This is a genomic window from Thiohalorhabdus sp. Cl-TMA, from assembly GCF_041821045.1.
GTDB lineage: Bacteria > Pseudomonadota > Gammaproteobacteria > Thiohalorhabdales > Thiohalorhabdaceae > Thiohalorhabdus > Thiohalorhabdus methylotropha.
Window position 1 is genome coordinate 1 of record NZ_JBGUAW010000012.1, and the last position, 57145, is coordinate 57145.

At 65.8% G+C, this 57145-nt stretch carries 55 protein-coding genes and 3 tRNA genes (1 of these 58 cut by a window edge); 49 read left to right on the plus strand and 9 right to left on the minus strand.

What is annotated here, in order from left to right:
• Positions 1-223 (plus strand): hypothetical protein (locus ACERLL_RS15675; protein ID WP_373657047.1); only part of this gene is annotated, 223 nt, incomplete at its 5' end.
• 315 nt (positions 224-538) lie between these two features.
• Here ACERLL_RS15675 and ACERLL_RS15680 read toward each other — a convergent pair.
• Together ACERLL_RS15680 and ACERLL_RS15685 are read right to left on the minus strand one after the other, a co-directional pair.
• Entirely contained in the window at positions 539-1453 is a 915-nt protein-coding gene (locus tag ACERLL_RS15680) for a hypothetical protein (protein WP_373657048.1), read from the minus strand.
• Between the two features lie 284 nt (positions 1454-1737).
• Positions 1738-1812, minus strand: a tRNA-Val gene (locus ACERLL_RS15685).
• Positions 1813-1881: 69 nt separating this feature from the next.
• Here ACERLL_RS15685 and ACERLL_RS15690 point away from each other — a divergent pair.
• Positions 1882-2607, plus strand: coding sequence for a uracil-DNA glycosylase (locus ACERLL_RS15690; RefSeq protein ID WP_373657049.1), 726 nt, complete (start codon positions 1882-1884; stop codon positions 2605-2607).
• Between the two features lie 94 nt (positions 2608-2701).
• On the opposite strand, the gene ACERLL_RS15695 is transcribed toward ACERLL_RS15690, so the two are convergent.
• The 3 genes from ACERLL_RS15695 to ACERLL_RS15705 all read right to left on the minus strand — a co-directional run bounded on the left by ACERLL_RS15695 (position 2702) and on the right by ACERLL_RS15705 (position 5467).
• Entirely contained in the window at positions 2702-3205 is a 504-nt protein-coding gene (locus tag ACERLL_RS15695; RefSeq protein WP_373657050.1) for a PDC sensor domain-containing protein, read from the minus strand.
• A gap of 153 nt (positions 3206-3358) precedes the next feature.
• On the minus strand, positions 3359-4636 hold the full coding sequence (locus ACERLL_RS15700) for an HlyC/CorC family transporter (protein ID WP_373657051.1): 1278 nt from the start codon (positions 4634-4636) through the stop codon (positions 3359-3361).
• Positions 4637-4654: 18 nt separating this feature from the next.
• Positions 4655-5467, minus strand: a complete 813-nt coding sequence (locus tag ACERLL_RS15705) for a cytochrome C assembly family protein (RefSeq protein WP_373657052.1) — start codon at positions 5465-5467, stop codon at positions 4655-4657.
• Between the two features lie 137 nt (positions 5468-5604).
• Here ACERLL_RS15705 and ffh point away from each other — a divergent pair, with 137 nt between their 5' ends.
• The 8 genes from ffh to xerD all read left to right on the plus strand — a co-directional run bounded on the left by ffh (position 5605) and on the right by xerD (position 12266).
• Positions 5605-6966 (plus strand): signal recognition particle protein, encoded by a 1362-nt coding sequence (gene ffh, locus ACERLL_RS15710; RefSeq protein WP_373657053.1) that lies wholly within the window; start codon positions 5605-5607, stop codon positions 6964-6966.
• A gap of 65 nt (positions 6967-7031) precedes the next feature.
• Positions 7032-7277 (plus strand): 30S ribosomal protein S16, encoded by a 246-nt coding sequence (gene rpsP, locus ACERLL_RS15715; RefSeq protein ID WP_373657054.1) that lies wholly within the window; start codon positions 7032-7034, stop codon positions 7275-7277.
• 7 nt (positions 7278-7284) lie between these two features.
• The gene (gene rimM / locus ACERLL_RS15720) at positions 7285-7824 is read left to right on the plus strand and encodes a ribosome maturation factor RimM (protein WP_373657055.1); all 540 of its coding nucleotides are present in this window, start codon (positions 7285-7287) and stop codon (positions 7822-7824) included.
• A 15-nt stretch (positions 7825-7839) separates the two neighbouring features.
• Positions 7840-8619 carry a tRNA (guanosine(37)-N1)-methyltransferase TrmD gene (gene trmD, locus ACERLL_RS15725; RefSeq protein ID WP_373657056.1) on the plus strand — a complete coding sequence of 260 codons (780 nt, stop codon included), beginning with the start codon at positions 7840-7842 and terminating at the stop codon, positions 8617-8619.
• Positions 8620-8679: 60 nt separating this feature from the next.
• Positions 8680-9033, plus strand: coding sequence for a 50S ribosomal protein L19 (gene rplS, locus ACERLL_RS15730; protein ID WP_373657057.1), 354 nt, complete (start codon positions 8680-8682; stop codon positions 9031-9033).
• 129 nt (positions 9034-9162) lie between these two features.
• Positions 9163-10866 carry a hypothetical protein gene (locus tag ACERLL_RS15735; protein ID WP_373657058.1) on the plus strand — a complete coding sequence of 568 codons (1704 nt, stop codon included), beginning with the start codon at positions 9163-9165 and terminating at the stop codon, positions 10864-10866.
• Positions 10844-11359, plus strand: coding sequence for a methylated-DNA--[protein]-cysteine S-methyltransferase (locus ACERLL_RS15740; RefSeq protein ID WP_373657059.1), 516 nt, complete (start codon positions 10844-10846; stop codon positions 11357-11359). Before ACERLL_RS15735 ends, ACERLL_RS15740 begins: the two co-directional genes overlap by 23 nt.
• Complete coding sequence (gene xerD / locus ACERLL_RS15745; protein WP_373657060.1) at positions 11352-12266, plus strand: site-specific tyrosine recombinase XerD; 915 nt, start codon at positions 11352-11354, stop codon at positions 12264-12266. The genes ACERLL_RS15740 and xerD overlap by 8 nt, the downstream gene beginning before the upstream one ends.
• A 45-nt stretch (positions 12267-12311) precedes the next feature.
• On the opposite strand, the gene ACERLL_RS15750 is transcribed toward xerD, so the two are convergent.
• Positions 12312-12387: transfer RNA gene (locus ACERLL_RS15750), tRNA-Glu, on the minus strand.
• A gap of 171 nt (positions 12388-12558) precedes the next feature.
• Here ACERLL_RS15750 and pcnB point away from each other — a divergent pair.
• From pcnB to ACERLL_RS15790, 8 genes are all read left to right on the plus strand, one after another.
• Entirely contained in the window at positions 12559-13878 is a 1320-nt protein-coding gene (pcnB, locus tag ACERLL_RS15755) for a polynucleotide adenylyltransferase PcnB (RefSeq protein ID WP_373657061.1), read from the plus strand.
• 22 nt (positions 13879-13900) lie between these two features.
• Complete coding sequence (locus ACERLL_RS15760) at positions 13901-16552, plus strand: CBS domain-containing protein (protein ID WP_373657062.1); 2652 nt, start codon at positions 13901-13903, stop codon at positions 16550-16552.
• Positions 16545-17072, plus strand: a complete 528-nt coding sequence (folK, locus tag ACERLL_RS15765) for a 2-amino-4-hydroxy-6-hydroxymethyldihydropteridine diphosphokinase (RefSeq protein WP_373657063.1) — start codon at positions 16545-16547, stop codon at positions 17070-17072. The genes ACERLL_RS15760 and folK overlap by 8 nt, the downstream gene beginning before the upstream one ends.
• Complete coding sequence (panB, locus tag ACERLL_RS15770) at positions 17069-17869, plus strand: 3-methyl-2-oxobutanoate hydroxymethyltransferase (protein ID WP_373657064.1); 801 nt, start codon at positions 17069-17071, stop codon at positions 17867-17869. Before folK ends, panB begins: the two co-directional genes overlap by 4 nt.
• An 18-nt stretch (positions 17870-17887) precedes the next feature.
• Complete coding sequence (gene panC, locus ACERLL_RS15775) at positions 17888-18769, plus strand: pantoate--beta-alanine ligase (RefSeq protein ID WP_373657065.1); 882 nt, start codon at positions 17888-17890, stop codon at positions 18767-18769.
• The gene (panD, locus tag ACERLL_RS15780) at positions 18760-19137 is read left to right on the plus strand and encodes an aspartate 1-decarboxylase (RefSeq protein ID WP_373657066.1); all 378 of its coding nucleotides are present in this window, start codon (positions 18760-18762) and stop codon (positions 19135-19137) included. Before panC ends, panD begins: the two co-directional genes overlap by 10 nt.
• Positions 19138-19187: 50 nt before the next feature.
• Positions 19188-20825: an acetolactate synthase large subunit gene (locus ACERLL_RS15785; protein ID WP_373657067.1), complete on the plus strand. Its 1638-nt coding sequence runs from the start codon at positions 19188-19190 to the stop codon at positions 20823-20825.
• A gap of 202 nt (positions 20826-21027) precedes the next feature.
• Positions 21028-21112 (plus strand) — tRNA-Leu (locus tag ACERLL_RS15790).
• A 514-nt stretch (positions 21113-21626) separates the two neighbouring features.
• Here ACERLL_RS15790 and ACERLL_RS15795 read toward each other — a convergent pair.
• Positions 21627-22229, minus strand: a complete 603-nt coding sequence (locus ACERLL_RS15795; RefSeq protein WP_373657068.1) for a hypothetical protein — start codon at positions 22227-22229, stop codon at positions 21627-21629.
• Between the two features lie 1024 nt (positions 22230-23253).
• Here ACERLL_RS15795 and yajC point away from each other — a divergent pair.
• The 3 genes from yajC to secF are packed head-to-tail and all read left to right on the plus strand — an operon-like array spanning position 23254 to position 26373.
• Entirely contained in the window at positions 23254-23592 is a 339-nt protein-coding gene (gene yajC, locus ACERLL_RS15800) for a preprotein translocase subunit YajC (protein WP_373657069.1), read from the plus strand.
• Between the two features lie 9 nt (positions 23593-23601).
• Positions 23602-25416, plus strand: coding sequence for a protein translocase subunit SecD (gene secD / locus ACERLL_RS15805; RefSeq protein WP_373657070.1), 1815 nt, complete (start codon positions 23602-23604; stop codon positions 25414-25416).
• A 3-nt stretch (positions 25417-25419) separates the two neighbouring features.
• Positions 25420-26373 (plus strand): protein translocase subunit SecF, encoded by a 954-nt coding sequence (gene secF / locus ACERLL_RS15810; protein ID WP_373657071.1) that lies wholly within the window; start codon positions 25420-25422, stop codon positions 26371-26373.
• A gap of 108 nt (positions 26374-26481) precedes the next feature.
• Here secF and ACERLL_RS15815 read toward each other — a convergent pair whose 3' ends face one another.
• Both ACERLL_RS15815 and ACERLL_RS15820 read right to left on the minus strand, forming a co-directional pair.
• Positions 26482-26682: a DUF2905 domain-containing protein gene (locus tag ACERLL_RS15815; RefSeq protein ID WP_373657072.1), complete on the minus strand. Its 201-nt coding sequence runs from the start codon at positions 26680-26682 to the stop codon at positions 26482-26484.
• An 86-nt stretch (positions 26683-26768) separates the two neighbouring features.
• Complete coding sequence (locus ACERLL_RS15820) at positions 26769-27122, minus strand: 4a-hydroxytetrahydrobiopterin dehydratase (protein ID WP_373657073.1); 354 nt, start codon at positions 27120-27122, stop codon at positions 26769-26771.
• Positions 27123-27294: 172 nt separating this feature from the next.
• Here ACERLL_RS15820 and ACERLL_RS15825 point away from each other — a divergent pair, with 172 nt between their 5' ends.
• From ACERLL_RS15825 to ACERLL_RS15960, 28 genes are all read left to right on the plus strand, one after another.
• A complete protein-coding gene (locus ACERLL_RS15825; protein ID WP_373657074.1) occupies positions 27295-28848 on the plus strand; it encodes an NAD(P)H-hydrate dehydratase in 1554 nt (517 codons plus the stop codon).
• Positions 28832-29290: a CBS domain-containing protein gene (locus ACERLL_RS15830; protein ID WP_373657075.1), complete on the plus strand. Its 459-nt coding sequence runs from the start codon at positions 28832-28834 to the stop codon at positions 29288-29290. The genes ACERLL_RS15825 and ACERLL_RS15830 overlap by 17 nt, the downstream gene beginning before the upstream one ends.
• Positions 29291-29304: 14 nt before the next feature.
• The gene (gene tsaE, locus ACERLL_RS15835) at positions 29305-29781 is read left to right on the plus strand and encodes a tRNA (adenosine(37)-N6)-threonylcarbamoyltransferase complex ATPase subunit type 1 TsaE (protein WP_373657076.1); all 477 of its coding nucleotides are present in this window, start codon (positions 29305-29307) and stop codon (positions 29779-29781) included.
• Positions 29782-29875: 94 nt separating this feature from the next.
• Positions 29876-31081: an N-acetylmuramoyl-L-alanine amidase gene (locus ACERLL_RS15840; RefSeq protein ID WP_373657077.1), complete on the plus strand. Its 1206-nt coding sequence runs from the start codon at positions 29876-29878 to the stop codon at positions 31079-31081.
• Positions 31082-31148: 67 nt separating this feature from the next.
• On the plus strand, positions 31149-32981 hold the full coding sequence (gene mutL, locus ACERLL_RS15845) for a DNA mismatch repair endonuclease MutL (protein WP_373657078.1): 1833 nt from the start codon (positions 31149-31151) through the stop codon (positions 32979-32981).
• A 1-nt stretch (position 32982) separates the two neighbouring features.
• Complete coding sequence (miaA, locus tag ACERLL_RS15850) at positions 32983-33921, plus strand: tRNA (adenosine(37)-N6)-dimethylallyltransferase MiaA (RefSeq protein ID WP_373657079.1); 939 nt, start codon at positions 32983-32985, stop codon at positions 33919-33921.
• Between the two features lie 90 nt (positions 33922-34011).
• Positions 34012-35268, plus strand: a complete 1257-nt coding sequence (gene hflK / locus ACERLL_RS15855; protein ID WP_373657080.1) for an FtsH protease activity modulator HflK — start codon at positions 34012-34014, stop codon at positions 35266-35268.
• On the plus strand, positions 35265-36140 hold the full coding sequence (gene hflC, locus ACERLL_RS15860; protein ID WP_373657081.1) for a protease modulator HflC: 876 nt from the start codon (positions 35265-35267) through the stop codon (positions 36138-36140). Before hflK ends, hflC begins: the two co-directional genes overlap by 4 nt.
• 12 nt (positions 36141-36152) lie before the next feature.
• Positions 36153-36347, plus strand: a complete 195-nt coding sequence (locus ACERLL_RS15865) for a DUF2065 domain-containing protein (protein ID WP_373657082.1) — start codon at positions 36153-36155, stop codon at positions 36345-36347.
• A gap of 146 nt (positions 36348-36493) precedes the next feature.
• A complete protein-coding gene (locus ACERLL_RS15870; protein WP_373657083.1) occupies positions 36494-38215 on the plus strand; it encodes a GspE/PulE family protein in 1722 nt (573 codons plus the stop codon).
• 6 nt (positions 38216-38221) lie between these two features.
• On the plus strand, positions 38222-39451 hold the full coding sequence (locus tag ACERLL_RS15875; RefSeq protein ID WP_373657084.1) for a type II secretion system F family protein: 1230 nt from the start codon (positions 38222-38224) through the stop codon (positions 39449-39451).
• Positions 39448-41469, plus strand: a complete 2022-nt coding sequence (locus ACERLL_RS15880) for an O-antigen ligase family protein (protein WP_373657085.1) — start codon at positions 39448-39450, stop codon at positions 41467-41469. The genes ACERLL_RS15875 and ACERLL_RS15880 overlap by 4 nt, the downstream gene beginning before the upstream one ends.
• 83 nt (positions 41470-41552) lie before the next feature.
• Entirely contained in the window at positions 41553-42038 is a 486-nt protein-coding gene (locus ACERLL_RS15885; RefSeq protein WP_373657086.1) for a pilus assembly FimT family protein, read from the plus strand.
• Between the two features lie 2 nt (positions 42039-42040).
• Complete coding sequence (locus ACERLL_RS15890) at positions 42041-42640, plus strand: prepilin-type N-terminal cleavage/methylation domain-containing protein (RefSeq protein WP_373657087.1); 600 nt, start codon at positions 42041-42043, stop codon at positions 42638-42640.
• Between the two features lie 111 nt (positions 42641-42751).
• Positions 42752-43252 carry a pilus assembly FimT family protein gene (locus tag ACERLL_RS15895; RefSeq protein WP_373657088.1) on the plus strand — a complete coding sequence of 167 codons (501 nt, stop codon included), beginning with the start codon at positions 42752-42754 and terminating at the stop codon, positions 43250-43252.
• Entirely contained in the window at positions 43242-43868 is a 627-nt protein-coding gene (locus ACERLL_RS15900) for a prepilin-type N-terminal cleavage/methylation domain-containing protein (RefSeq protein ID WP_373657089.1), read from the plus strand. Before ACERLL_RS15895 ends, ACERLL_RS15900 begins: the two co-directional genes overlap by 11 nt.
• Positions 43868-44737: a type II secretion system protein gene (locus ACERLL_RS15905; RefSeq protein WP_373657090.1), complete on the plus strand. Its 870-nt coding sequence runs from the start codon at positions 43868-43870 to the stop codon at positions 44735-44737. Before ACERLL_RS15900 ends, ACERLL_RS15905 begins: the two co-directional genes overlap by 1 nt.
• A complete protein-coding gene (locus ACERLL_RS15910) occupies positions 44727-45152 on the plus strand; it encodes a pilus assembly PilX N-terminal domain-containing protein (RefSeq protein ID WP_373657091.1) in 426 nt (141 codons plus the stop codon). The genes ACERLL_RS15905 and ACERLL_RS15910 overlap by 11 nt, the downstream gene beginning before the upstream one ends.
• 152 nt (positions 45153-45304) lie before the next feature.
• Positions 45305-48649, plus strand: coding sequence for a DUF6701 domain-containing protein (locus ACERLL_RS15915; protein WP_373657092.1), 3345 nt, complete (start codon positions 45305-45307; stop codon positions 48647-48649).
• 213 nt (positions 48650-48862) lie between these two features.
• Positions 48863-49978, plus strand: a complete 1116-nt coding sequence (gene pilM, locus ACERLL_RS15920; protein WP_373657093.1) for a pilus assembly protein PilM — start codon at positions 48863-48865, stop codon at positions 49976-49978.
• Complete coding sequence (locus ACERLL_RS15925) at positions 49978-50610, plus strand: hypothetical protein (RefSeq protein WP_373657094.1); 633 nt, start codon at positions 49978-49980, stop codon at positions 50608-50610. The genes pilM and ACERLL_RS15925 overlap by 1 nt, the downstream gene beginning before the upstream one ends.
• Positions 50607-51278, plus strand: coding sequence for a hypothetical protein (locus ACERLL_RS15930; RefSeq protein ID WP_373657095.1), 672 nt, complete (start codon positions 50607-50609; stop codon positions 51276-51278). Before ACERLL_RS15925 ends, ACERLL_RS15930 begins: the two co-directional genes overlap by 4 nt.
• Positions 51268-51660: a hypothetical protein gene (locus tag ACERLL_RS15935; protein WP_373657096.1), complete on the plus strand. Its 393-nt coding sequence runs from the start codon at positions 51268-51270 to the stop codon at positions 51658-51660. Before ACERLL_RS15930 ends, ACERLL_RS15935 begins: the two co-directional genes overlap by 11 nt.
• Positions 51657-53351: a pilus (MSHA type) biogenesis protein MshL gene (mshL, locus tag ACERLL_RS15940; RefSeq protein ID WP_373657097.1), complete on the plus strand. Its 1695-nt coding sequence runs from the start codon at positions 51657-51659 to the stop codon at positions 53349-53351. The genes ACERLL_RS15935 and mshL overlap by 4 nt, the downstream gene beginning before the upstream one ends.
• Before the next feature lie 12 nt (positions 53352-53363).
• The gene (locus tag ACERLL_RS15945; protein ID WP_373657098.1) at positions 53364-54269 is read left to right on the plus strand and encodes an ExeA family protein; all 906 of its coding nucleotides are present in this window, start codon (positions 53364-53366) and stop codon (positions 54267-54269) included.
• Positions 54266-55498 carry a tetratricopeptide repeat protein gene (locus ACERLL_RS15950; protein ID WP_373657099.1) on the plus strand — a complete coding sequence of 411 codons (1233 nt, stop codon included), beginning with the start codon at positions 54266-54268 and terminating at the stop codon, positions 55496-55498. Before ACERLL_RS15945 ends, ACERLL_RS15950 begins: the two co-directional genes overlap by 4 nt.
• Before the next feature lie 244 nt (positions 55499-55742).
• The gene (locus ACERLL_RS15955) at positions 55743-56957 is read left to right on the plus strand and encodes an ATP phosphoribosyltransferase regulatory subunit (protein WP_373657100.1); all 1215 of its coding nucleotides are present in this window, start codon (positions 55743-55745) and stop codon (positions 56955-56957) included.
• 17 nt (positions 56958-56974) lie between these two features.
• Positions 56975-57145, plus strand: the 5' end (the start) of a protein-coding gene (locus tag ACERLL_RS15960) for an adenylosuccinate synthase (RefSeq protein WP_373657101.1). The gene runs 1125 nt beyond the window's last position; only the first 171 of its 1296 coding nucleotides appear in the window; the start codon lies at positions 56975-56977; its stop codon lies off the right edge, out of view.

Consider the following 57145-nt stretch of genomic DNA (forward strand, 5'->3'; position numbering starts at 1 on the left):
CGAGGTCCTCAAGGCCTACTACGAGTCAAACCCCGACCGCTTTCGGAGGAAGCCACATAATCCCCCGAGTCCCGACAAATACCGTGGCTACACAGTGGACCCGTATAAGACCTTAACCTCGGAAGCCCTTAGCGAATGGGTGCTGCCGCGGAAGCTCTATAGGAGGGGTATGGGTAAGGTCTCGGCCGGTAGCCCGGATCTTCATAGGGTGCTGGAGCCCTGAACCGGAAGATCGAAGAATATAGGACGGGGGAGGACAGAAAAACTCAAATATGGGTAGGTGTGGAAAGAAATTTGGAATGCATAGCCAAACCATAAGATTGCACAGGTTTTAAATTTTGAAAAGATTTTGTTGTTATTATTATGGATTTGGGAATTTCAATAAAAAATATTGTCACACGACAAGGTGGATATTTATACAAGGTTGGCAATCTAAGAATAGGGAAAGTTTGATTTAATCTTTGTGTGCTCTTCCTTGTTTTTTTTAGCTGAGTAATGCCAACAGGCTGCTGGCTAGTGGTACGAAGAACCTTGCAGATTAATCGTAAACAAGCCATTCCGGTTTGAAAGAAACGGAGTCGTAAATATATTTGGAAAACCCGTTGTTTATACTTTTCTCTTTTACACTTATTACATCATCTATTTTGCGTTTTGAGCTTTGAGAAACCTTTTGGGGATGCATTGTGTGTAAGGGGCTAACCCCTAAAAAGTTGGAAATACGCTCATAACCCTCATTGGAAGAAACGCATTTTTCATATTGCAACATTATAACCTGGTTAGGAGATTTCAGGCTAAATTCGGACCATTTTGTATGGTATGAGTCCCATTCAAATAGATAGTCCTTGATTAAATACCCGAACTGTTCTTCATTTTCTACCCACCCCCATTTCAATGCCCAACGTTTAATGCTCTGAATCCAATTAACAGGGTCCTTGTAGATTATAAATGCCTTGGCGTTTTTTTTGCCTATTATTTTTTTATAATCATCAAAAGATTTTAATTTTATATCGTTCACGAAAGCAGGTTTCATTATAATTGAGTCTTTATTGTCCTGCACCCTGAAATGCTTGTGTTTAGGGTTAATTTTGCTATTGGGATTTTTGGAATTTATAAGATTGACACCGAACCCTGTTTCAAGAATAACTCTAAGCCAGTTGGTGCCGGAACGCTGTATACCGGCGTGGAGGACAGGGTCTAGTGCGACCTTTCGAAAGTAAAGTCGCGGATCCAATTGGGATCTTAAATAGTTTAGACTCTCGGAGATTTCCATAGGAATGCTCTTGATGTTATTCAAGAAGTATACGGGGAAATTTTCATTAGTTGCTTTATTTTTTCTTTGGGCGGTGGATATAAGTATCCGCCAACGGCTAATTGTAAGGTGCCATCTTAAAAGAGGGGTGACATTTATGAGAATGCGAATCATGCCAAGTATGAGGTATAAGCGTCCATCCATGGAACCTCATTTTAGGGCCAAAAACAGCAAAAATCCCCCTTGATTCGGCTGGGACACAGAATTGCAAATTACCCCGTCCCTCCATTCAGAAGTCCTGCGCATTTTGCTGCTCTTGGTACGGGGCTGGCCGGGTTCCTGTTCTTGAGCGCAAAAAGCCCCGGCCAGTGGGCCGGGGCTTCATGAGCACTTATTTTGAACCTATTCCAGCCTCCATCGGGTTTTGAGGCCGCTTTCCCTGGTTCTCGAAAGGCCGGCGGGATCTTGCCTTTCGTAAGTCCTTGTGCTGGTGGGCGGAGCTGGGATCGAACCAGCGACCCCTGCCGTGTGAAGGCAGTGCTCTCCCGCTGAGCTATCCGCCCGTCAACCAAGGCTTATATTCTAACCATGTTAGGATCGGGGAATCAACCCTTCGGACAGAGGAAAACGGTTTGGACGCGCGAAGCCAGCGGATCTATCTGGAGGCCCTGGGCATACCGCTTTACCGGCGCCGTGGCGGGGCGTCCGCGATGGTGGAAGGTAGCGGTGGCTCTGCTGCCAGGGCGGACTTCATTCCGGAAGCCGATGCGGAGGAGGCTCCCCTTCCCGGAGAGCGACCGGATACCCTGGAGTCCCTCCGCGATGAAGTGGCGGATTGCGTGTCCTGTCCGCTCCATCAGACGCGGACCCAGACCGTTTTCGGGGTCGGGGATCCCGAGGCCCGTATCATGTTCGTCGGCGAGGCCCCAGGGGCCGAGGAGGACCGCCGGGGAGAGCCTTTCGTCGGGCGGGCCGGGCAGCTCCTGGACGCCATGCTGGCCGCCATCGGCCTGGATCGGAAGGGAGGCGGGGTCTTTATCGCCAACGTGCTGAAATGCCGGCCCCCGAACAATCGGGATCCGAAGCCGGAAGAGGTGGCGCAATGCGAAGGATATCTTCGTCGCCAGATCGAGGTGATCCAGCCCCGGGTCCTGGTGGCCCTGGGCCGGGTCGCGGCCCAGCAGCTGCTCCAGACCCAGCAGCCACTGGCCCGGCTGCGCGGGGCCGAGCACCGTTTTCATGAAACCCCGGTACTGGTCACCTACCACCCCGCCTATCTCCTGCGTAATCCCGCAGACAAGGCGAAAGCCTGGGCCGATCTGAAGGTCATTCGGGAGCGCGGTAGTGGAAGGCAGTAGAGGGCTAGCCCGAGCCTCCGGAAAAATGCAGCTTGGCTTGGGATATTCGACCATCCGCGAACAGGGTTTTCAGCGCTTCGAAGGCGGTGTCGAGCTACCGATCCTTCAGAGTAGCAATGCAAGGATGCGGGTGAGCGCCTTGTTCCTGTTCCGGTCCCCCGAGGGCGGCTTGTGCGGGAAGAGCGTTTAGGCCGAAATCCGCTGCCAGATAGCCGAGCAGGGTGCTTCCCAGGCGAACGGGCTGCATCATGGTCACATAAGGAGTAAACGTGTCGCGGTCCAAATAGACGGGAGATAGTGCGGGGCCAATGCTCGGTAGCGGACCTTCCCAGAAAGCGCGCCGGGTGAGGTTCTGTCCACGGAAATCCGGGAGAGATTCCCGTGGCGGGACATTGGCGGAGCGCCGGATTCCGCCGGTATCCAGCGCATAGAGCAGCCGGCACCTTGGAATGCGCTCCAGGTGCTCGGCCAGGAGCTGGTCCACGGAGGCGGGGTCCTCCCAGACAGGAGCGCACACCGTGCCCAACCGTTGGATGGGCCCCGAGATTGCCGCCTGCAAGCGCAGGCGCTGGACGGGCCGAAGGTGAACGGTGGTCATGCTGGCTGATCCGGTTTGTGGTGCGTTACGAGCCATTCATAGCAAGGCTCGTGCCAGCGGATGACCGGTTTTTGGGGGGATATGGGGGCACCGGACGCACCGGAGCGGTGCAAAACGGTGATAGGTGCTCGCGGATGGTGCGTCGTGGTGGCCCTAGCCTACCCAGCCCCGCTGGGTGTCGTCTGGATAGACCCGGACCACGGTGATGGTCTGACTGCGGGTCTTCACCACCTCCATGGGATGGCCGCCGACCTTCAGGCTGGTGTTGTCGTTGGGGATGCTCTCGAGCTCCTCGATGATCAGGCCCGCCAGGGTGCGGGGCCCGCCCGTGGTAAGGTCCCAGCCCAGCTGGCGGTTCAGGTCCCGGACCTCGATCTGGGCATCCACCAGCAGGCTCCCGTCCTTCTGGGGGCGGATGCCGCGCATGGGAAGGTCGTGCTCATCCTGGATCTCCCCGACGATCTCCTCGAGGATGTCCTCCAGCGTGACCAGACCCACCACGTCTCCGTATTCGTCCACCACCAAGCCCATGTGCTGGCGGCGGCGCTGGAACTGGATGAGCTGCTCCTGCAGGGGGGTGGTGTCGGGAATGAAGTAGGGCTCGCGCACCAGGGCGGAAATGGTTTCCCGCGAGGGCTCGCCGGTTTCCATGTCCTCCAGCTTCAGCAGGTCCTTACCGTGAATGACCCCCACGATATGGTCCGGATCCCGGCGGTAGACGGGGAACCGGGTGTGTGGAGAGGCGCGGAATTGGGCCAGGATGTCCCCCCAGTCCGCATCGATGTTGATGATGGTCATCTCGGTGCGGGGGACCATGACGTCCGCCACCGTCACCCGCGACAGCTCGAATATGTTGAGCAGCATCCGCTGGCGGCGCGCGGGTAGCAGGGCGCTTTCCTCGACGATGACCGTGCGCAGCTCCTCCTCGCTGAGGCTGGTCCGAACCGGCCCCTGGGTGAGCCGGAGAGCTCGCAGGAGTGTGTTGGCTATGGCGTTGATGGCCACCACCAGGGGATAGAGCACCAGCAGAAGGGGTCGAAGAACCGGAGCGGCCACAAAAGCCAGGCGCTCCGGATAGGTGGCGGCCATGGTCTTGGGAGCGAGCTCGGAGAAGATCAGGACCACCACCGTGAGAATGATGGTGGAGAGGAAGAGCCCGGCCTCCCCCATTAGCCGCAGGGCGATGATGGAAGAGACACTCGCCGCGGCGATGTTGACGAAGTTGTTGCCCAGCAGAATCACGCCGATCAGGCGATCCGGACGCTCCAGCAGCTTGGAGGCGATACGGGCGCCCCGGTGCCCCTGATCCGCCCGATGGCGGAGGCGGTACTTGTTCAGGGCCATCATGGCCGTCTCGGAGCCCGAGAAAAATCCGGACAGGGCCAGCAGGATGCCCAGCAGTACGAAAAGGGTGCCCAGAGAGGTGTTCATGGACGGAGGGCGGCCTGTTTAGGCCCTGAGCTCGAGAATGAAGCGGACGCCGAAATAGGCGAGGATGAGCAGTCCGTAGCCGGAGAGGGTCCAGCGGACCGCCGTGCGGCCCCGCCATCCGTAGTGGTTGTGGCCCCAGAGGAGCAGTCCGAAGACCGCCCAGGCGATCAGGCTGAGCACGGTCTTGTGGTCGAAGGTGAAGGGCTGTCCGAAGATCTGCTCGGAGAAGACCGCGCCGCTCAAGACCACCAGGGTCAGCAGGCCGAAGCCGATGCGCAGCAGGTGGAAGAGCAGCCGCTCCATGGGCTGCATGGGGGGCAGTATGCGGCTCATGAGCCCCATGCGCTTGCGACGCAGGTGGCCCTCCTGGCAGCCGAGCAGCCCCGCCTGGACGGCGGCCATGGTTAGGGTGCCGTAGGCGAGCAGGGAGAGCACCAGGTGGCCGAGCAGCGCCGGCTGGTCCACCTCGATGCGAAGGGCGGTCCCGGTGGGCGCGAAGGCCTCCACCAGCAGCACGACGGCGGCCAGGGGAAACAGGATCAGGCCCAGGAGCTCCACCTTCAGAAACAGGATGGCCAGCAGGAACTGGAGCACCACCAGCCAGGTGAACAGGGACAGGGCATAGCTCAGATCCAGGTTCAGATGGTCGCCCGCCAGAACCTCCGCGGCAACGCCCACGGAATGGAGGACCAGGGCGCTACCGCCCAGCCAGAGGGCGGGTGCCAGGGAATGCTCGCCCCGTCTCCGGATGGTCGTCCACTCCTGCGCGGCCGCGCCGCCATACAGAAGCGCCGAAAGGATCTGCAGCCAGAAGATGACCGCTGTGCTCATGGGATTCGGTTACGCGATTTGGCCGGTGGCCGGTTCAGGGCGGCTTTGCCCGCAACCGGATCATTGGTTCCTGGATAGATCCACCGTAAAATACGACGGTTTACGCATGAACTCAAATACGGAAAACGGCCAAGACCATGTTTGAAAATCTTTCCGACCGGCTACAGGGCGTATTCAAGGACCTCAAGGGCCAGGGCAAGCTCACGGAGAATAATATCTCCGACGCCCTTCGGCAGGTGCGCATCGCCCTCCTGGAGGCGGATGTCTCATTGCCGGTGGCGAAGGCCTTCATCGATCGGGTCAGGGAGCGCGCGGTCGGTCAGGAGGTGCTCAACAGCCTCACGCCCGGACAGGCCGTGGTGGGTGTTGTCAAGGAGGAGCTGGAGCATCTGCTCGGCGACGAGAACGACAGCCTGAACCTCGCGGTTCGACCGCCGGCCGTTGTCCTCATGGCGGGACTGCAGGGCTCGGGCAAGACCACCACCGTGGCCAAGCTGGCCCGTTTCCTGCGCGAGCGGGAGAAGAAGAGCGTGGTCGTGACCAGCGCCGACATCTACCGGCCGGCCGCCATCGACCAGCTGGAAACCCTCTCCGGTGAGGTGGGGGCCGCCTTCGTTCCCAGCCAGAGTACCGAGGATCCGAAGGTCATCGCCGAGCGGGCTTTGGAAGAGGCGCGTATCCGCAGCGCCGACGTCGTGATCGTGGATACGGCGGGCCGGCTCCATATCGATGAGGACCTCATGGAGGAGATCCAGGGCCTGCAGCAGACCCTGGAGCCCGCCGAGACCCTTCTCGTGGCCGATGCCATGACCGGTCAGGACGCCGTGCAGACCGCCGAGGCCTTCAATGACGCCCTGGACCTTACCGGTGTGGTGCTGACCAAGACCGACGGCGACGCCCGCGGCGGCGCGGCGCTGTCCATCCGACACGTTACGGGCAAGCCCATCAAGTTCCTGGGTGTGGGCGAGAAGACCGAGGCCCTGGAGCCGTTTCACCCGGACCGTCTGGCCTCCCGGATCCTCGGCATGGGCGACGTGCTTTCCCTGGTGGAGGAAGCGCAGCGGACGGCCGACCAGGACCAGGCGGAAAAGCTCGAGAAGCAGCTGAAATCGGGCAAGGGCATGAGCCTCGCCGACTTCCAGGATCAGCTCCAGCAGATCAAGCGCATGGGTGGTCTGGGCAGCATCCTGGACAAGCTGCCCGGCGGAGAGAAGCTGGCCGGGGGCATGGCCGGGTTCGACGAGAGCCAGATCACCCGCATGGACGCCATCATCAATTCCATGACCCCCTGGGAGCGCCGCCATTCCGACGCCATCAAGGCGAGCCGGAAGCGCCGCATCGCCAGCGGGAGCGGCACCTCCGTACAGGAGGTGAACCGCCTGCTCAAGCAGTTCGCGCAGATGCAGAAGGCCATGAAGCAGATGAAGAAGAAGGGCGGAATGAAGAAGATGATGGCCCAGATGGGCGGCAAAATGGGCGATCAGGACTTTCCGTTCTAGCCAAAATCCGGTATATTTCCGCGTTTTCACAAGGTCCGAAGCAGTTCCTCAGGAGTCGAGACTCTATGGTCACTATCCGTTTTGCCCGCGGGGGCGCCAAGAAGCGGCCCTTCTACCAGATCGTTGTCACCGAGCATTCCAGCCCGCGCGATGGCGACTTCATCGAGAGGCTCGGCTACTATAACCCGACCTCCAAGTCCAAGGACTACAAGCTGGACGTGGAGCGGACCAAGGTGTGGCTGGACCAGGGCGCCCAGGTCTCCGGATCCGTGAAGGGACTGCTGCGCAAGGAAGGCCTGACCACCGCGTAGGCCGGTTATGGCGCAGTCCCGAACCCCCGCGCGGCGCCCGAATGCCGAAACGGAGTGGGTAACGGTCGGCCGCATCCATGGGCTGTACGGCGTCCATGGCGGTGTCCGCCTCTATTCATACCTGGACCGGCCGGGAGATCTTCTGCGGTTCGATTATCTCTGGCTGCTGCTCGGGGAAGGTCGAGATTGCCGGAAGATTTCCGAGCGCGAGGCCAAAGGGGCGCGGCTGGTGGCCCGGATCGAAGGAGTGGACGGCCGCGAGGCGGCCCGGGAGCTTCTGGGCACGCCCCTTCAGCTGCCCCGCGAAGCCCTGGGGGAAGAAGAGCCCGGGGAATATCTCTGGGTCGATCTCCTGGGGCTCGCCGTGGAAACGCTGGACGGGGCTCCGTTGGGCGAAGTGGACAGCCTGATCGAGACGGGAGCCAACGACGTGCTGGTGGTGGCGGGCTCCGACCGGGAGCGGCTGATTCCCTTCACGGAGGAGGCGGTGCCCGAGGTGGATCCGGCCCGGGGACTGATTCGGGTGGATTGGGACCCTGATTTCTAGCCCTGCGGAGCCACGGTGCATTTCCACGTCCTGACGCTGTTCCCCGGGCTGTTCGAGGCGGCCCTTTCCTACGGGGTCCTCGGGCGGGCCCGGGAGCAGGGCCGGCTCGGCTTCGACTTCACCGATATCCGGGATTTTTCCCGGGACCGGCACCGTACGGTGGATGACCGGCCCTTCGGTGGCGGGCCCGGCATGGTCATGCAGCCGCAAGTGGTTTCCGATGCCGTCGACCACGCCCGGGCCGGTATGCCGGAGGACGCGCCCGTCATTTACCTATCGCCGCAGGGGGCGTCCCTCGATCACCGGAAGGTGGCCGAGCTGGCGGAGCTTCCCGGCCTTACCCTGCTCTGTGGGCGATATGAGGGAATCGACGAGCGCGCCCTGGAAGGCCGGGTTGACCAGGAGCTTTCCGTGGGCGACTACGTGCTCTCGGGCGGCGAGTTCGCGGCGCTGGTGGTGATCGACGCCGTGGCCCGATTGCAGCCCGAGGTGCTGGGGGAGCCCGCCTCCGCGGAAGAGGACAGCTTCGTGGAGGGCCTGCTGGACTGCCCGCACTATACCCGTCCGCAGCGCTTTGAGGGACGGGAGGTCCCCGAGGTGCTGCTTTCGGGAGATCATGCCCGTATCCGGCAGTGGCGGCGACAGCAGGCCCTGGGCCGGACCTGGGAGCGCCGTCCGGACCTGCTGCGGGAGCGCGGGCTTACATCCCGGGAACGGGATCTGCTGACCGAGTACATACGGGAGAACGGCGGCGATGCGCTGCTCCTCCGGGAGCTTGCAGTCCGGGAAGACTGACCGGCGCCGGCTCTCCCACCCGAATCGTTTTGGCCCGAATCCAGGAAGGGAGCAAGGACCATGTCCGACATCATCCAAGAACTTGAGCGCGAGCAGATGAAGACCGATATCCCCGATTTCGGTCCCGGGGACACCGTCCGGGTGCACACCCGGGTCGTGGAAGGGAGCCGGGAGCGGGTGCAGGCCTTCGAGGGCGTGGTCCTGGCCTACCGCAAGCGCGGCCTCCATTCCGCCATCACCGTCCGCAAGGTTTCCTACGGCGAGCCCGTGGAGCGGGTATTCCCCCTGCACTCGCCGCGTATCGAGAAGATCGAGGTGCAGCGCCGCGGCCGTGTCCGGCAGGCCAAGCTGTACTACCTGCGCGAGCGCGAGGGCAAGGCGGCCCGCATCCCGGAAAAACGCACCGCGAAGTAAGCGAGCGGGGATGTGATGAGCCTGCACCCGAAACGGGAGCTAGCCGTTCTGCGAGGCAGCCCGGCGGGAATACGGCCAGGAAACGCGGAGGCGATCCCTCCGCGTTTTTTTGTGGCTGCGCTGTCGTTGTTGATACTCCTGATAGGGGGTCCGGGAAAGCTGGCCGAGGCCGCGGACCTGGAGGCGGCGGCCAGCCAGCTCGCCGCCGGTGCCGGAGGCTTGGCCCTGGACACCTTGTCCCGGGACCCCCCGGAGCCCGATACACAGACCTGGGAGCAATGGGCCCGTCTCCGGGTCCGGGCCCTGGAGCTACAGGGCCGTCGGCGGGAAGTGGTGGCGCTCGCCGGAGCGATTCCGGACGCGGCTTCGGAGGCATACCGGCAATGGGTAGGGCATCGGGCCGCCGAGGCGGAGCTGGATCTGGGCAGGCCTGCCGAAGCCCGGAAGCGCCTGGTGCGTCTGATCGCCGGCTACCCCGCGGCCGAGGCGCTTCGATCCTGGCTGCGCCTTGTTTACCGGAGCTATGCGGAGGCGGGGCACTGGCAGGACGCCATGCTGGCGGTTCGGCGGTATCGACGCGGCCGGGAAAAGGGTGCGTTCGAAGCTTCCGAGCAGGTGGAGCAGGCACGGATCTTCTTGCGGGGCGGCGCGAGGGAAACCGCCTTGAGCATTCTCGGCGAATCCGCGGAGAGTGCTGAAGCGCGTCAGCTCCGCATCCGCATCCTCGGGGAGCTGGGCCGGCGCCGGCAGGCTTACGAGGAGGCCCGGATCTGGGCGAAGGAGGCCCGAGGCGGCGAAGCCGCCCGGGCCTGGAGCGCCGTGGCCGGCATCGCCGCACGCAGGGGCGAGGAGCGGGCGCACCTCCAGGCGCTGGAAAAGGTCTTGGAGAGCGGCCGGGGCGTCGCGCATTCCCGGCCCGTCGAGCGAACCTGGGAGGCCTACCTGCAGCTCGGGGAATCGCTCGGCAACGAGGCGGGCCTCCTGGTGGGGGAGGACCGCAAATGGATAGAGCGCGCCCGCTCGGCGGGCGGGGTCGGAAGGCGGGCGCTCCTCGCCTCGGTATCCCTGCTGGGCCGGTCCCGGGAGGCCCGCAATCGGGCCCGGATCGGACTGGTGAAGGCCCTCGGGGCGGCCGGACTGGAACGCACGGCATTCCGGTTATTCCGGGAAGGACCCGCCTTCCAGGAAGAAGGGGCGCTGTCCCCCCTGCTGCGCGTGCATCTCGGTCGGTTGGCCCTTGCCGAGGAGCACTATGAACAGGCATTGGCCTGGATGGCCGGGATCGAGGCCCTTCCCGAGGGCGTCAAGGCGGCGCCATGGCGGTTGACCCGGGCGCGCCTCCGCATCAAGCTCGGCCGTTTCAAGGCGGGCACGGAGGACCTGCGGGCCATACTGGAGGATCCCGGCCCGCTTGAGGACGCCGGTTTCCGGGAGCATTTCCTGCAGGTGGTCTTCGACCTTCAGCAGGCGGACCACTCCCGGGCCGCCCTCGGCATATTCCGCGGCGTGTACGCGGCGGTGAAGGACCAGCAAGCCCGCCGGGAGCTGCTATTCTGGATGGGCGAGTGCCGCGAGGCGCTGGGGGACCATCGCGGGGCGGCGGCCCTGTTTCTGCGATCCGCCGCCCATCCCCCCGGCGGCATCGAGGACCGCTGGGGAAGGACGGCGCGATTCCAGGCCGCCCGCTCCCTGGAGCAGACCGACTACGCCCAGGATGCCCGGCATCTCTACCGCAAGCTTCTGGGTGCCGGCTCTGCCAGTCAGGATATGGCCGTCAGGCGGCGATTGAATCGTCTTGGGACGGGATCCATTGAACAAGCAGGAAAGCCCTGAGCGCGGGCTGATCATGCGCACGCCGGCCGGACCGCTGGCCATCCAGGGCGGACCGCGGGGGATAACCCGGGTTCGCTGGGCCTCCGACGGCATAGACGAGGACTTCCGGGAGCCGACAAGCCCGGCCCTGGAGCGTGCTCGGGCGGCCTTGCTGGCTTACTTCGCGGATCCGCGACAGCCACGCCTCGAAGTCCCCCTGGCCCCGTACCGGGCCACCTCTTTCCAGTGGCGGGTCTGGTGGGCAATGCGCCGGATCCCGCCCGGGAGCACCGTGACGTATGGGGAGCTCGCCCGCTGGCTCGGCAGCTCGCCCCGGGCGGTGGGCAACGCAGCGGGAGCCAATCCCTGGCCGCTGATCGTTCCGTGCCATAGGGTGGTGAGTCGCAATGGCCTTGGCGGGTACATGCGGGGCAGCGCCGGTGGAGAGGGGCTCCGGATCAAGCGGTGGCTCCTGGCATGGGAGGGATGGGAAGGGACCGGGGAGTATGGCTGAGCAGGACGGTCCGGCGTCGGAGCGGGGCTCGGAGCTTGTGGATAGGTTCCTGGACCGTCTGTGGCTGGAGGCCGGCCTCTCCGACAATACCCTGGCGGCGTATCGGCGGGACCTGCAGCGGTTCGGCGGGTGGCTGGGAGAGCAGGTGCCTCTGGATGACGTGGTCCGGGAGCAGGTGCTCGGCTTTCTGGCTGCCCAGATGCGCCGGGGCGCCAAGCCGCGCACCATCGCCCGCCAGCTGTCCACCTTGCGGCGATTCTTCCGGTTCCTCCTGGAGGAGGGCCGGTTGGCCGACGACCCCTGCCGGGAGGTGGAGGCCCCGCGCCTCGACGCCCGCCTTCCCGATACCCTGACGGAGTCAGAGGTGGAAGCCCTCCTGAACGCCCCCGATGCGGGGGATCCCCTGGGCATGCGGGACCGCACCATGCTGGAGGTGATGTACGCTACCGGCCTGCGGGTTTCGGAGCTGGTGGGGCTGCCGCTGGGCCAGTACCGGCAGGATGCCGGCTATGTGCTGGTGACGGGGAAGGGCGGAAAGCAGCGTCTGGTTCCCCTCGGGGAGGAGGCGCTGGGCTGGCTGGCCCGTTATCTGGAACATGCCCGGCCCGTGCTTTTGGAGGGAAGGGCCAGCGACCGGGTCTTCGTTTCCCGGCGCGGCAGTGGTCTGACCCGGCAGGCAGTCTGGTACCGCATCCGCAAGTACGCCGAGGAGCTGGGGATCGAAAAGCCGCTGTCCCCGCATACCCTTCGCCACTCCTTCGCGACGCACCTGCTGAACCACGGCATGGATCTGCGGTCTCTACAGATGTTGCTGGGCCACAGCGACCTGTCCACCACCCAGATCTACACGCATGTGGCCCGGGAGCGACTCAAGTCGCTCCATGCCAGTCACCACCCGCGCGGCTGAGCACAAAAAAGCCCCGGCGGCTGCCGGGGCGAAAAGCGCGGAATTTGGCGCTCCCAAGGGGACTCGAACCCCTGTTTTCGGCGTGAGAGGCCGACGTCCTAGACCACTAGACGATGGGAGCGTCGAAATCAAAACGAAAGTATAGTAGGAAACGTGAGGTGGTTCAAGCCTTTCCTGAATGCCGTAAGGGGAGGGCCGCTGAGATTTTACGTTTCCCCTTCGCTCGGCTACCCTTTTGACCATGACATATGTGCCCCATCCAGAAAATTCGGATGCGCCTATTGAGTCACGGATGACCCAGAGCTCTGCCGCCGATCCCCGGAGCGAGAACCATGAGGGCGGTGCCCGGATCATCTCGCGCCCGGAGCACGGAGTCTCCCGCCAGCAGATCTGCCCCAATGCGCTCAAGGTGCTCTACCGTTTGCACAGCCAGGGCTATGGCGCCTACTTGGTGGGCGGCAGCGTCCGGGATCTCCTCCTGGGCCGGGAGCCCAAGGATTTCGACATCGCCACCGACGCCCGCCCCGAGGAGGTGGCGGAAGTGTTCCGGAACTGTCGGCTAATCGGACGGCGCTTCCGGCTCGCCCATGTACACTTCAAGGGCGATATCGTCGAGGTGGCGACCTTCCGCGGTTCGGGAACCGACCCCGACGGCCAGGACAAGGTCCGGACCGAGGACGGCCTTATCCTCCGCGACAACGTCTACGGGACCCTGGAAGAGGATGTGTTCCGCCGCGATTTCACGGTGAACGCCCTCTACTACAACATCGCCGATTTCTCCGTGGTGGACTACGTGGGTGGCCTGGAGGATCTGCGTGCCGGTCGGATGCGCCTCATCGGGGATCCGGAGACGCGCTACTGCGAGGACCCGGTCCGCATGCTGCGGGCGGTGCGCTTCGCGGCCAAGCTTGGCTTCTTCATCGATGCCGGTACGGCCGCGCCCATCACCCAGCTGAGCCATCTGCTGGAGGACGTGCCGGCCGCGCGCCTGTTCGAGGAAGTCAACAAGCTCTTCCTCTCCGGGACCAGCGTTGCCGCCTACCAGCTCCTGCGCCGCTTCCGGCTCTTCGAGTGGGTCTTTCCGGAGACCGCCGCCCTCCTGGGAGAGGAAGAGAACAATTTCCCCCATACCTTCCTGACCCAGGTTTTCGAGGATACGGACCGGCGGGTCCGGGAAGACCTGCCGGTAACCCCCGCTTTTTTGTTCGCCGCTCTCCTTTGGCATCCGCTGGAACGGGAGCGGCGGCTGCTGGAGGAGGAGGAGGGGTATTCGCCGGAGGATGCCCTCCAGAAGGGTACCGGCCGGGTGCTACGGAGGCAGACCCGCCAGGTGGCCCTTCCCAAGCGGTTCGCCGAGGGCGTGCGGGAGATCTGGGCCCTTCAGGGGCGCCTGGAACGCTCCCGTGGCAAGCGGGCCCTGCGGCTGCTCGGCCATCCCCGCTTCCGGGCCGGCTTCGATTTTCTGGCTCTGCGCGGCCGCTCCGGCGAGGCCGATCCGGAGCTGGTGCAGTGGTGGAAGGACCTGCTCGACGCCCCTTCTTCCAAGCGGTCCAAACTGGTAGGTATCAAGGGCGGCGGCCAGGGCCGCAGCAACGACAAGCAATCCGCCTGAATTTCCCCGCCGGGGGAGTGCCGTGAACCGCCAAACTCCGGTAGCGGTGGTCACCAGTCACCCCAATGCCGACCTCGATGCCCTGGGCTCCATGGTAGCGGCCGGCCATTTGGTGTCCGGGGCGGTTCCGGTGCTCGCCCAGGGCGCCGAACCGGCGGCGAACTGGCTGCTGCGCCACCTGGGTGACCAGGCTCCGCGGGTCCTGGACGCACGGGAGGTGGATGCCCGCGCGGTGGAAACCCTGGTGGTGGTGGATACCCGGGACCTGACACACCTGGGGCCCTTCTCCGAAATCGCCCGGGATCCCCGGCGGCGCCTGCTGGTGTACGATCATCACGGCGATGGCGCGCTCCCGGAGCACGCCGAGCTGATCGCCTCGCGGACCGGCTCCAACACCGCCGGCATGGTGGCTGCGCTGATCCGGAACGGCGTGCGTCTGACCCCGGCGGAGGCCACCGTGCTGGCGGCCGGCGTCTATGAAGACACCGGGATGCTCACCTTCGCGGGGGTGACCGACACCGATTTCGAGGCCGCCCGCTGGCTCCTGGATCAGGGGGCCGATCTCTCCCTGGTGGGGCGGCTCCTTCGCCAGGACCTTTCTCCCGCTCAGATCCATCTCCTCGATCAGCTGCTCGAGGCCGCCGAGCCGGTCAGCGGGCTCCGGCACGCCGTTCTCCTGGGCGCCGTGGCGGATCCGGGGGCGGTCCAGGATGCCGCCAACGTGGTGCAGCGGCTCATGGACAGCGTCGAGGCCGAGGCCTTTTTCGCCCTCATTCAGCAGGGGGCGCGGGTATTCGTCATCGCCCGAGCCCATCCGGGTGGCCCGGATGTGGGCCAGATTCTCGGGGAGCTGGGGGGAGGCGGCCACGGCCATGCCGCATCCGCCTCCCTGCCGGGTGTGCCCCTGGCGGAGGTCCGGGAGCAACTGGTGGAGGTGCTGACCCGGTTCCATGGACACCCGCAGACCGTGGGGGCCCTTGCCACCCGGCAGGTGCATTCGCTCCAGGGAGACCGGACCGTGACCGAGGCAGCGGAGCGCCTCGGCCGCTACCCTCTGGCCCGGATGCCGGTGGTGGATGATAACGGGCGTCCGATGGGCTGGGTGGATCAGACCATGCTTGCCCGGGCCCGGGCACACGGACTGGGGGAACAGCCCCTGGCGGAATACGTGGCGCCCCTGCCGGCCCTCGATCCCGATGAATCGATCCATGCCGCCGAGGGATGGATCCTCGACCGCGATTATCCGCTGGTGGCCGTGGTGGAGGAGGGCCGATTGGCGGGGATCCTGACGCGCTCGGACCTGATCCGCAATTGGCGGGAGGAGAGTCCGGAGCTTCCCGATCCGCTTCCGGCCGGGGAGCATGCCGGCAGCCGGCGCAACCTTTCCGGCCGAATGCGGGAAATGCTGCCGCGGGATGCAGTGACCGCCCTGGAGCGCCTCGGCGGGCTGGCCGCGGAGGCGGGGGAGCGGGCCTTTCTGGTGGGCGGTCTGGTACGGGATATCATACTGCACCGGCGCAACACCGATGTGGATGTGGTGGTGGAAGGCGCCGCCATCGATCTGGGCAACCGGTTCGCCCGGGAATACGGCTGGCACCTGCACGCCCACCAGCGGTTCGGGACCGCCGTGCTCCTCGGCCCGGAAGGGGAGCGCATCGACCTGGCCACCTCGCGCATCGAGCATTACCCCTACCCCGCGGCGCTGCCGGAGGTGGAGGCTGGCTCCATCAAGGCGGATCTGTTCCGCCGGGATTTCACCATTAACGCGCTCGCCGTGGAATTGGACGGGACGCGGTTCGGCCGGCTCCTGGACCTGTTCGGGGGGCTACAGGACATCCGCCAGGGAACGATCCGCGTGCTGCACAGCCTCTCCTTCGTGGAGGATCCCACCCGCATCCTGCGGGCCGCCCGCTTCGAGGCGGAGCTGGCGTTCCAGATCGACGCCCAGAGCCTGCGGCTGATCCGCAATGCGGTGGACCTTGAGCTGCCGGCCCGTCTTTCCGGGCACCGGTTGTTCCGGGAGCTGCGCTATCTTCTCGAGGCGGGGGGCGCAGTTGAAGGGGTCCGGCGGCTGGCTGGGCTCGGCATGCTCCGCTTCGTCCATCCCGCGTTGGAGGCTGAACGCGATGGGGCGGTGGAACGGGTGGAAGCGGGCCGGGACGTGCTGGATTGGTACCGGTTGCTTTTCCGGGAGGAAGCCCCCGTGCGCTGGAAGGTATTGCTTACCCTCCTGCTCTGGAAGCTCCCGCCCGAGGAGCTCGGGGATGCCCTGACGGGGTTCGAGGTGCGGTCGCGGGATGCCCATCGGATAACGGGGGACCGCAGGCGTGCCGACCGTTTCGAGCAAGCGGTCATCGGCGGCGCGGTGCGCGGCGAGGATCCGGCGGGGGTCTTCGAGCACCTGGAGCGGATTTCCCTGGAAATCGTGCTGGCCTTGATGGCGGTTACCGGACACGCCGGCGTCCGGGAGGCCATCAGCCATTACATCCAGCATTTGCGGGGGATACGAGGTGCCTTGAGCGGATCGGACCTCATCGAGCTGGGGGTGCCCCAGGGGCCGGAAGTGGGGCGCTGGCTGGAGCGTCTCGTGCGGGCCCGGGTTCGCGGGGAAGTGAACAGCGCCGAAGAGGAGCGGGAATTGGTGGTACGCACGGAAGGGCCGGTAAATGAGTGAGATATTCGTGGGACTCGGCAGCAATCAGGGGGATTCCCGGACCATCCTGCAGCAGGGACTGGCGCGCCTGGCGGAGGTGGTGCCGGGGAAATTGGCCCGCGTGAGCGGACTTTACCGGACGGGGCCCGTGGGCTACACTCAGCAGCCGGATTTTCTCAACGCCGTGGCCCTGTTCCACGGGGAGCCGCTGCCCGAGCAATGGCTGCAGCGGCTTTTGGACGTTGAAGCCGAGCTCGGCCGCCGCCGGGACGGGCCGAGATGGGGTCCGCGCAGTCTGGACCTGGACCTGTTGGCGGTGGATGACCGAACCTTGGAAACCGCCCATCTACTCCTCCCCCATCCTCGACTTAGCGAGCGCCGTTTCGTTCTGGTCCCCTGGGCAGAGATCGCTCCCGATTTCCGGCTTCCGGACGGTGAGCGCATCCGCGACCTGGAGCGGGCCTGCCCCGACGAGGGGCGCGTGGAGCTGGTAGAAGGGTCCGAATGGGCCGCAATTAGCCCGGAGAATGATCAAGCATGAGTGCCCTCACCGTCGACAATCTGCACAAGAGCCGGGATGGTCAGGAGCCCCTGGCAGCGATCACGGCCTATGACTATACCTTTGCCCGTCTGGCCGACGAGGCCGGTGTGGACATCCTGCTGGTGGGGGATACCGTGGGGATGGTGGTGCAGGGGGAATCCACTACGCTGCCGGTCACGCTGGACCAGATGGTCTATCACACGCGCTGCGTGACCCGAGGGCGCTCCCGGGCCCTGGTGGTGGCGGACCTGCCGTTCCGGGCCTACAAATCCAGCCCCGCCCAGGCCCTCGATAGCGCGACCCGGCTGATGGCCGAGGGCGGCTGTGAAATGGTGAAGCTGGAGGGCGGGGCGCCCATGGTTGAAACGGTGGCCTTTCTTCAGGACCGGGATATCCCGGTCATGGGACATCTCGGCTTGACTCCGCAGTCCGTCCATCAGTTCGGCGGTTTTCGAGTCCAAGGACGCGAGCCCGAGCGTGCCGCCGCGCTGGTGGAGGAGGCCATGGATATGGAGCAGGCCGGTGCCCGGGCGCTGTTGCTGGAGGCCGTGCCCCGGGACGTGGCCCGGCGGGTCACCGAATCCGTGAGCATCCCGGTGATCGGCATCGGTGCGGGCCGCGACTGTGATGGCCAGGTACTGGTATTGCACGACGCGCTGGGACTGTTCGAAGGCTTCCAGCCGCGGTTCGCCAAGCAGTACCTGGATGGGGCGGCCACGGTGCGCGAAGCCATCGGCAGCTTCTGCCAGGAGGTGCGCAGCGGAGCCTTCCCGACAAAAGAGCACAGCTTCGAGTAATCGGGGGCCTCCCCGCGCATGCATAGCGTCCATACTGTCGCACAGCTGCATGAAGTCCTGGCGGACTTCCGTCGTGCCGGGGACCGGGTAGCGCTGGTGCCCACCATGGGCAATCTCCACGCGGGCCATTTGGCCCTCGTGGAGCGTGCCCGAGAGCTGGCCGATCGGGTGGTGGTGTCCGTATTCGTGAATCCCGCCCAGTTCGCCCCGGGAGAGGACTTCGAGGAGTATCCCCGTACCCTTGAGGCGGACCGCGAGCGGCTGCTCGAGGCAGGGGTCGACGTCCTGTTCGCCCCTCGAACCGGGGAGATGTACCCGGATGGCGTGGGGGCCGTTACGGTGCGCGTGGATCGGGTCACCGAAGGGCTTTGCAGCGGCACGCGTCCGGATTTTTTCACCGGCGTGGCCACCGTAGTGACCAAGCTGCTGGTAGCCGCGCGTCCCGATTGGGCGGTGTTCGGGAAGAAGGATTACCAGCAATGGGTCACCGTCCGGCGCCTCGTCCGGAACCTGTTACTGGACGTGGAGATCGAGGCGGTCCCGGTGGTCCGTGAGGAGGACGGGCTGGCCCTGAGCTCGAGGAACCGGTACCTCTCCAGCGCGCACCGGGAGATGGCGTCGGGCCTGTACCGTGCCCTGCGGACGGCTGTGCGGACCGGAGAGAATGAGAACCTCGATGCCCGGGGCGTGGAACGGGAGGCCTGGACAATGCTGGAGGCGGCCGGTCTGGACCCCGAATACACGGAAGTGCGCCGGCGGGGGGACCTGGAGACTGTGACCGATCTCCAGGGGCCCCGGGTCCTGCTCGCCGCGGCGCACTTGGGGGGAACTCGTTTGATCGATAACCTGGAATTCGGATCGCCTGATAGAACGCTGGAGGATAGCGGGTCATGCAGGTAACGCTGCTCAAGAGCAAGATCCATCGCGCCACAGTTACCGATGCGGATCTGGAGTACGAAGGCAGCTGCGCTATCGACGCCGATCTGCTGGATGCCAGTGGGCTGTGCGAGTATGAAAGAATCGAGATATACAACATTACCAACGGCGAGCGGTTCGCCACCTACGCGATCCGCGGCGAGCGGGGCTCGGGGGTCATCTCCATGAACGGAGCCGCGGCCCACAAGGCCTCCGTGGGGGACCTGGTAATACTTTGCGCATATGCCGGCATGGCGATGGAAGAGGCCCGGGAGCACGAGCCCCGGATCGTATGGGTGGACGGAGAGAATCGGATCCGCAAGACCCAGGGCAATCCGGAGCAGGCTGCCTGAGGCATCGCCGACTTTCCATCGAGCCGGCCACGGGAGATGGATAGGCCTCGATGAATAGCGCCGAATGCCTGGTCACGTGTCTGGAAAACGAAAATACGCGGTTCGTCTTCGGCTTGCCCGGTGAGGAGACCCTCGCCGTGTACGAGGCGCTCCGGGAAAGCTCCATCCGGGTGGTTACCTGCCGCCACGAGCAGGGGGCGGCCTTCATGGCCGATGTCTATGGCCGCCTCACGGGGGACCCGGGTGTCTGCCTCTCCACACTGGGCCCCGGGGCCACCAATCTGATCACCGGTGTGGCCGATGCGGACCTCGACCGGGCCCCCCTGGTGGCCATTACCGGCCAAGCCAGCCTGGACCGGACCCACAAGGAGTCTCATCAGTACCTGGATCTGGTTTCGCTGTTCCAGCCCATCACGAAATGGAACGCCCAGATCAAGCGGGGCGAAGTTGTCCCGGAGATGGTCCGCCACGCCTTCCGGGAGGCCTCCCTGGAGAAGCCCGGCGCCACCCACCTCGACCTTCCGGAGGATGTCGCGGATTCCCCGGTTCGGGCCGACGCCACTCCCTTGCCCTCCCAGCCGCTGCCTAAGCCCGAGCCGCCCATGCCGGAGCTGGAGCAGGCGGCGGACTTCCTCTCCCGCAGCCGCAACGCGTTGATACTGGCCGGCAATGGCGTGATCCGCGCCGGTGCCTCCAACGCCCTGCGCTATTTCGCCCGCAGCCTGAACATTCCCGTGGCCCATACCTTCATGGCCAAGGGTGTCTTTCCCTACAACGATCCCCTGGCCATCATGACCGCGGGCATCCAGGCCCGGGACTACGTGGCCTGCGGATTCGAGGCCGCGGACGCCATTGTGTGCGTGGGCTACGACGCCACCGAATATGCACCCAAGAGCTGGAATCCGAACCGCGAGAAGCCCATCCTGCATATCGCGCAGACGCCGGCGGAGCTGGATTCCCACTACACCACCGAAGTGGAGGTGGTGGGGGACCTGGAGAGCGCACTGAATTACCTGGCGGAAGCGGTGGCTCCCCGCGCTGACAATATCATTCCCCAGCTCCACGATCCGGTCATGCGCGAGCTGCGCGCCTACAACGAAGACACTTCGGTGCCCTTCAAGCCGCAGCGGGTGCTCTGGGACCTGCACCGGGTCCTGGACCCGCGCGATATCGTGGTTTCCGACGTGGGGGCCCACAAGGTATGGGTGGCCCGCATGTTCCCGTCCTCGGTGCCCAATACCTGCCTGATCAGCAACGGCTTCGCCTCCATGGGCATCGCTCTGCCGGGGGCCATCGCCGCCAAGCTTACTCGCCCGGAGCGTCGGGTTGTGGCTGTGGCCGGGGATGGCGGCGCCTTGATGAACATCCAAGAGATGGAAACCGCCGTGCGCCTGGGCACGCCCTTCGTTCTGCTGGTGTTCACCGACGGACAGTACGGCCTGATCGAGTGGAAGCAGCAGCGCCGCTACGGGCATTCCACGGAGGTGGGCTTCGGCAACCCGGATTGGGTCCGCTTGGCGGAGAGCTTCGGTGCCTACGGGGCGCGGGTTCAAGCAAGCGAGGAGCTGCGACCCGCGCTGGAGTGGGCGGTGAACCAGGACCGGCCGGTGGTGCTGGAGGTTCCGGTGGATGCCCGGGAGAACCTGAAGCTCACCGAGCATTTGGGGGATCTGGTCTGTCCCATATAGGGGCAGATCCTCCCGGAGATGGTACCGGAGGGCGGATGCGAACTGGAACGGGCGAAGCCCGGCGGATGTTGATGCTCTTTTCTCAAAGGGAAAGCTGATATATTTCCGCTTCTTGGGCGGGTATCGGGTATGGATTGAAGGCGACCTCCCGTACTTGGGTGGGCTCCGGGAAGATGATATTCTGTTTCCCGTTCGTCGAGATGGCCGGGTGGCGGAACTGGTAGACGCGCTCGACTCAAAATCGAGTGGGCTTGCCCGTGTGGGTTCGACTCCCACCCCGGCTACCATTCCTTTGGCTGACGAATCTCCCTTGCTCATTCTCGGTCAGCGCGCCCGCATCGTTCCCCGGTTTCCCCAGGCTTCCTCTTCCGATGTCCGCCCCTTAGGAATACACTCCTGAGGCCCGGGCTCACTCGGAAGCAGCTCCCCATCCTGCCAGCACGCCCTTCGCATCGTGACCGGATCTTCGTAGGTGCAAATGGCCATATCGGACGCACCCCGGGCGCGATGAGGTTCCAGAAGGTCGCCGGGAACGGGTTCGGAATGGGATATCCGGTGCCCACTTAAAGGGGTTTTAGAAGGGTTAGGGGCGTCATTTCCCGGACGGCATCCCCTGTCCAGCTTGTCGAATGCCTCTAGTAGAAATGATGAAGTACCGGGCTGCCTTCGGTGGAAAGCACGGTTAATGGAGGCCGGTAGCGGGTTGAGAGGCGGATCAGGGGGGAAGCTCCGCTCGCGTAGCTTCCCCTCCGACCCGGTTTAAGTTCTCTTGGAGGCTTCGAATACCTCTTCTGAGTCCTTTCAGAAGGTGAAATTCAAGCCCACCCCCCACTCGGAGACCGAGTCGGTAGTGGTCGTCCAGGTATGATGCACGTCGTTTACCATGGCTTTATCCGTATGTTCCAAGCTGCTGAACCAGTAGCGATAGCCGACCTCCAGCTCCAGGAAGTCGAATAGGGGGAACAGAACGCTGGCCTCCGGACCATAGATCCATCCTTCCATTTCCATATCGTCCACAACCTCCTGCTGGGCGGTCTCATAGGTGAGCTCGAAAATGCCCGCAGTGGCCCCCAGGGCGATTTTTACATTCGGGAGAGGGGGGAATGGGATCAGGTAATTGTAATGAAGCGATTTCAAACCGATCTCGGAGGTGTCATGACCGGTGTCAGCGGAGTGAAACATCCCGTAAATGCGATGCTTTTCCCAGACGTATCCGAGGCGGAGATTCCTAGTTCTGGAGTGCTCTCCAGCAGAAACCTTATCGTAGGAATAGGCCGTCTTGGATTCTACGGTGGTTTTATCGTGCATGGAGCCGATCTCCCCGCCGACAAAAACACCCGCGCTTGCCGGTAGGGAAAGCGCCAGAGAGAAGAGGGTATAAGACACGGCCGCTAGATGCTTCATTCATCGTCCTCAAGTGGGGCGACTACCTCACTGGAGCCTGGAGGCTCCAGGCGGGCAATTCGCATGGGGTTTTACGGACTCGTGCCAATGGTTCGCTGGACTCCAATATGCTTGCCCCACCCGGGCAAGCTCTCAGGTACGGGTTTACCCACCGGCCTGAAACTGAATGGAGCGTCCTCCTCCATCCCGGTTGGCTCTACATACGAGACCAAGGGCGCATTCGTGGTCTCCTCCGAGGGGGCGGAACCTGAAAACCCCCTGTGTCTTCTTCCGGATGGGAGGGAGCTTCGCGGCCTTCTCGGGGAGCTGAGCCTTCCGTGGTGGGACGCGGATTGGGGCTCCCACGTTGAGCGCATGTCGCCCTGGATGTGGCGGGTCTCTATCTGGAGTGGTCAGGGAGGGTGGAGGCCGGTCTTCAGAACCGTGTACACGAAGTCGCGTCTGTCCTCGACGCGGTGATAATGCCACAGCCACCCGCGCCCTTCACGCATTCTTGTCGGTGAATTCCATCGATATTTTGGTCATCCCGGGGTCCGCGCCCATGATGTCCAAAAAGGCCCGTTGAGTCTTACAACTAAGGGGAAGGGCCCACTTATGAAGGGGCGAAATCGCGTCGAACCTGCGATGGGGCTGATCAAGGTGGCTTTCGCCGCGGTCCCGAGTGACAGAGGAGGCTCATGCCAGCCAGTGGATGGTCTGTTCGGGGTGGTCGAAGCGTCCGCGTGATCATGGGGTGTCTTGGGCTGGATTGATCGAGTCTGGGAAGGAAGATAGATTAGATTTCGGGTCCGCCGCGTATACCAATTTCGTCGCTCAGCACACCCGAGCTGCCTTCTAGCGCCTCTTTCCCGGTGAGGGTCAATGTGCTGGCCTGCAGGGCCATTTATCATTCCCACTGCCTGCCACCGTGGTTCCGGGCTCCACATTCACGTATTCCTGGGGCGTGAAGTCCAGGAATGATTTGGATTTCGGGCCTTCGACCGCTACCATTGCCAGCTTGACCGCATTACCTAAGGAGTCGTAGATGCCGCAATCAATCCAGTGGATCAGCACGGCCCACGCCCAGGCCGCTGGCGGCGCGGAGGGGCCGGGATTTGTGGCCACTCTGGTGCCCTTGATCCTGATATTCGTCATTTTCTATCTGCTGATCATTCGGCCGCAGAGCAAGCGGATGAAGCAGCACCGTGAGATGGTCCGCAATCTGGAAAAGGGCGACGAGGTGGTGACCGGCGGCGGCTTCTACGGTCGGGTAGTCCGGGTCAATGACGAGTCGGTGACCGTGGAGCTCGCCGAAGGGGTACGGGTGAAGGCTCAGCGCGAAAGCATCCAGACCGTGCTCCCCAAGGGTTCCCTTAAGGACTGATTGCCCGCCATGAACCGTTACCCCCTCTGGAAATACTGGATGATAGCCGGCGCCATCCTGCTGGCTTTTCTCTACGCCGTTCCCACGCTGTTCGGCACCGATCCGGGGCTCATGGTTACCCCCACCCAGGGCCAGGCCAAGCAGGGTGCCTCGGTGGAACGGGTAAAGAGCGCCCTGGAGGAAGCCGGGATCCAATATCGCGCCCTCGATAAGCGCAAGCGCGGCGTGGCGGTCCGGTTCGACACGGATCAGACCCGGGATCGTGCCCGGGATCTGCTCCAGAAGCGCCTGGAGAATTACGCGGCGGGTCCCATGCGGCTGTCCGCCGTTCCCGGCTGGCTGCAGGCCGTGGGCGGGAAGAACATGAACCTTGGGCTGGACCTCCGGGGCGGCGTGCATCTGCTTATGGAGGTGCAGGTCAACAAGGCCATCCAGCGGGCCTACGAGCGTTACGTGGACGAGCTGCGCACCGCCTTCCGGGAGGAGGAGGTGCGTTATCGGGCCGTACAGATGGTGGGGGCCCAGGAGGGGCGGTTCCTCCAGCTGAAATTCGATAGTGCCGCGGCGGCGGAGCAGGGCGCGCAGGTCCTCCAGAATCAATACAGCGAGCTGAGCGTTTCCCCCAGTGACAGCGGGCCGCGCTTCCTGCAGGCGCAGCTCACCAGCCAGGAGCAGGAGCGCCTTCGGGACTGGGCGGTGGAGCAGAGCCTGACCACCATGCGCACCCGGGTGAACCAGCTCGGCGTCTCCGAGCCGGTGATCCAGCGCCAGGGCCAGCGGCGAGTGGTGGTGCAGCTTCCCGGAATCCAGGATACCGCCCGCGCCAAGGAGGTCATCGGCTCCACCGCGCAGCTGGAGTTCAAGCTCGTGGACAAGGAGCACAGCGTGCAGCAGGCCCTCGAGGAGGGCGCGCCGCCTGGCTCTGAAGTCTTCTACGGGCGCCAGAACGGCGAGCCGTATCTTCTGGAGAAGCGGACGGTCCTCTCCGGGGAGTTCATCACCGACGCCCGGGCCGGCTTCAGCCAACAGACCAACCAGCCCCTGGTGCACGTGAGCTTCGACGCCAAGGGGGCCCGCCTCTTCGGTCGGCTCACCGGGAATAACGTGGGCGACCGGATGGCCATCCTTCTGGACGAGGAGGTGATTACCGCTCCGGTGATTCAGGAACGGATCGGCGGCGGACGCGCCCAGATCACGGGCATGGCCACCCCCGAAGAGGCCCACGACGTCGCCCTGATGCTGCGCGCCGGTGCGCTTCCGGCCCCGGTGAAGGTGGTCGAGGAGCGCACGGTGGGTCCGACCCTGGGGCAGGACTCCATAGAGCAGGGTCTGAACTCCATCGTCATCGGCTTCCTGCTGGTGGTGGCCTTCATGGCCGTGTACTACCGCCTGTTCGGACTGGTCGCCAATGTGGCCCTGGTGCTGAACCTGGTGTTCATCGTGGCGGTGATGTCCCTGCTCCAGGCCACCTTGACCCTTCCGGGCATTGCCGGAATCGTCCTCACCGTCGGCATGGCGGTGGATGCCAACACCCTGATATTCGAGCGCATCCGCGAGGAGATCCGGGTCGGCAACACCCCGCATGCGGCCATCAGCTCCGGCTACGGCAAGGCCCTGTCCACCATCGCCGACGCCAATATCACCACCCTGATTGCCGCCCTGGTGCTTTTCCAGTTCGGCAGCGGACCGGTGAAGGGCTTCGCGGTCACCCTGTCGGTGGGCATCCTGACCTCCATGTTCACGGCGATCATGGTTACCCGGGCCATCATCAACCTTTCCGTGGGCCGCCGCCGGCTCACCCGGATTTCCATCGGGGAGAGCTGACGCATGCATCTCGTACCCCAAGACACCCATCTGAACTTCCTGGGCCACCGCAACAAGGCCTTCGTCTTCTCGGTGGTGCTACTCCTGGTGGCCGTGGGCAGCCTGGTATTCCGGGGCCTGAACTTCGGCATCGATTTCACGGGCGGAACGCTCGTGGAAGTGGCCTATAGCGAGGCCGTCTCCGTCGGGGAAGTGCGCGCGGACCTGCACGAGGCCGGCTTCAATCAGGCCGTTGTGCAGACCTTCGGCGCGCCCACCGACATCCTGGTCCGGGTCCCAACCGCCAACGGCCGCGACACCGCCAGCGTATCCAGCGGCATCCTGAACGCGCTCCGCTCCGGTGCGGGGGAGGGGGGCTCCGTGGAGATGCGGCGGGTTGAGTTCGTCGGTCCACAGGTGGGCGAGGAATTGGCCAAGCAGGGCCTCATGGCCATGCTCTACGCCCTGATCGGCATCCTGATCTACGTGGCCTGGCGCTTCGAGCTCCGCTTCGCGGTGGGCAGCGTGGCCGCGCTGCTGCATGACGTGGTGATCACGCTGGGCGTGTTCTCCGTGACCGGCCTGGAATTCGACCTGCCGGTGGTGGCGGCGATACTGGCCGTGATCGGCTACAGCCTCAACGACACCATCGTGGTGTTCGACCGTATCCGCGAGAATCTGCGCAAGATGCGCAGGGCGGATACCGAGGAGGTTATGAACGAGAGCGTCAACCAGACTATGGCTCGAACGGTGGTCACCTCCACCACGACTCTGCTGGTGCTGCTGTCGTTGTTCTTCCTCGGGGGCGCGGTGATCCACGGGTTCGCCACTGCCCTGATCACCGGCGTGATAATCGGTACCTACTCCTCCATTTTCGTCGGCGCCCCGCTTGCCCTCATCCTGGGCGTTTCCCGCGGGGACCTCATGGGACGCAAACCGTCCGAGGAGCCGGAGGCTGGGGAAGCCCATGGCCCCTGAGCTGTTCTTTCCGAGCGCGGTACGCAGCTCGGCCGTGGGGCTTTGAGTCCTCTATGGCAATGTGGTTATATCGGCAAGATATCGCGGCCCTCCCCCGGAGGGCCGTTTTTATTTGCGGAACAGCCAGATCAGCAAGGATATGAGGATGCTTACCAGGATGGAGGTGGTGAGGGGGAAATAGAAATGCAGGTTATCCCGGTGAATGACGATGTCCCCGGGAAGTTGGCCGAGTCCGGCCTTCTGGAGCAGGGGCCACAGGATCCCCACCAGGATCAGGACGGCGCCGAGGAGGATCAGGAAACGGGACATGGCGTTCGCTCCGCGGAAACGGACCTGAACGGAGAAGCCCGGCCCGATTGGCGGGCCGGGCTCCCATGCGCCTGGAAAAGGGGCGTTCAGGCCTGCAGCTTGTCGATCTTCGCCGCCAGGATGAAATCGTTCTCGGAAAGGCCACCGATGGCATGGGTGGTCAGCTGCACCACCACCTTGCCGTAGCCCACCTCCAGATCGGGGTGGTGGCTCTCTTCCTCGGCGACATCCTTGATCCGGTTCACCAGATCCACCGCCTCCACGAAGTCCTTGAGCTTATACCCCTTCTTGATCCTGCGGTTGTCGGCGGTGATCGCCCAGGGCTGCTTCTGGGCCTCGGGAGTATCGTTGAGCTCCCCGAGCATGGATTCGGCTTCTTGCTCGGATAGGGGGTCCACGCCGCCCTCGCAGGGTGCGCAGTGCTTCTGTACCAGTTCCATGAGGATACACTCCATCGACACGGGCATATTGCTGCCCGGGACGGTCGGGATCGGGTTGCAATTATTCGGGAACAGTTATCATTCGGTGGGCTGGGGGTCAAACGGGGGCGCTTTTGGCGGCCCACGCGATGCCGTACCCTGAAATCGTAGCGTATTCCGAAGGACAAGAAACGTGGAAGAACGCCTCTACACCGCAGAGGAAGTACGAAGGCTGGATCAGGCCGCGATGAATGGCGGGATTCCCGGTCTGGTGCTCATGGAGCGGGCCGGAGAGGCCGTGGCGGCGGCCATCGAAGCGCATTGGCCCGATTGGCGCCGATTCCGCGTCGGCGTGCTGGCGGGCGGCGGCAACAACGGCGGCGATGGCTACGTGGTGGCGCGGCGCCTGCGAGAGCTGGGCGGAGCCCCGGAGCTTATCGCCGCCGCCGACCCCGGTCGGCTTCGCGGTGATGCCGCCCATGCGGCGGAACGGTGGCGGGACGCCGGAGGCGATGTGCACTCCGTCCCCGATACGCTGGCGGGCTACGACCTGCTGGTGGACGCCCTTCTGGGAACCGGTTTGGACCGGGAGGTGCGCTCGCCGTACCGGGAGCTCATCGAGGAGGCCGCGGCCTGCCCAGCGCCGGTGGTGGCCGTTGACATTCCCTCGGGATTGAATGCGGACACGGGACGTGTGCTCGGCGCAGCCGCGCCCGCCGAGGTTACGGTGACCTTCGTGGGTCTGAAGCGGGGGCTCTTTACCGGCGACGGCCCCGGGATCGTAGGGGAGGTGCGCTATGAGGGGCTGGGCATTCCGGAGGCGATCCGCTCCGAGGTGCCGGTTAACGGCCGGCGGCTTACGGTCGGGCCCCTCCGCCAGGAGCCTCGGCCCGCCAACGCCCACAAGGGGCATTTCGGTCGCGTAGTGGTGGCCGGCGGGGCCCCGGGCACCACGGGGGCCGCCGTGATGGCGGGATGGTCCGCACTGCGGTCCGGAGCCGGATGGGTGGTATGCTGCCTGCCGCCGGAGACTTCGCCCCTGGCAACCGCGCACCGGCCGGAGCTCATGACCGCGGTCTGGGATCCGGAGGCCGGTTTGCCGGCGGAGCTGGGGGGCGGCGGGGCCGTGGCGGTGGGCCCAGGACTGGGACGGTCCGATGCGGCCCGACGGGTGCTGGAGGCCGCGCTGGCGCGCCCGGTTCCGCTGGTGATCGATGCCGACGGACTGAGCCTGCTGGCGGAGCACGATGGGCTGCGCGACGCCCTGGACCGCCGCGGCGAACCGACGGTGCTGACGCCCCACCCGGGTGAAGCGGCTCGACTGCTGGGATGCGATTCCGGAAGCATCCAGGAGGACCGTTTCGGCTCGGCCCGCCGGATCACGGAAAAGTATAATGCGGTGTGCTGCTTGAAAGGGGCGGGTACCATCATTCAGGCCCCCGACGGACAATATGCTGTCAGCCCAACCGGCAATCCCGGGATGAGCATGGCCGGACAGGGGGATATCCTCACCGGTGTCCTGGCGGCGCAGCTGGCGCAGAATGGCGGAGCCCCCTTGCTTGCGACCTGCCGCGCCGTCTGGGCGCACGGCCGGGCGGCGGATCGGGTGGCGCAGGAGCGCGGCCCCTTCGGGTACGCGGCCACGGAGTGCGCCGATGCGCTTCCGGGCGTATGGCGGGAGCTGACCAATTACCAGGGCCATGAGCCCAACAGGCCAAAGCGGAGAGATCATGCCCAAGGCAAGTGAGATCATGACCCCCGACCCGGTGACGGTGACCGAAGCGACCGGGGTGCAGGAAGTGGCGGAGGTGCTGCTGGAAAGCCATCACCACGGCGTCCCGGTGGTTGACGAGGAGAACCGGCTGGTGGGCCTGGTGACCGATTCCGATCTGGTGGACAGCAACAAGCGGATCCATCTGCCCACCATGATCACCATCCTCGACACCATGATTCCCATATCCGGCTTCAAGCAGTACGAGGAGGACCTGCGCAAGGCGACCGCCACCACCGCGGGGGACTTGTGCACCCGCAACGTGGACTATGTCAGCCCGGAGGCGGACCTGTCCGCCGTGGCAACGCTACTTTCCGAGCACCATATCCATATCGTGCCGGTTCTGGACCAAGACCAGAAGCTACTGGGTATCATCACCAACACGGACATCATCCGGGCGCTCGGCCGCCGGGGGTAGGCGCGTTGGAAGTGGTGCGGCGAATCACCGGGGAGTCGGGCCAGGAGGCCTTCGGGGAGCGATTGGCCGGATTCCTGCGTCCCGGCACGGTGATTCATCTACGGGGCGAAATCGGCTCCGGAAAGACCACCCTGACCCGCGGACTGCTGCGGGGCCTTGGAATCCGGGCCCCCATAAAGAGTCCCACCTATACCCTGGTGGAACCGTATGAAGGGTATGCGGGGCCGGTTTATCATTTTGATCTGTATCGGTTGTCCGATCCGGAAGAGTTGCAATTTTTCGGCGCGGAAGAGTACTTTTCCCCAAGATCCATTTGTATTTTGGAATGGGCGGAGCGGGCCGGGGATGTCCTGCCTTCTCCCGACATAATTGTTGATACCGAATACCTGGATGCGGAGAGCCGAACGGTTCGTCTGGCGGCCCATTCCGCCGCCGGCGGCTCCTTGCTCGACGCATTCTCCGGGGACGGCGGAGATACCGATGCATACTAGGCTCCGGGGCCGAATCCTAGGATATACCCTTATACTGGTAATTCTTTCCCTGTGGTCCCTTGCGGCTTCGGGGAGCACGGTTAGGGATATCCGCATGTGGACGGCCCCAGACCATACCCGGTTGGTGCTGGATCTGAACGGCAAGGTGGATTATCGGCTATTCCGGTTGAAGGATCCCGCGCGCGTTGTGGTGGATCTGGAAGGCACGCGTAGCCGGGCGGGCACGGAGGATCTGGAGCTTCCCGATCCCGTCCTCCACTCCGTTCGGACCGGGTACCCCGAGCGAGGTACCTTCCGGGTGGTCATGGACCTGAAGCAGGATGTCCGTCCCAAGACGTTCCAGCTCCAGCCCCATGGCAGACACGGCCACCGGCTCGTCATCGATCTCTATCGGAAGAACGGCGGCGAGCGCCGTGTGGCGCGGGCCCTGGAACGGACCGAGGCCCATGAGCTCCTGGTGGCCGTGGACGCCGGACACGGCGGGGAGGATCCCGGCGCACTCGGTCCGGGCGACCTGCAGGAAAAGGACGTGGTCCTGGACATCGCCAAGCGCCTGGCCCGGTCCATCAACGACCAGCCGCAGATGCGGGCATTCCTCACCCGCAAGGGGGACTACTTCCTCGAGCTTCAGGAGCGGGTGAAGATGGCCCGCGAGGCCAATGCGGACCTGTTCATATCCGTGCACGCGGACGCCTTCCGCAACCCGGACGCGCGCGGAGCCTCGGTGTATGCCCTTTCCAGGAAAGGGGCCACCGACGAAGCCGCGGCTTGGCTCGCTCGCAGCGAGAACCGGGCCGACCTGGCGGGCGGCGTGGACCTAGGCGAGGTGGACGAGGTGGTGGCCTCTGTGCTGCTCGATCTTTCCCAGACCGCTACCATCAGCGACAGTCTCTCCCTGGGAAGCAGCATCCTCGAGCAGCTGGACAATTTCGCCCACCTGCACCGCGGCAAGGTCGGTCAGGCGCCCTTCCGCGTCCTAAAATCCCCGGACATCCCCTCGATCCTGGTGGAGACTGGTTTTATCTCCAACCATGCCGAAGCCCGGCGGCTCCAGAAATCCAGCTATCAGAGTCGAATCGCGGAAGCCGTGGCCGAAGGGAGTGCCAATTTCCTGGAGCAGCGGGACCTGCAGCCCACGGTGGCGCGTACCCCAAGTCCCGTGGAGGAGTATACGGTGCAAAAGGGTGATACCCTCTGGTCCATAGCCCAGCAGCACCGCACCAGCGTGGCGAGCCTGAAGGAGGCCAACGATCTGGAGGGCACCACGCTCTTGGTGGGCAGGGAGCTGGAGATTCCCTGAGGCCTCCCTAAAGCCCATCCGCCAAGTCCTCAGCCCCGTTCGGGGCCCTTCTTCGTGCCAGGTAGTCATGCCTATACGTCAGCTCCCCGAGCAGCTCGCCAATCAGATTGCCGCCGGCGAGGTGGTGGAACGTCCGGCCTCCGTGGTAAAGGAGCTGGTGGAGAACAGCCTCGACGCCGGAGCCGATCGCATCCGCGTGGAGGTTGAGCGCGGCGGGAGCAGTCTGATCCGGGTACGCGACAACGGTTTCGGCATGGACGCCGAGGACGCGCCCCGGGCCCTGGCGCCGCACGCCACCAGCAAGCTGCGCGAAGCCGGCGATCTGGGCCGTATCGCTACCCTCGGATTCCGCGGCGAGGCGCTACCCAGCATCGCGTCCGTGTCGCGGCTCACCCTCACCACCCGTCGGTCCGCGGAGACCGAGGGCGTGGAGGTCGCGCCGGGGGGCGAGGGTCCGCGCATGGAGCCCGCTGCCCACCCGCCGGGAACCACCGTCGAGGTCCGGGATCTGTTCTACAACACTCCGGCACGCCGCAAGTTCCTGCGAACGGAGAAGACGGAGTTCGGCCATATCGCCGAGGTGGTCCGCCGCGCAGCTCTGGGCGCAATGGATACCGCTTTCACCCTGGCGCACAACGACCGCGTTCATTTCCAGCTTCCCGCCGTGGAGGCCTGGGACGATTCCGAGCGGCGCGTTGCCCGGCTGCTGGGCGAGCAGTTCGCCCGGAACGCCGTGCATATCGTGCAGGACAGCGGCGATGGCCTGCGGCTCTCGGGCTGGGTGATTCTTCCCACCGCCGCCCGCGGCCAGCGGGATCAGCAGTATTTCTTCGTCAATCGTCGGCCGGTGCGGGACCGTCTGCTCGGCCATGCCGTGGCGGAGGCCTATCGCGACGTCCTTTTCCAGGACCGGTATCCGGCCTATGCCCTGTTCCTGGAGATCGATCCGGAAGAGGTGGACGTCAACGTCCACCCCACCAAGCATGAAGTACGCTTCTCCGACGGGCGACGCATCCACGCCTTCATCCGGCATGCCTTGGACGAAGCCCTGGGCGCGGTGCGTCCGGAGACAGCCCGGGATAAGCCGCCAGCTCAGGATCCGGCACCTGCGGCCGATCGGGGTGCCACGCCCCGTTCGGAATCTTCCCGGGCCGGCGATGCGGCGCACCAGGGCCAGCTCGGCCTGCGCGAGGCGCCGGCCGCCTACTCGGCCCTCTACGGGCAGCCCGCCTCGGAAGGCCGGGGAGAAGAGTCGGCACCCCGGACCGCCTCAGCGCCCGGGCCCCTCCCGTACGAAGCCGGAGAGGCGGGGGGGACGCCTCCCCTGGGGCACGCGCTGGCCCAGATCCACGGGGCGTTCATCCTTTCCCAGACCCCGGATGGGGTGGTCATGGTGGATCAGCACGCTGCCCACGAGCGGATCACCTATGAGCGGCTGAAGCGGGACTTTCACGACCGCGGCATCGATCGCCAGGCGCTGCTCGTTCCGGTAACCGTCCCCCTTACGGAGCGCCAGATGGTGGTGCTGGAAGAGGAGGGCGAGGTCCTGGAGCGCCTGGGGATCCGCGCGGATGCTGCCGGGCCCCGGCAGGCCTTGATCCGCGAGGCCCCGGCCCTCCTCCTCGAAGCGGACCTCGGCGCGCTCCTGGAGAAAACCCTGGATACGCTCGCTCGCTACGGCTCCGGCGCCCCGGTTACCGAGGCGGCCAACGAGATCCTCGCCGAGATGGGCTGTCACGGCTCGGTGCGGGTCAATCGTCGCCTAAGCCGGGAGGAGATGGACGCCCTGCTCCGGGAGCTGGAGCAAACGGAGCGTGGGGGGCAGTGCAACCACGGCCGGCCCACCTATGTTCACCTGTCCATGAATGCCCTGGACCGCTTCTTCCTGCGCGGGGAGTGAAGTGGGAGGAAGATGCGCACTGTTCCTCCTGGGGGCCACCGCCACCGGCAAGACGGAGCTGGCACTGGCCCTCGCCGACCGTTTTCCGGTCGCCCTGATCAACGCGGATTCCGCCCAGATCTATCGCGGAATGGACGTGGGTACCGCCAAGCCCCCTCCGGAGGTCCGCAAGCGCTATCCCCATGCCCTCATGGATTTCCGGGATCCCAACGAGCCCTTCTCCGCCGGGGAGTACGCCCGCTCCGCCCGCGAGGCAGCGGAGAACGCTTTCGCCCGGAACCGGGTACCACTGCTGGTGGGCGGCACCGGCTTGTACTTCAGCGCCTTCGCCCGGGGCCTCGCCGATCTCCCGGAAGCCGACCCGGACCTTCGGGCTCGATTGCGGGACGAGGCCGATGCCCGGGGCTGGCCGGCCCTGCACGAGCGCCTGCACCGCCTGGACCCGGAAGCGGCCGATCGCATCGACCCCGGGGATGCCCAGCGCATCCAGCGGGCCCTGGAGGTCCACGCGGTCACCGGAAGGCCCATCACCGAGCTGCAGAAGGAGAGCGGGCTCCCTCCCGTGGGATACCCCATCCTTCGCCTGGGTCTGTGGCTGCCCAAAGAGGAGATATGGCGCCGGGTCGAGCAGCGCTTCCGGCGCATGCTGGAGGGAGGGCTGATCGAAGAGGCACGTGCCCTTCTAGCGGCCGGGGTGGACCCCGACAGTCCTGCCTTCCGCTCGGTGGGATACCGGCAGGCGCGGGAATACCTGCAGGGCGCGAGGGACCGGGAAGGGCTGCTGGAAGCCGGGGTGGTGGCGACCCGGCGGCTGGCCAAGCGCCAGCGCACATGGTTCCGCAAGGAGCCGGAGGTGGAATGGTTCCGTCCCGGGGAGGTGGAGGCTGTGGCGGAGCGCGTTCGATCTTTCCTGCAGTCCCGGGGCTGGGCAGGGGTATAGGAGCGCCTTGTCCTTGGCCGCTTTCCCCCCTAAACTGCCCCGTTCCACTAGCTTAGTAATGTAACTGATGGCCACTTCAGGAGGTTGAACGTGGCATGGAATGAGCCCGGCGGCCCCAACAAGGGAGGCGACAAGAACCCCTGGGGGCAATGGGGCGGTGGTGGCGGTGGTGGCAACAACCAGCAGCCCCCCGACCTCGACGAGATTATCCGCAAGCTGAAGGCCAAATTCGGCGGCTCCTCCGGAGGAGGAGGCGGCGGGGGCCTGTTCGGTGCCGGTGGTCCGAGCTTCAGCGGCAAGGGAATCGCGCTGATCGTGGGCATCGCGCTGGTGCTGTGGCTGGCCAGCGGGATCTACGTCGTCAATCCCGACGAGCAGGGTGTTGTGAAGCGGTTCGGCTATCACACCATCACTACCGAGCCGGGATTGCATTACCACCTGCCGTGGCCCATCGAGACCGTGCTCACCCCCAAGGTGACGCAGGTTCGCCGTCTGGAGATCGGCTTCCGGGACCGGCCCGGGCAGCAGGACTCCATGCACGTGCCCAAGGAAGCCCTGATGCTTACCGGGGACGAAGCCATCGTGGACCTGCAGTTCGCGGTGCAGTACCACATCTCTGATGCGGCGAAGTACCTGTTCAATGTCAAGGATCCCGACAAAACGGTCCGCGAGGCGGCGGAGACTGCAATCCGCGAAGTGGTTGGCCAGCGGCCCATCGATGACGTTCTGACCAAGGCTCGGGCGGAGGTCGCCCAGGCGACGCAGGGCCTGATGCAGAGCATATTGGATGGCTATGGCGTGGGCCTGCAGGTGGACGAGATCGCCCTGCAGAGTGCCCAGGCGCCGGAGCCGGTGCGGCCCGCGTTCCGGGACGTGATCAGCGCCCGGGAGGATCGCGCCCGTGCGGTGAACGAGGCCGAGGCCTACTCCAACGACATCCTGCCGCGCGCCCGCGGTCAGGCGGAGCGGATTCTCCAGGAGGCGCAGGGCTACGAGGCCCGGGTGGTGAACGAAGCGGAAGGCAGCGCCGCGCGTTTCCGCGACGTCTATCAGGAGTACAAGGGCGCGCCCGAGATCACCAGCAAGCGCCTCTATCTGGAGACCATGGAGCAGGTCCTGCAGAACAGCCAAAAGGTTCTGGTGGACGTTCCCGAGTCCGGGAACCTCATGTACCTGCCGTTGCAGGAAGCCCTCAGGAAGAATAAGGGCGGGGACGCTTCCCAGGCCCAACAAGGCAATAGCGGCCAAGCCTCCAGCCAGAACGGCAACCGCGCCAGCCGAACCGAGGAAGTCCGGCGGCAGTTCGAGCAGCGCCTTGAGCGGATCCGGCGGGGAGAGAACCAATGAACCGTATCGCTGGAATAGCAATCGCCGTGGTCCTGGTGCTCGGCGCCATCATCGCGGCCTTCAGCCTCTTTACCGTTGACGAGACCGAATCCGCCCTGGTGCTGCAGTTCGGTGAGCCCCGGGCCTCCGTGACGGAGCCCGGCCTGCACGTCAAGCGGCCTTTCGTGCAGAACGTCAAATATTTCAACGCCCAGGTCCTGGATTTCGATGACCAGGCGCGGACCTACGTGACCAGCGACAAGAAGAACCTGATCATCGACGCCTACTCCAAGTGGCGAATCGTCGAGCCCCTGCGGTTCTACATCACCGTACAGAACACCATGTCGGCGCGTAGCCGACTGGGCGACCTGATCCGCTCCAATCTCCGGGAGGAGATCGGTAAGCGGAATCTGCAGCAGACCGTTTCCGGCGAGCGACGCCAGGTGATGGAGAACCTGACGCAGGCGGTGAGCAAGCAGGCGGAAACGATGGGTATCGAGGTGCTCGACGTGCGGATCAAGCGCACGGACCTGCCCCAGGAGAACGAGCAGGCGGTCTACGACCGCATGGCCGCCGAGCGGGAGCGGGAAGCCCGCGAGTACCGGGCGGAGGGCGCCGAGCAGGCCGAGGAGATCATGGCCACCGCCGACCGCAAGCGGTCGGAGATCCTGGCCCAGGCACGCCGTAAGGCCGAAGAGGTCAAGGGTCAGGCCGACGCCAAGGCCACCAAGATCTACAACAGCGCTTACAGTCTGGATTCCGAGTTCTTCGCCCTCTACCGGAGCCTGCAGGGCTACCAAAGGGCCTTCACGGGCGACGAGCTGATGGTCCTCAGCCCCGAATCGGAGTTCTTCAAGTTCTTCAAGCGATCCGAAACCAAGCCCAAGCAGTAAAACGGTCCTAACGTGTGGCAGGAACTGCTGTCCGCAATCGCCCTGGTGATGGTCCTGGAGGGGCTTCCGTACTTCATCAGCCCCTCCGCCATGCGCCGGGCGCTGGCCCACCTGTTTACCCTTCCGGACCACGTGCTGCGCGGCACCGGACTGACACTGATGGTGATCGGTGTCGTCCTGCTATTCATGGTTCGCAAGCTGCTGTAGGAGCCGGCCCGGGTGCCTTGGCTTTCATCCCCCTTCCGGAGCTGCGAAGGGGCGGAGCGGTCCTCCTCCCTGCAGGCATCGGTTAGTAGTAAGGCTGGGCACACCGCGGGCTCGGCCCTTTCCAGTCGCTACGGGGAGCCGTTCCCTTGGCCAAGTTGAAGAAAATCCGGCTGGGCGATCTGCTCGTCCAGGAAGGCATCATTTCCGAGGCCCAGCTCGGGGAAGCGCTCCGTATCCAGAAGGAGAGCGGCAGGAAGCTGGGACAGATCTTCGTCGAGCAGAATCTGATCAGCGAGAAGAAGCTGCTCGCCTTCGTGGCCGATCAGCTCGACATCGACCACATCGACCTCTCCCAGTACCGACTGGATTCCGAGGCCGCCCAGGCCCTCTCCGAAGCCCAGGCGCGCCGTTTCCGGGCCCTTCCCCTGAAGAGAAAAGCGAACGGCGAATACCAGGTGGCCATGGCCGATCCCACCAACATCATGGCCGTGGACCGTCTCGAGCGCATACTCGGCGCCGAGGTGGAGCCGGCCGTGGTGGCCGAGGAGGCCCTCCTGCGCGCCCTGGACCGGGTCTTCACCCACAACCAGGAGATGAGCTCCCTGGCCGACGAGATCGGCGACGAGCTGGGAGCCGACGAGGGGCAGGGCCTCCTGGAGGTCCGTCCCGGGTCCGAGGACGCCCCGGTAGCGCGTCTCATCAATACCCTGTTCACCCAGGCCGTGCGCTCGGGGGCTTCGGATATCCACGTGGAGCCGGACGAGAACGCACTGCGCATCCGCATCCGCCTGGACGGGGTGCTTCAGGAGCAGATGAAGGCGGAGCGGCGCGTGGCCAGCGCCGTGATCTCGCGGCTCAAGCTCATGGGCGAGCTGGACATCGCCGAACGACGGCTTCCCCAGGACGGCCGGTTCCAGATCACCGTGGAGGGCCATCGGATCGATGTCCGGCTTTCCACCATGCCCACCAGCCACGGAGAGGCCGCGGTGATGCGGCTCCTGGATCAGTCCGCCGGACTGATCGGCCTGGCGCAGCTGGGCATGGACGAGCCGGTCCGCGAGCGCTTCCAGCACCTGATCCGGGCGCCCCACGGCATCGTCCTGGTCACGGGGCCCACCGGTTCCGGAAAGACCACCACGCTCTATGCCGCCCTCAAAGCGATCAACGATATCGGGCAGAAGATCATCACGGTGGAGGACCCCGTCGAGTATCAGCTGCCCCTGATCAACCAGGTGCAGGTCCGCCCCCAGATCGACCTGACCTTCGCCCGGGTGCTGCGCTCTGTACTCCGTCAGGATCCGGACACGGTCATGGTGGGTGAGATCCGGGACCACGAAACCGGCAGCATCGCCATCCGGGCCGCGTTAACGGGGCATCTGGTATTTTCCACGCTGCATACCAACGATGCCCCCAGCACCGCCACACGCCTGATCGACATGGGCGTGGAGCCCTTCCTGGTGGCCTCCAGCCTGCGCGGCGTGGTGGCACAGCGGTTGGTGCGGCGGATCTGCGAGAGCTGCAAGGAGGCCGAGCACCCCTCGGAAACGGTGCTCGCGGGGCTGCGCGTGGACCCCGCCGAGGCGGCAGGCATCACCTTCTATCACGGCACGGGCTGCGCCGAGTGCAACAACACCGGCTACCGCGGCCGGGTTGGTCTCTATGAGCTCATGGAAGTGGACGGCCGGGTACGGGACGCCATCGGCCGCAATGACCGCCAGGCCCTGGATCGGGCCCTGGAGCGGCAGGACTCCCACAAATCCCTGCGGGAATCCGGTCTGGAAAAGGTACGGGCCGGGGTGACCAGTCTGGAAGAGGTGCTCCGGGTCACGGCGGAGGATCGGGAAATGGCCGAGCCGGGCACGGTCTGATCGCCGATGGCCACCTACCGCTTCCGGGCAAAGGACGGCCAGGGCTACACCGTAACCGGCACCATCGAGGCGGATTCCCCTCAGGAGGCCGCGGAACGGCTCTCCGCCGGCCAGCGGGTTCCCCTGGAGATCGCCGAGGCCACGGATGAAGCCGATGGCGGAACCGGACTGCGGGAGCTGTGGAGCCGCTTCAATCGACAGAAGGTTACCCTGGAAGAGCTGATCCTCTTCTCCCGGCAGATGGCCACCCTCCTGCGGGCCGGGGTTCCCCTGATCCGTGCCCTGGCCGGCCAGGTGGAGTCGGTGGATAACGACCGCCTGCGGGAGGCTCTGCAGGGGGCGCGGGAGACCCTGGAGGCCGGGCGGACCCTCAGCGACGGTCTGGCCCTGTACCCCGACGTATTCTCCGCGCTGTTCGTCCACATGGTGCGAGTGGGGGAGTCCAGCGGCAATCTGGAAGAGGTCTTCGACCGCATGAGCGGGTATCTGGAGCAGGAGAAGGATACCCGGGACCGCGCCAGGCAGGCCGTCCGTTATCCGGTCATGGTGGTCGCCGCCATCGCCGTGGCCTTCATCATCCTGAACGTCTTCGTCATTCCGCAGTTCGTGGACATGTTCTCCGGCCTCGATGCCGCGCTTCCCCTCCCCACGCAGATCCTGATCGCCATCTCCACCACCACCCGGAGCCTCGGGTGGCTGATACTCGTGGTCCTGGTGGGCACGATCTTCGCGGCACGGCGGTACATCGGCACCGCCCGGGGACGCTACCGCTGGGACAGGCTCAAGCTGCGCCTCCCCATCGTCGGCGACATCTTCACGAAGCTGTCCATGGCACGGTTCACGCGGACCTTCGCCATCACCAGCCGGAGTGGCGTGCCCGTGATGCAGGGCCTGAACGTGGTGGTGGGGGCAGTGGGCAACCGGTATGTGGGCGTGGTGGTGGAACAGATCCGCAACGGGGTGGAGCGGGGAGACAGCCTGGCCAATGCGGCGCGCCGGAGCGGCGTGTTTCCCGCCACCGTGCTGCAGATGCTGGAAGTGGGGGAGGAGACGGGTGCGCTCGATGAAATGATGGAGCAGGTGGCGGCCTATTACGAACGCGAGGCGGACCTCAAGATCGGCAACCTATCCGCTCTGATCGAGCCGGTGCTGATCGCCGTCATCGGCGCCATGGTCCTGCTCCTGGCGCTGGGCATCTTCCTCCCCATGTGGGACATGAGCCGGGCCCTGGGGTGAGTGCCGTTCCCTCTGTGCCGGCGCGGGCTGGCCCCTGGCTGATTCCCGGGCTCGTGGCCTTCGGCCTGGGTACGGGTCTGTTCTACAACGGTCTGGACCACCGGTACCTGTTCCTGGCCGTATCGGCGCTCTGGGTGGCGCTTTTGGCGGCTCTCTGGCCCGGTTTCCGGAGCCACTGGTCGGTTCCCCGATCGGCGGTGGTCGGCGGCGTGGTCCTGCTCTGGGCCTTCTGGGGAGTGAGCCTGACGTGGTCCACGGTGCCGTATACCAGCGCCATCTACTACTGGTGGCTCGGTACCCTGCCGGTGACCTTCCTGCTCCTGGTGCTGGCCCGGGAGCCCGACCGCGTGCTGCGCGGAACCCTGTCCCTGCTGGGCGTTCTCGTGCTGCTCCTGGGGCTGGCGGCGCTGATCCAGTACTACGGCTTCCCCGAGATCCGCCGGGCCCGCTGGCCCTTCCTGAATCCCAACTCCCTGGCGGGACTCCTGAATCTATTCCTGGTGCCCGCCTTCTGGGCCTTCTTCCGGAGCGCCCGGCGGGGGCGGAGCATTCTGGCGCTGCTGGCGGCCTGTATCCTGTTCGCCGGTGTGCTGGCCACGGGGAGCCGGGGTGCCCTGGTGGGGCTGGCGGTAGGTGCCGGCGTGCTTCTGGGGGTCGGCGTCCGAGTGACGCCGCTGGTCCGGCGCCGCCGTACGGCCGTCCTGGTGCTGGCCCTCTCCGCGGTATTCACGGTTATGAGCCTGACCGGTCCGAGCGACCTGGGGGAGCGGGTGCGCTCCCTTTCCGACCCCGCCGCGGAGGGAAGCTGGCGGACCCGCCTCCACCTCTGGTCCGCCACGTGGCACATGGTCCAGGACCACCCTTGGCTGGGTACCGGACTGGGCACTTTCTTCCTCCACTTTCCGCGATACCGCCACCCGGAGGACGGCTCGGGCGGCTACTACGCCCACATGGACCCCCTGCAGTTCTGGGCGGAGACCGGCATTGCGGGCCCTTTGCTGTTCTACTTGATCCTTATCGGGGTGCTGGCGCGCACGGTGCGCGCCCTGCGTGCTCCCGGGGTCGAGCCGGAGCGCAAGCTCGGCATCCTGGGCTGGTTCGGTGGTCTCCTGGCGGTGGCCGTGCACACCCATATCACCTTTCATCTCTATCTGCTCCCCACGCTGATCGCGCTCGGAGCCGCACTGGCGGCCTGGTACCGGCTCACCGAACAAGCATTGGAGACGGAGCGGCGCCGGGTCGCGCTGCCTCGCGCGGTCCGGCCCTGGCTGTTCCAGGGCCTGGCGGCGATGATCGCCTCTCAGGCCGCTTTCCAGACCTTCCTCCCGGTCTGGGTGGAAACCGCCCAGGCCAACGCGCGCCAGCGGATCACATCCGGGGAATATACCCGCGGCCTGCGCCACCTGAACGCCATTACCCGGTTCGCGCCGCATTACGACGGCGTCTATCTGGCCAAGGCCGAGCTTATCCTGCGCATCCTCAAGGGCACGCCGACCCTCGCCCGAGAAAAGCAGCGCTCTTTGTTCCGGGAAGGACTCCGGGACCTGCGCCGGGCGGAACGGCGCAATGCCCTGCGTCCGCAGGCACCCTACCTGCGGGGCGCCCTATGGGGTTCGGCCGGCTGGCAGTCTCCGACCGTACGCCGGGACCGGGCCCGCGCGGCCTGGCGGGAAGCGCTGGGCCGGGATCCCCGGTTCCTCCCGGCCCGACACGCTCTGGCCCGGCTGGAATGGCGCAGCGGCAACCGGGAGCGGGCCCTGGCGCTTGTCCGCGACGCTCTGGCTTGGCGGTATCCGGGCGCCGGTAAGGCCTCCCTGTACCGGCAGGGGGCGCAATGGCTGTTCGAGCTCGGGCGGAGGGAACGGGCCCGAAGCTTTCTCCGCGAGGCCCAACGGATCGGAGAAGGCTTCCGCCGGGATACGGTCCCCGAGGGGGACCCGACACCGGTGGATGGGGCGCATTCCGAAAAGTCCGCATTCCTCAATGCCTTGCCCGTCCGCTTTCCGGGAAAACCCTGATCCGGTAAGGGATAGGCCTTGTCAGCCTACGCAGAACCCGCATAGACTTCCCGTCCCATACACTCTGAAACCGAGGTTGACGCATGTCCGGGCGAGGGGAAGCGGGCTTCACGCTCATCGAGCTGGTGGTGGTAATCACCATTCTGGGAATATTGGCGGCAACCGCCTTGCCGCGTTTCGTCAACATGCAGGACGACGCCCACCAGGCGGCGGTCAAGGGGGCCACCGGAGGACTGCAGGGTGGGGTGAGCCTGGCTCATTCCAAGGCGTTGGTCGTGGGCCTGCCCAGCTCGGGTAACAACAAGGACATCCAGCTCGATAGCAACGCATCTGTTGCGGTCAATGACAAGGGGTGGCCCATAGCCGGGGCGGGCGGTACGGCAGGTGGGCCGGGCTGTGTCTCCGTCTGGAATCAGGTCATGCAGAACCCTCCTTCTCTGTCGGGTACCGATGCCGATTACTCGGCGAGCCACAGCGGCTCTCAGTGTACCTATAAGTACCAGAAGGGCGGCGGGAACCCAGAAATTACCTATAATCATAACAATGGCACTGTCTCCAACGACCTGTGAACGTGGCTGACCATTTGAGCTGCGTCCGGCCCCCATCGCCCCGGGGCTTCACCCTCATCGAGCTGGTGGTGGTCATCGTGATCGTTGGCATCCTGGCCGCCATCGCCCTGCCGCGGTTCCTGGGCATGCAGAACGAGGCCAGGATCGCCGCCACCAAGGGCAACCTCGGCGCCATCCGGGGCGGCATCGCCCTGGCACACGGCAAGATCATCGCCAACGGCAACAACACCGGGGCAACCGGCACCAATCCCGACTGGCCCACCGCCGCCGAGCTGCGCGCCAACGAGCTGGACAGGCCCGGATACCCCAAGCTGGACGGGCTCCGCATCTACCAGAGCTCGGCCTCGGGCGGGGCCACCCAGCTCCCGCCGGTGCAGCTTCCCGACATGGCGAACGCCGGTTCCCGGCCGGACGAGCTGGTGGTCCGGTCCGCCAATGACGCCCGCCAGCGCGTCGGACAGACGGGCGGCAACGCATCCCGGTGGGCCTACTATCCGGGGGACAATGCGAATTCCAACCTGGAGGCGGTCTTCTACGTCCTGGATGGACGCGGTATCCGGGCCAATCAGGATGGCGACGGGCAAACCCCCAACCTCTGGTAGGGAGGCGTTTCCGTGATCCCCCGCGCACGCCCCGGTCGGTTCATCCCCGTCCGGGGCGTTTTGCCGCCGTTTCCCCCGCCGAAGACCCGATCCACGAAATTGGGCGCTCCCGTGCGCGACCGGGGTGCATTCCCCAGCCCGCGCGGTTATACGGTGATCGAGCTGGTGACGGTGATCGTTATTCTGGGCGTGCTGGCTGCCGTCGGTCTGCCGCGCTTCTTCGATTCCGGTGACTACGCCGCCAGGGCGGGTGTGGATCAGACCCTGGGCGCCCTGCGGTTCGCCCAGCAGCAGGCCATGTCACGTTTACGGCGCATCCGGGTGGAGACCGCGGGCCAGTCGGTCCGTCTCGAATACTGCGATACCGCCCTGACGCGGGGCACCACGTGCGGCGGAGCGGGCGGGAGCTGGCGGCCGGTGCGGCTTCCCCAGCGCGCCGCTAACCGCTGGACTATCGGGGTGCCGATCACCAGCGCCACCTTCCATTTCAACAGCCTGGGCCGCCTGGTGGACAGCGCCGGGAGCCCCCGCGACGATGATCCCGACCTCACCGTGGGCAGTGGACGGATCGTGCGCCTGGTGGGGGAAACGGGGTTCGCTTATGCGCCCTGAAGCGGGCCGCTCTTCCAGCGCAGTCTCCCCACGGGGCCTTACCCTCGTCGAGCTGGTGGTGGCCATCGTGGTCATCGGCGTCGGCGTGACCGCCGTTCTCGGCCTGATCGGCTCCGCCAGCCGCAACAGCCCCGGACCGCAGCTGCGCATCCGGGCCGTGGAGCTGGCCCAGAGCTACCTGGACGAAATCCGCGCGGTTCGCTGGGACGAGCGGCTCGCTTCCCGCAGCGGCTGCGTGGACTCCGGCGGCTCCACCAACTGCCCCGGGGGGCCGGACGCGGCCTGCACAGCCGGCGGTGGCTGCATGCCCGATGGCGGGGAATCCCACGCGGACGGCCAGCGGAGCCTGCTGGACGACGTGGACGACTTCGATGACCTGGCGGAGGGGACCGCCTGCGGATACACCTACCCCCTCCGGGAATCCTCCGGCCAGGACCGGTCCGACCGCTATCGGGGCTACTGCGTGGCCGTGGACGTGGCCTTCGACGATGCATTGAACGGGGTCCCGGCGGCGGACGCCAAGCGTGTCGATGTCCACGTCCGGACCCCCGTGTCCTCCTGCTCCGACCCGAGGGCCTGCGGCATGACCTTCACCACCTTCCGGCTCAACTTCTGATGCCGGGTGCCGGCCGCACCAACCGGGCTGATTCGCCCGGATTCTCCCTCATGGAGCTGGTGGTGGTGATCCTCCTGGTGGGCATCCTGGGCGGCATCGGGAGCGCCATCATCGGCAATTTCGCCGGAGGCTATACCTCCGGGGCCGAGCGGCAGCTCCTCGCCGGGCACGGCCGGGTCGCCGTGGAGCGGATCACCCGGGAGATCCGCGGGGCGGTGCCCAATTCGGTCACCCCCTTCGACGCCGGGGAAGGGGCGGGGAGCGGGCTGCTACTGATCCGGGGGGCCATGGGCGGACGCTACCGGGTGACCGGGCCGTCGGACTCCCGGCTTGAATTCGGCGCCGGCCATGCGGGGGATACCTTCCAAGCCTATGGCCTGAAAGGGCTCGAGAGCCCCGGGAGCGGCGCCGAGTATCAGCTGTTCGTCTATCCCATGGGACCGGACGACCTCTTCGGCGCCCTGCCGGGGAGCGGTGCCCGGGCCCGTCTGGCCGATCCCAACGTGAACGGCAATACCGGGTACGACACCCGGACCATCGCCCTGGAGACCGGGCAATACTTCGAGCGCGGCTCGCCCAACCGGCGTATCTTCGCCGCGCGCTCCGTGCTGGCCTTCTGCAAGCGGGGCGAGCTGCTCGCCCTGCACGAGCGTCAGCTGGCGGCCATCGGCGACGGATCCATCGATCCGGCGGATTTCTGCAATGGCACGGGCGCGCCTGTTCTGGTCAACCGGGTGGATGCCCTGGAGTTCGAATACCAGCAGGGCCACCAGAGCCGCAAAGCCCTCGTGCGCTTCTATCTCCGCCTGGGGAGCGCGGACGAGTCCGTGGATTTCCTCCAGGAGGTGCACATAAAGAATGTCCCCTGATTCCCGCACCCACTCGGAATCCGGCGTGGGGCTCGTCGCCGCGGTGTTCGTCATCGTCGTGCTCGGGCTGCTGGGGAGCGCCCTGGTGCGGCTGACGGTCACGGAGCAGGCGAGCGTAGGCCGGGAGATGGCCTCCCTGCAGGCGTTTCTCGCCGCCGAGACCGCCGTGCAGTGGGGGCTTTACCACAGTCTGAATCCCAGCGGGGGGCCGAGCAGCCTTCCGGGGGGCGGGCTCTTCGCCGCCACGCCGCCCGGCGGGCTGCGTGGTTGCGGAAGCTCGCGAGTCCTTCCGGGGACGAATCCGCCCGAGCGGTTCGGTCCGCTGTATCGGTTCCGCGCCGAAGGGCTCTGCTATCCGGGGAGAACGGAGACCACCCGGCGGCAGGTGGAAGTGCGCTTCCAGGAGGATGGGTAGGCATGGGTCACCTTGTTGATGCGCTTGGCCGCGGGACCCGGAGCGGCCCTGGAGCCGGATTCCGTCTGGCCTGCCTGGCACTTGCTCTGCTATGGGCCGGCACCGTGCCCGGGGCACCGGCATCCGGGCCCTTGCAGTGCGCCCCTTCCGCCGTGAGAAGCCAGGCGAACATCAACGAGATCACCTTCTCGGGGGCGAGCGTCGAGTTCGTCGAGCTGGAGATCCTCGAGAACGACGTTTCGGTAAGCGGCTGGCGGGCATGCTATGTCTCCAAGAACGTGGGCCCCGATTGCGTCCCGCTGGGCAACGGCGCCTTCACTGTCCATCCGGATGGCTCCTTCCAGGACACGTTCTTCAGCCCCTATTACGCACAAACCTGGCTCGTATACCCCTTCCCCAATCCGACGCCCAACTCCACCTACGGCGAGGTGGTGCTGCTCGATGGCTCCGACCGGGTATTGGATTACCTGCGGTACTGCAAGGATCTGTCAGGCAACAAGTGCGAACGGTACTGGCAGGTCTCCGGCGCCTGCGGCGCCGATTTCGAGCACGGCAGCACCAACGTGAAGGATATCTCCCGGCGTACGGACGGCGATGGTCCCTGGGAGGAGACCACCGAGGAAACCCAGGGGGAGACCAACACCGAGCCGCAGTCCCCGGATCCCGCCGAGGCGGTGGCGTACTACGCCATGGAGGAAGCCGAGTGGGACGGCACTACCGGAGAGGTCCGGGACAGCAGCAGCTCCGGGAACCACGGTACCGCAAGCGGCCTGGCGGATACCGTGGCGGACGCCAAGGCAGGGTGCCGGGCCGGTCGGTTTCCCCTTGATCTTTTGCTGCCGCGCAACGCCGTGGATACCGGACTGGACGTGGACGGGGAAATCGGCAGCCAGGGGACCATCGCTTTCTGGTACAAGGCGAACCGGGATTGGGATGCCGGTGGCGGAAACTGGCTGGTGGACGGATCTTCCTGGGGCGCCTTGAGCGTGGATATCCCCTTCCACTTCCGCCTGGACGGCAGCGGGGCCCTGGAATTCACCCTGGCGGACGAAGCAGGCAGCGCCTATGCGGTCACCTCCGGCGCTTTCTCCGGACTGGCCGGGACCTGGGTGCACCTGGCACTGACCTGGCGGGTCAGTCCCAATTTCCAGGAGCTGGCGATCTACAAGGACGGCGACCGTATTGCCAGTCAGACCTGGTCCCGGGGCGGCACGAGGTTGGCCGATGTTGCCGAGCTCTTTTTGGGAGACGCCCGCTGGCTGGGCAATTCGGCAAGGGGCCTGCTGGACGAGGCCTATATCTTCAGCGGCCAGCTGACGGAGCAGCAGATCCGGGATCTCATGGGCCGTAGCCGCGATTGCAACATCACCCTGGATCAGTTCCGGATCGACCACGATGGCGCGGGCATCAATTGCCTGCCGGAGACCGTGACCCTTGCCGCCGTGGGCAGCTCCGGCACGCCGGTTCCCGATTATACCGGAACCGTTACGCTGTCCACCTCCACCGGTAACGGCACGTGGACCCTCCAATCCGGTAATGGCACCCTCTCGGATCCGAGCGCCGATGACGGCACCGCCACCTACACTTTCGCCGCGGCGGACGGGGGCGAGGTGACCCTGGCGCTCCGCAACACCCACCGGGAGCGCCTGAACATCGACGCAGCCGACGGCACGGTCAGCGACGTCGATGATTCGGGGGATATGGTTTTCCGGCCCTACGGGTTCCTGGTTACCCCGGACCCTCTTCCCGACCAGGTGGCCGGTCGGGCCTTCGATCTGACCTTGACCGCCGCCGGCGAGATCCCCTCCGATCCCGGGTGCGGGGTGATCGAGGAGTACAGCGGCGACCAGGAGCTTCGCTTCTGGACCGTGCACGAGAACCCCGCTTCGGGGATCGAATCGGTGACCGTGGACGGTACGGCGATTCCGGACAGCGAAGCGGCGGCCGGGGACCGGACCGTGCGTTTCACGGATGGTCGGGCGCAGGTGCGCGTGAACTATCCGGATGCCGGCTCCATCCGTATCCGTGTCAAGGACGAGACCGGCATCGGTGAGCCGCCCGCCGGCAGCGGGAGCGAGGTGATCGGCGGCTCCGACGCCTTCGTCTGGCGGCCGTTCGGGTTCGATGTGCAGGTGCCCGCGGATACCGCGGAGACGGGGCCCTCCGGGGCGGTACTGGCCGCTGCGGGTCAGCCCTTCACCGCCGGGGTCCGCGCGGTGGTCTGGCAGGCCGCCGATGACGCGGACGGCAACGGGGCTCCGGATTCCGGGGCCGATCTCGCGGACAACGCCACCACGCCGAACTTCGGCAACGAGACCAATCCGGAAACCGTGGAGCTGGCTCCCGCCGTCGTCGCGCCGGCCTCGGGAGAGAACGGCGATCTGGTCAATGCGGCCTTCGATTTTTCGCCCGCGGGCGCCAGCGGCGGGGTCAGCCGTTCGGACGTGGAATGGAGCGAGGTGGGCTATGTGGAGCTGGCGGCATCGCTCATGGACGGGGATTACCTGGGGGCGGGCGGGATCGCCGGGCGGGCCCGGCAGGTGGGCCGTTTCATTCCCCACCATTTCCGCCTGTCCGCGCCCGGCCTGACGAACCGCGCCGACCTTACGGGATGCGCGGACCCGTTCACCTATATCGGCGAGCCCTTCGACATGCGGTTCACCCTGACCGCGGAAAACCGGCACGCGACCCCCACGGCCAATTTCCGGGGCGACTATGCCCGCCTGGATTCGGCCGCGGAGCTGAGCCCGGGGGCTACCGACGGAAACCGCACGCTGACCGGATCGCTTTCCGTGGCCAATGCCGCTTTCTCCGCCTGGGCGGACCCGGTAACCGGCACCGGACCGGGAAGCGCGGAGGTTTCGCTTCGTCTGTCGCTGGTCCGGGACGGCCCCGAGGGCCCCTATGCGCCCTTCCGGGTGGGCATTGCCCCCCGGGACGAGGACGGGGTGACCCTGCAGTCCTACGACCTCGATCTGGACGGGGACGGGGGCGACGACCACGCCCTGGTGGATCGGACGGAGCTGCGTTACGGGCGCCTGTACATCCAGAATGCCCACGGGCCGGAAACCGAGAACCTGGAGGTTCCCGTTCTTGCCCAGTACTTCACCGGCACCCATTTCGAGCGGAACGTGCAGGACGGCTGCACGCCGCTCAGCCGCAGCGGGCAGTCCGGGACGGGACGGATCCGGCTGTCCGACGGGGGCGGGTGGGTCAACGCGGACCAGGCGGTGGGTCTCCGTGGGGGCAGTGGCGGGCAAACCGAGGGGACAGCCGTCACCGGAATCGACGGCGGCAACGGCATTCTTACCCTGCTGGCGCCCGGCGCGGGGAGTACGGGGTACGCGGAGGTCCGGGTGGAACTGGGTGCGCATCCCTGGCTGCGCGGCGACTGGGACAACGACGGCAGCCACTCGGATGATCCGGAGGCCCGCGCGGTATTTGGCCGCTACCGTGGGGATGACCGCATCCTCTACTGGCAGGAGATATTTCCCTAGGGGTGCTCCCTTAGACCGATTGGCGGTTTTCCTATAGGATGAGCCCCGGATGCCTGGGGTTCGGGAGGAATCGCCCTTCGCTTCCCGGCGGTGTACATCCCGGGGACACACCATTCCGCGAGATGTTTCCTGCGAAAATGACTGCAAATCAGGGATCAGGTTCTGAAACTGCCGCTGTTTAACAAAAAGCGCTACGGCGAATCCTCCCTGGCGGTGGTGGATGTACGCGAAGGTGCGCTGATACTCGCCCTGCTCCGGAAGGGCGCCACCGTTCCCTGTCTGAGCGCGCTTACCCGAATCCCCCTTGCGGACCACGAGCAGAGCGATCCCGAACCCCTTGCCGAGCGGTTGGGCCGGGAGGTGGAGGAACGGGGGCTCGAGGGCTGTCCGGCCGCCACCCTGCTGTACCGGCCGCAATTCAGCCTGATCCTGACGGAGTCCCCCGGCGGGGTGGAAGGCGAGGACCTGCGGGCCGCCATGCAATGGCGAGTGCGCGACCTGCTGGACTTTCCCGTGGAGGATGCCGTCCTCGACGTCCTGCCCATTCCGGAGCTGGATCTGCCCGGCGAGGGTCCGCCCCTGTTCGTGGTGGCCGCCCAACGTAGGACCGTGAAAGAGCGGGTGCAGGCCGGCCGTGATGCCGGGCTGGACCTGCGGGTGGTGGATATCCCGGATATGGCGCACCGCAATCTGGGATTGCTGCTGCCCGATCAGGACGCCTCCGGAACCTGCCTGCTGGTACTGGATACGGAAAACCCCCTGATCAGCATCAGCCGCGGAGGGGAGCTGATCTTCAGCCGGCAGCTCGCCGTGGATATCGGCGAGGAGATCGAGGAGGTCGCCCGGCGGCTGGACGTGGAGGGGGACGAGGCGCGCCAACTGGCCGCATCGCATGGCCTGGCGGGAATGCCGGAGGCGCCCGGAAAGCGGGGGATGACCCCCGGGGCGTACCAGGGCCCTGAGGAGGGTGGTCTCGAGCTCGAAGCGGAGCCTTCCGTACAGCAGGCCGATCCCCTGCACGCGGCCCTGACCGACTACGCGGAGCGCCTGGCGCTGGAGGTCCAGCGGTCGCTGGACTATTACGATTCCCGCTTCCGTCAGGCCGCCATCCGCAAGGTGCACATTGCCGGCACGGGCAGCCGAGTGAACGGACTGGAGGAGTACCTGGCAGGGGCGCTGGGCCTGGATTTCCGGCAGTTCGACCCGTTGAGTCACCTGGAAACCACGGAGCTGCTCCGTAGCGAGGCCGGGGTCGACCAGGAGCTCCTTCAGGAAGCCGTCTACGCCATCGGTGCCGGCCTGCGGCTCATGGACGCGGGGGGCGGCTGATGCAGCAGATCAACCTCAATCGTCCGGAGCTGTGGCCGAAGCCGACGCCCTTTCCGGCCCGGTTCATGGCGCTGGCGCTCCTGGCTGCCGGTGCAGTGCTGGGTATAGGGCTGGCCGCGCTGGAATACCGGCAGGAGGGCGCCGCGGCAAGGCTTGAAGACGCCCGTCAGGAGCGGCAACGGGTGCAGACGCACCTCAATGGGCTTCGACAGGCCCACGAGAGCCGCCGCGGGGAGCTTTCCCGGCTGCGCAAGGAGGTGACGGAGCTCAAGGACCGCACCGGGACCCTTCGCCGGGCCCGGAAGGCCATGGAACGACGTCTGACGGCGGCCGGGAGCAAGGCTGAGCTGGTTCGGGCGCTGGGGCGGGCCCGAGCGGGGATGCCCGACATCTGGCTGACCCGGTTCGCGCTCACCGGCGTGGACGAGGTGGCGGTGGAGCTGGAAGGTCGCGCCCGCATACCGGAATCCATTCCCCGTTACCTGCAGGCGGTGGCCGACCAGACGGTTTTCCGCAAGGGATTCTTCGAGGACCTCTCCGCCGAGGCGCCGGAGGAGAGAACGGATGGCCTGCTCCGGTTCAGCAGCCGCACCCGGTTCAAGCTCGATGACGCCCGGGAGGCCGCTCGGTGAAGGACTGGTGGGCAAGGCTGGAGGCCCGGCTGGATGCGCGTACCCTCCGGGAACGGGTGCTGGTTTTCGCCGCGGTGACAGCGGTGCTGGGGTTCAGCGCCTACCGCCTCGCCATAGCCCCGGCCCTGGCAGAGCTGGAACGGCTCCAGGAGCGGGCGGATACGGTACGGGGCGAAGTCAAGCGCCTTCGCCACGAAGCATCCCGTCTGGATACGGTGAATTTACGGGAGGAAACGGCGCGGGTGAAAGGGCGACGGGCGGATCTGCGTGGAGCGCTCCGTGAAGAGCGCCGCGCCCTGCGCGCCCGGGTCGGCGAGTTCATCCGCCCGGAGCGCTTGATGCGGTTCTTCGAGGACCTGCTTCTCGCCCGCAATGCAGGGGATATCACGGTCAAGAAGATCAGCGGGCTGCAGCGGCAGCCCGTGGCCCTGAACGGTCCCGACGCCGCGAACCCCGCATCCGTTCCCCTGGCCCGGAAGGGGGTCGAGGTGGTGGTGGAGACGGACTACCCGAGCACCCTAGGCTTCCTGGACACGGTGGAGGGGCTGCCCTGGGCGGTCCAGATCACCGAGCTCGGCTACGAGGTCCTGTCCTATCCCCGGGCCCGGGTGTCGCTGACCGCCCATACCTTCCTGCTCGATGCAACGGGGAAGGGTGATGGCGCGTAGCCTTCGGGAGCTTTCCATAGCGGTGGGAGCGGGTCTGTTCCTTCCCGTGCTGATGCTGGCGGGCGTGACGCAGTTTCCGCCGGTCCAGGCAGGGGGCGGGAGGGTGGCCGATCCCACCCGCCCGCCCGAGGTGGCAGCGCCGGGCGGGGACCGTGGCTCGGGAGGGGGGGAGGCCGAGCGCCTCGTCCTCCAGACGCTGCTGCAGGGTCCGAGTCGGCGGCTGGCCATCATCAGCGGGCGGAGTGTCCGGGTGGGGGAGCGGATCGGCGGCTATACCGTACAGAACATCTTGCAGGATCGGGTCGTGCTCTCGGGGGAGGGGGGCACCCGGACTCTGCGATTGGCACCCACGTCCAGCATGGAAAAGGTTCCGAGTAATTGACTCGCCATTTTTGGGCCGCCTTGGCCGCCGCATTCCTGGCGACCGGCTGCGCGACGAAGGATGCTCCTCCCCGGGATAGTACACCGGCCCTGTCGTCTCCGGAGGCGGACAAGCAGAAGGACGCCGCCGATTCCTCCCGCGAGGAATCCGAGCACGCATCCCTGGATTCGGCGTCCATGCCCCCGCTTGAGGCCGCCCCGCCGCCCGGGGAAGAGCGCGGGGAAGCGGAGCGCTTCGACGTTTCCGCCCGCAAGGTTCCGGTGCGGGAGGTCCTACTGGGGCTGGTGGAGGGCACGCAGCACAGCGTCGTCATCAATCCCGAGGTGAGCGGGGAAGTTACCCTCAATCTGCGCAGCGTGACCGTTGCCGAGGCCCTGGATTTCCTGTCCCGGACCTACGGATACGGTGTCGAGCAGATCGGCAACCGGTTCCTGATCCGTCCTGCGGCGCTCCAGACCCGGACCTTCCGGATCAATTACCTGAACGTATCGCGCAAGGGCTCCAGCCAGACCCAGATCAGCTCCGGGCAGGTGACCCAGTCGGGCGCCATGGGCAATGCCCAGAGCGGGGGAAATACCGGGGACGGCGTGATCGGAAGCGAGATCAAGACCTCCTCCTCCGCGGATTTCTGGGACCAGCTGCGAAGCGGACTGGAGGCCATCCTGGAAGGCGGCCCCTCGGAGAAGGACCGCTTGGTGATGCACCCGGGCGCGGGGGTGGTGCTGGTCCGGGCCATGCCCAATACGCTGCACCAGGTGGCGGATTACCTGGAGGCCGTGGAAGGCGGTAGCCACCGGCAGGTGATCATTGAGGCCAAGGTGCTCGAGGTGCAGCTGAACAAGGCCCATGAGAGCGGAATCAACTGGGCCACCCTCGGCTCCTCCGGAGAGGGGCGCCTCGCCACCCGGCTGGGCAGCACCAGCAGTGGCGGCGCGACCGTGGGCGAGGCGCTGGAGCAGGGGGCCAGCCCCCCGGCGCTGTTGCCGCAGCTCCAGGGCATTAACCCGGACGGCTTCTTCTCCGCCGCCTTCTCCCTGGACAACTTCTCCGCGGTGCTGTCCTTGCTGGAAACGCAGGGGGATGTCAATGTACTGTCCAGTCCCCGGGTGGCGACGGTCAATAATCAGAAAGCCGTAATTAAGGTCGGTGTGGACGAGTTCTTCCTGACCGACGTGGAGCTGCAGAATACCGCCACCACGGGGGTGACGACCCAGCAGCAGAATTTCGACGTGGAGCTGACCCCGTTTTTCGACGGGATCGCCCTGGATGTGACACCGCAGATCAGCAAGAACGGCATGGTTACGCTTCATGTCCATCCGTCGGTTACCGAGGTCACCTCACAGCAGAAGCAGTTCCAGTTCAGTAATGAGCAGGTATTCCAGTTCCCGCTGGCGCGCAGTGACGTGCGTGAATCCGATTCCATTGTCCGGGCGCGTGACGGGGAGATCGTGGTCATCGGCGGACTGATGTCGGATTCCAATACCGATTCCCAGACCCGGGTCCCGGTCCTCGGCAGCATTCCCTTGCTGGGCGCCCTCTTTCGTCACGAGGAGCGTCGCCAGACCAAAAGGGAGCTGGTCATTCTGCTACGGCCCCGGATTGTGCACGGGAAGCCCGTGAAGGATGGGCGGCAGGAAGCCCTGCAGCGGATCTGGGACAGGGGGCTGCGCAAGACGGCGCCGGACGGGTGACAGGGGGAAGTCTTGTATAACAACTTTTTCGGGCTAAGCAGCGAGCCCTTCGCCCTCACTCCGGATACCGAGTTCTTCTTTAACGACCGTATCCGGCAGGAAGCGTTGAACACGCTCGTCTACGGGGTGCGCTCAGGGGAGGGCTTCATCAAGGTGGTGGGGGAGGTGGGAACCGGAAAGACCACCCTCTGCCGGCAGTTCCTGCAGGCCATCGAGGGCGAAGCCAAGACCGCCTACATCCTGGATCCCGTGCTGCGGGGCGAGGAGCTGGTACGGGCCCTGGCCCACGAGCTCGGCATCGAGCCCGGAAACCGCAGCCAGACGGAGCTGGTGGAGGCCATCAAGACGCTCATGCTGGAGACCTGGGAGCAGGGGCGCCCGGTGGTCCTGCTGCTGGACGAGGCCCAGGCTCTTCCCCTGGAAACCCTGGAGCAGCTTCGGCTGCTGTCCAACCTGGAAACCGAGAAGGCGAAGCTGCTACGCATCGTGCTCATGGGCCAGCCGGAGCTGGATGTTCGGCTTCGGGAGCCCACTATCCGCCAGCTCCGGCAGCGGATCGTCTATACCTACCGCCTGTTCCCGCTCGGGCGCGAGGATCTTAGCGGTTATCTGGAGCACCGCATGCGGGTGGCGGGATACAATGGTGGCCAGGTGTTCCGGCCCAATGCGGTTTCCACCCTGTACCGGGGCAGCCAGGGCATCCTCCGGCTGGTGAACATACTCGCCCACAAATCCCTGCTCGCGGCCTACGGTGATGGGGAGCCGCAGGTTCGGCGCCGCCACGTTCGCGCCGCCATTCGGGATACGGAATCCGCCCGCCGGGTACGCTGGCTGCCCATCGCCGGGGCGTGGGGGGCGCCGGTGCTGGCGACGGGGCACATGATCCTGAAGGGCGCCGGTTTCACGGGTCCGGCATGAGTCTCATCAATGAAGTCCTCCGGAAACTGGACCGTGAGCCCGCTTCCAGCCGGATGCGGAACCTGCCGCCGCACCTCCAGCCCGCGCGGCGGCACAGGCCCGGACAGGGCCATCTTGCCGGGTGGATTCTGGCCGCTTTTCTGGCGGGTGGGGTCTCCGGTGTCGGCGTCTGGTGGTGGACGAGCATGCAGGCGCGCCGTGCACCGGCGCCCGCCGCGGAGGGCCCGGGTGCCACGGAGCCCGCCGTACAGCAGCGAAAGGGGGAGACCCGGAAACCCGCCACCCCGCGGGAAGACGAGGGGGATACCGGCCCGGGCCCGGCTGCGGGGCAGGTGGCCCACCGGGAAAAGCCCGTTTCTCCGAAGCCCATTCCCGAGCCCCCCATGGCCGCGGCGCCGGAGTCCGGGGCCACGGCCCCGCCTCCGGAGGCCTCCGAACGGGACCGCTCCGGCGCGGCCGAGGGGGCGGAGGCCCTGCGCAGGCCCATGCTCAAGGAAAGCCCGGACATACCCCCGAAAATCGCCGTCAACCCGAATGCCGAACCGCTCCCCCGGGAGACCGCTGCCACCGGCGCTCCGGGCGCGGAGCAAGACCCGTCCCGGGCTTCGGTTCAAGTGGAGGTTCCGGATGAGGTGCGCAAACGCCGGCGGGCCTCCGCCCTGGCCCGCTCCGGATACCAGGCCCTGGAGGCGGGGCGCTACGCGGAGGCGCGCAGCCGGCTGCGGGAGGCCCTGCGCCTGGACCCCGGAAGCCCGGACGTCATGAATAACCTGGCCCTGGCCCGCTGGCGCTCCGGGCGAAAAAGCGAGGCGGTGGACGGTTTGCTGGACGGCGTGGCCGAGCATCCCGGCAACGTTCGTCTGGCCCGCAACCTGGCCCATTTCCTGATTCGGAAAGGAACTGACGAGCAACGTGCCAGTGGTGCCCCGATCCTCACCGAGGCTCTGGGCGAGCAGGACCGGGCGGAGCTTTACGCCCTCGTCGGCAGGCTGTATCGGGAATTGGGACGATTCGAGGAAGCCGCTACCATCTACCGCCACGGGCTGACCCGCAAGGGGTCCCGGTGGCGGCTCCTGCTCGGCCTGGGCCAGGCGCTGGAGAGTCGGGGCAAGCGCGAGGAGGCCCGGGAGGTCTATGGCAAGGCCCTTGACCGGCTCCCCGCCGGACAGGACCAGCTTCACGAGCGGCTTTCCGCCCGCATCCAGTCCCTCCGGCCGGGCGGCGATTGACACCGATTTTCTGGCGTGGTTTCGTTTGCGCCTTCAATACGCGGCCTGAGCAAGGCACACTGTCTATTCGGGATAGGGCAGGGCCCCTGTCTCGGTTGATTGCGTTGTTTTTCTGGATGGAGACCGACCTCCTCCTGTACCCTCCTCCCGGCCCGAACGGGCGGGAGGGGCCGGCCATGTGCCCTTGCCGAAATACAGCTGCAGCGGGCCCGCCGATCCGGGCCGATGAGACCGAAGAAAAGGAATGATCTGGGAAATGAACCGCTGGCTCCTCCCACAGGGGATCGAAGACGTCCTTCCCGAACGGGCCGAGGCCATCGAAGGGCTCCGCCGGCGCGTGCTGGACCTGTACCATCGGTGGGGCTATGCCCTCATCATGCCGCCCGAGGTGGAATTCCTCGATTCCCTGCTGACCGGGGTGGGGGGCGATCTCAGCCTACGCACCATGAAGGTGGTGGACCAGGCCAGCGGCCATCTCATGGGCTTCCGCGCGGACATGACCCCGCAGGTGGCCAGAGTGGACGCCAACCGCCTGGAAGGCGAGGGGCCCCGTCGGCTGTGCTACGCAGGCAGCGTCCTGCGTGCCCATCCGGACAACTACGGACGCTCCCGCGCCCCCCTGCAGATAGGCGCCGAGGTGTTCGGAGTGGCGGGACCCACCGCCGATGCCGAGGTGATCGGCCTGATGGCCGCCACCCTCAGCGAGGTGGGCATCCGCGACTTCACCCTGGACCTTGGTCACGTGGGCCTGTATCGGGCGCTGGTAAAAGCGCTGGACGCCGACGCGGACAGCGAGGCGCGACTGCGGGACGCCGTCCGGCGCAAGGACCGGGAGGCCCTGGGGGAAACCCTGGAAGAGCTCGGTGCCGACGCCGACGTCCGGCGGGCCCTGGAGGTCCTTCCCACCCTTCACGGCGGCATGGAGGTCCTCGACGAGGCCCGTTCGTGCGCGGTGAACACCGAGGCCGCCCAGGCCCTGGACGGGCTGGAGGTCCTGGTGGAACATCTGCACCGGCGGGATCTGGGCGACCACCTGAGCTTCGATCTGGGCGAGGTGCGGGGCTATGACTACCATACCGGTCCGGTGTTCTCCGCCTACGTGAGTGGCCAGGGAGAGGCTGTTTTCTACGGCGGCCGCTACGACGGCATCGGCGGCGCTTTCGGCCGCAGTCGCCCGGCCACCGGGATAAGCGGTGACCTCAAGCTGCTGGCCGATCTGATGCCCCGGGAGGGAGCGGCTCCCGCCGGCGTGCTCGCCCCCGCGGAAGGGCCGGATGCGCTACAGCGGGCGATCCAGAGCCTGCGTGCCCAGGGGGTCCGCGTGGTGCAGGCCCTGGAGGGCCTTTCGGAGGCGGATTTTCAGGCCGAAGCGCGCCGGCTCGGCTGTGCCCAGATCCTGGTGCACGACGAGGGGCAAGGGTGGCGCACCAAGCCCGTCGAGCCGCAAGCAGACGAATAACCGGAAAGCGAAAAGGCATGGATAGGAATGTGCTGGTCGTAGGAACCCAGTGGGGGGACGAGGGGAAAGGCAAGATCGTCGATCTCCTCACCGAGCAAGCCGATGTGGTGGTCCGCTTCCAGGGGGGGCACAACGCCGGCCATACCCTGGTCATCGGCGGGGAGAAGACGGTTCTCCACCTGATTCCT

What these genes read in the sequence shown, in the direction of transcription:
- ACERLL_RS15680 (WP_373657048.1), bottom strand. Translation starts at nt 1,453, where the DNA reads ATGGATGGACGCTTATACCTCATACTTGGCATGATTCGCATTCTCATA.
- ACERLL_RS15695 (WP_373657050.1), bottom strand. Translation starts at nt 3,205, where the DNA reads ATGACCACCGTTCACCTTCGGCCCGTCCAGCGCCTGCGCTTGCAGGCG.
- ACERLL_RS15700 (WP_373657051.1), bottom strand. Translation starts at nt 4,636, where the DNA reads ATGAACACCTCTCTGGGCACCCTTTTCGTACTGCTGGGCATCCTGCTG.
- ACERLL_RS15705 (WP_373657052.1), bottom strand. Translation starts at nt 5,467, where the DNA reads ATGAGCACAGCGGTCATCTTCTGGCTGCAGATCCTTTCGGCGCTTCTG.
- ffh (WP_373657053.1), top strand. Translation starts at nt 5,605, where the DNA reads ATGTTTGAAAATCTTTCCGACCGGCTACAGGGCGTATTCAAGGACCTC.
- rpsP (WP_373657054.1), top strand. Translation starts at nt 7,032, where the DNA reads ATGGTCACTATCCGTTTTGCCCGCGGGGGCGCCAAGAAGCGGCCCTTC.
- rimM (WP_373657055.1), top strand. Translation starts at nt 7,285, where the DNA reads ATGGCGCAGTCCCGAACCCCCGCGCGGCGCCCGAATGCCGAAACGGAG.
- rplS (WP_373657057.1), top strand. Translation starts at nt 8,680, where the DNA reads ATGTCCGACATCATCCAAGAACTTGAGCGCGAGCAGATGAAGACCGAT.
- xerD (WP_373657060.1), top strand. Translation starts at nt 11,352, where the DNA reads ATGGCTGAGCAGGACGGTCCGGCGTCGGAGCGGGGCTCGGAGCTTGTG.
- pcnB (WP_373657061.1), top strand. Translation starts at nt 12,559, where the DNA reads ATGACCCAGAGCTCTGCCGCCGATCCCCGGAGCGAGAACCATGAGGGC.
- folK (WP_373657063.1), top strand. Translation starts at nt 16,545, where the DNA reads ATGAGTGAGATATTCGTGGGACTCGGCAGCAATCAGGGGGATTCCCGG.
- panB (WP_373657064.1), top strand. Translation starts at nt 17,069, where the DNA reads ATGAGTGCCCTCACCGTCGACAATCTGCACAAGAGCCGGGATGGTCAG.
- panC (WP_373657065.1), top strand. Translation starts at nt 17,888, where the DNA reads ATGCATAGCGTCCATACTGTCGCACAGCTGCATGAAGTCCTGGCGGAC.
- panD (WP_373657066.1), top strand. Translation starts at nt 18,760, where the DNA reads ATGCAGGTAACGCTGCTCAAGAGCAAGATCCATCGCGCCACAGTTACC.
- ACERLL_RS15785 (WP_373657067.1), top strand. Translation starts at nt 19,188, where the DNA reads ATGAATAGCGCCGAATGCCTGGTCACGTGTCTGGAAAACGAAAATACG.
- ACERLL_RS15795 (WP_373657068.1), bottom strand. Translation starts at nt 22,229, where the DNA reads ATGAAGCATCTAGCGGCCGTGTCTTATACCCTCTTCTCTCTGGCGCTT.
- yajC (WP_373657069.1), top strand. Translation starts at nt 23,254, where the DNA reads ATGCCGCAATCAATCCAGTGGATCAGCACGGCCCACGCCCAGGCCGCT.
- secD (WP_373657070.1), top strand. Translation starts at nt 23,602, where the DNA reads ATGAACCGTTACCCCCTCTGGAAATACTGGATGATAGCCGGCGCCATC.
- secF (WP_373657071.1), top strand. Translation starts at nt 25,420, where the DNA reads ATGCATCTCGTACCCCAAGACACCCATCTGAACTTCCTGGGCCACCGC.
- ACERLL_RS15815 (WP_373657072.1), bottom strand. Translation starts at nt 26,682, where the DNA reads ATGTCCCGTTTCCTGATCCTCCTCGGCGCCGTCCTGATCCTGGTGGGG.
- ACERLL_RS15820 (WP_373657073.1), bottom strand. Translation starts at nt 27,122, where the DNA reads ATGGAACTGGTACAGAAGCACTGCGCACCCTGCGAGGGCGGCGTGGAC.
- ACERLL_RS15830 (WP_373657075.1), top strand. Translation starts at nt 28,832, where the DNA reads ATGCCCAAGGCAAGTGAGATCATGACCCCCGACCCGGTGACGGTGACC.
- ACERLL_RS15840 (WP_373657077.1), top strand. Translation starts at nt 29,876, where the DNA reads ATGTGGACGGCCCCAGACCATACCCGGTTGGTGCTGGATCTGAACGGC.
- mutL (WP_373657078.1), top strand. Translation starts at nt 31,149, where the DNA reads ATGCCTATACGTCAGCTCCCCGAGCAGCTCGCCAATCAGATTGCCGCC.
- hflC (WP_373657081.1), top strand. Translation starts at nt 35,265, where the DNA reads ATGAACCGTATCGCTGGAATAGCAATCGCCGTGGTCCTGGTGCTCGGC.
- ACERLL_RS15875 (WP_373657084.1), top strand. Translation starts at nt 38,222, where the DNA reads ATGGCCACCTACCGCTTCCGGGCAAAGGACGGCCAGGGCTACACCGTA.
- ACERLL_RS15885 (WP_373657086.1), top strand. Translation starts at nt 41,553, where the DNA reads ATGTCCGGGCGAGGGGAAGCGGGCTTCACGCTCATCGAGCTGGTGGTG.
- ACERLL_RS15900 (WP_373657089.1), top strand. Translation starts at nt 43,242, where the DNA reads ATGCGCCCTGAAGCGGGCCGCTCTTCCAGCGCAGTCTCCCCACGGGGC.
- ACERLL_RS15905 (WP_373657090.1), top strand. Translation starts at nt 43,868, where the DNA reads ATGCCGGGTGCCGGCCGCACCAACCGGGCTGATTCGCCCGGATTCTCC.
- ACERLL_RS15910 (WP_373657091.1), top strand. Translation starts at nt 44,727, where the DNA reads ATGTCCCCTGATTCCCGCACCCACTCGGAATCCGGCGTGGGGCTCGTC.
- ACERLL_RS15925 (WP_373657094.1), top strand. Translation starts at nt 49,978, where the DNA reads ATGCAGCAGATCAACCTCAATCGTCCGGAGCTGTGGCCGAAGCCGACG.
- ACERLL_RS15935 (WP_373657096.1), top strand. Translation starts at nt 51,268, where the DNA reads ATGGCGCGTAGCCTTCGGGAGCTTTCCATAGCGGTGGGAGCGGGTCTG.
- ACERLL_RS15950 (WP_373657099.1), top strand. Translation starts at nt 54,266, where the DNA reads ATGAGTCTCATCAATGAAGTCCTCCGGAAACTGGACCGTGAGCCCGCT.
- ACERLL_RS15955 (WP_373657100.1), top strand. Translation starts at nt 55,743, where the DNA reads ATGATCTGGGAAATGAACCGCTGGCTCCTCCCACAGGGGATCGAAGAC.